62 protein-coding genes and 1 riboswitch are annotated in these 55,410 nt (G+C 43.2%); of the genes, 32 read left to right on the top strand and 30 right to left on the bottom strand.

The genetic code is table 11. From position 1 onward, the window contains the following. Positions 1-451: 451 nt before the first annotated feature. From LGO15_RS20565 to LGO15_RS20530, 8 genes are all read right to left on the bottom strand, one after another. Positions 452-1,624 (bottom strand): FAD-dependent monooxygenase, encoded by a 1,173-nt coding sequence (locus LGO15_RS20565; protein WP_226085747.1) that lies wholly within the window; start codon positions 1,622-1,624, stop codon positions 452-454. A 153-nt stretch (positions 1,625-1,777) separates the two neighbouring features. Then, on the bottom strand, positions 1,778-2,149 hold the full coding sequence (mnhG, locus tag LGO15_RS20560) for a monovalent cation/H(+) antiporter subunit G (RefSeq protein WP_167834682.1): 372 nt from the start codon (positions 2,147-2,149) through the stop codon (positions 1,778-1,780). Beyond that, on the bottom strand, positions 2,127-2,417 hold the full coding sequence (locus tag LGO15_RS20555; protein WP_167834681.1) for a Na(+)/H(+) antiporter subunit F1: 291 nt from the start codon (positions 2,415-2,417) through the stop codon (positions 2,127-2,129). Before LGO15_RS20555 ends, mnhG begins: the two co-directional genes overlap by 23 nt. After that, the gene (locus LGO15_RS20550) at positions 2,417-2,893 is read right to left on the bottom strand and encodes a Na+/H+ antiporter subunit E (RefSeq protein ID WP_167834680.1); all 477 of its coding nucleotides are present in this window, start codon (positions 2,891-2,893) and stop codon (positions 2,417-2,419) included. The genes LGO15_RS20555 and LGO15_RS20550 overlap by 1 nt, the downstream gene beginning before the upstream one ends. A 6-nt stretch (positions 2,894-2,899) precedes the next feature. Next, on the bottom strand, positions 2,900-4,381 hold the full coding sequence (locus LGO15_RS20545) for a Na+/H+ antiporter subunit D (protein ID WP_226085746.1): 1,482 nt from the start codon (positions 4,379-4,381) through the stop codon (positions 2,900-2,902). After that, entirely contained in the window at positions 4,374-4,715 is a 342-nt protein-coding gene (locus LGO15_RS20540) for a Na(+)/H(+) antiporter subunit C (RefSeq protein WP_167834678.1), read from the bottom strand. Before LGO15_RS20540 ends, LGO15_RS20545 begins: the two co-directional genes overlap by 8 nt. Further along, positions 4,715-5,137 carry a Na(+)/H(+) antiporter subunit B gene (locus LGO15_RS20535; protein WP_167834677.1) on the bottom strand — a complete coding sequence of 141 codons (423 nt, stop codon included), beginning with the start codon at positions 5,135-5,137 and terminating at the stop codon, positions 4,715-4,717. Before LGO15_RS20535 ends, LGO15_RS20540 begins: the two co-directional genes overlap by 1 nt. Then, entirely contained in the window at positions 5,124-7,541 is a 2,418-nt protein-coding gene (locus LGO15_RS20530) for a Na+/H+ antiporter subunit A (protein WP_226085745.1), read from the bottom strand. Before LGO15_RS20530 ends, LGO15_RS20535 begins: the two co-directional genes overlap by 14 nt. Before the next feature lie 219 nt (positions 7,542-7,760). On the opposite strand from LGO15_RS20530, the gene LGO15_RS20525 reads away from it, so the two are divergent. Together LGO15_RS20525 and LGO15_RS20520 are read left to right on the top strand one after the other, a co-directional pair. Next, positions 7,761-7,964 (top strand): hypothetical protein, encoded by a 204-nt coding sequence (locus LGO15_RS20525; RefSeq protein WP_167834675.1) that lies wholly within the window; start codon positions 7,761-7,763, stop codon positions 7,962-7,964. 184 nt (positions 7,965-8,148) lie between these two features. Further along, a complete protein-coding gene (locus LGO15_RS20520) occupies positions 8,149-8,718 on the top strand; it encodes a DUF5366 family protein (RefSeq protein ID WP_318999800.1) in 570 nt (189 codons plus the stop codon). Between the two features lie 405 nt (positions 8,719-9,123). Here LGO15_RS20520 and LGO15_RS20515 read toward each other — a convergent pair whose 3' ends face one another. After that, the gene (locus LGO15_RS20515; protein ID WP_226085744.1) at positions 9,124-10,944 is read right to left on the bottom strand and encodes a transglycosylase domain-containing protein; all 1,821 of its coding nucleotides are present in this window, start codon (positions 10,942-10,944) and stop codon (positions 9,124-9,126) included. A gap of 223 nt (positions 10,945-11,167) precedes the next feature. Between LGO15_RS20515 and kapD the strand changes: the two genes are divergently transcribed. Beyond that, positions 11,168-11,791, top strand: a complete 624-nt coding sequence (gene kapD, locus LGO15_RS20510; RefSeq protein ID WP_167834661.1) for a 3'-5' exonuclease KapD — start codon at positions 11,168-11,170, stop codon at positions 11,789-11,791. A 64-nt stretch (positions 11,792-11,855) separates the two neighbouring features. Here the strand turns inward: kapD and LGO15_RS20505 are convergent, their stop codons facing one another. Then, entirely contained in the window at positions 11,856-12,236 is a 381-nt protein-coding gene (locus LGO15_RS20505; RefSeq protein WP_226085743.1) for a kinase-associated lipoprotein KapB, read from the bottom strand. A 105-nt stretch (positions 12,237-12,341) separates the two neighbouring features. Here LGO15_RS20505 and LGO15_RS20500 point away from each other — a divergent pair, with 105 nt between their 5' ends. From LGO15_RS20500 to LGO15_RS20490, 3 genes are all read left to right on the top strand, one after another. Beyond that, a complete protein-coding gene (locus LGO15_RS20500; RefSeq protein WP_226085742.1) occupies positions 12,342-13,064 on the top strand; it encodes a peptidylprolyl isomerase in 723 nt (240 codons plus the stop codon). A gap of 74 nt (positions 13,065-13,138) precedes the next feature. Then, on the top strand, positions 13,139-13,351 hold the full coding sequence (locus tag LGO15_RS20495; RefSeq protein ID WP_167834658.1) for a hypothetical protein: 213 nt from the start codon (positions 13,139-13,141) through the stop codon (positions 13,349-13,351). Positions 13,352-13,495: 144 nt separating this feature from the next. Then, a complete protein-coding gene (locus tag LGO15_RS20490) occupies positions 13,496-13,945 on the top strand; it encodes a hypothetical protein (RefSeq protein ID WP_226085741.1) in 450 nt (149 codons plus the stop codon). A gap of 52 nt (positions 13,946-13,997) precedes the next feature. On the opposite strand, the gene LGO15_RS20485 is transcribed toward LGO15_RS20490, so the two are convergent. Continuing rightward, the gene (locus LGO15_RS20485; protein ID WP_318999799.1) at positions 13,998-15,167 is read right to left on the bottom strand and encodes a MalY/PatB family protein; all 1,170 of its coding nucleotides are present in this window, start codon (positions 15,165-15,167) and stop codon (positions 13,998-14,000) included. 86 nt (positions 15,168-15,253) lie between these two features. Here LGO15_RS20485 and LGO15_RS20480 point away from each other — a divergent pair, with 86 nt between their 5' ends. Next, the gene (locus LGO15_RS20480; protein ID WP_226085740.1) at positions 15,254-15,514 is read left to right on the top strand and encodes a DUF1871 family protein; all 261 of its coding nucleotides are present in this window, start codon (positions 15,254-15,256) and stop codon (positions 15,512-15,514) included. A 31-nt stretch (positions 15,515-15,545) separates the two neighbouring features. Here the strand turns inward: LGO15_RS20480 and LGO15_RS20475 are convergent, their stop codons facing one another. The 3 genes from LGO15_RS20475 to LGO15_RS20465 form a co-directional block, all read right to left on the bottom strand. Then, complete coding sequence (locus tag LGO15_RS20475; RefSeq protein WP_226085739.1) at positions 15,546-16,400, bottom strand: alpha/beta fold hydrolase; 855 nt, start codon at positions 16,398-16,400, stop codon at positions 15,546-15,548. Between the two features lie 275 nt (positions 16,401-16,675). Then, positions 16,676-16,921 carry a helix-turn-helix domain-containing protein gene (locus LGO15_RS20470; RefSeq protein WP_167834653.1) on the bottom strand — a complete coding sequence of 82 codons (246 nt, stop codon included), beginning with the start codon at positions 16,919-16,921 and terminating at the stop codon, positions 16,676-16,678. A gap of 93 nt (positions 16,922-17,014) precedes the next feature. Then, entirely contained in the window at positions 17,015-18,358 is a 1,344-nt protein-coding gene (locus LGO15_RS20465; protein ID WP_226085738.1) for a sodium-dependent transporter, read from the bottom strand. Between the two features lie 268 nt (positions 18,359-18,626). On the opposite strand from LGO15_RS20465, the gene LGO15_RS20460 reads away from it, so the two are divergent. From LGO15_RS20460 to LGO15_RS20445, 4 genes are all read left to right on the top strand, one after another. Next, positions 18,627-19,184, top strand: a complete 558-nt coding sequence (locus LGO15_RS20460) for an RNA polymerase sigma factor (protein WP_226085737.1) — start codon at positions 18,627-18,629, stop codon at positions 19,182-19,184. After that, the gene (locus tag LGO15_RS20455; RefSeq protein WP_226085736.1) at positions 19,177-20,853 is read left to right on the top strand and encodes a hypothetical protein; all 1,677 of its coding nucleotides are present in this window, start codon (positions 19,177-19,179) and stop codon (positions 20,851-20,853) included. Before LGO15_RS20460 ends, LGO15_RS20455 begins: the two co-directional genes overlap by 8 nt. 114 nt (positions 20,854-20,967) lie before the next feature. After that, complete coding sequence (gene yugI, locus LGO15_RS20450) at positions 20,968-21,360, top strand: S1 domain-containing post-transcriptional regulator GSP13 (RefSeq protein WP_167834649.1); 393 nt, start codon at positions 20,968-20,970, stop codon at positions 21,358-21,360. 395 nt (positions 21,361-21,755) lie between these two features. Further along, the gene (locus LGO15_RS20445) at positions 21,756-22,952 is read left to right on the top strand and encodes an ornithine--oxo-acid transaminase (RefSeq protein WP_226085735.1); all 1,197 of its coding nucleotides are present in this window, start codon (positions 21,756-21,758) and stop codon (positions 22,950-22,952) included. A 49-nt stretch (positions 22,953-23,001) separates the two neighbouring features. Here the strand turns inward: LGO15_RS20445 and LGO15_RS20440 are convergent, their stop codons facing one another. Next, entirely contained in the window at positions 23,002-23,235 is a 234-nt protein-coding gene (locus LGO15_RS20440) for a DUF378 domain-containing protein (RefSeq protein ID WP_023626663.1), read from the bottom strand. Positions 23,236-23,439: 204 nt separating this feature from the next. On the opposite strand from LGO15_RS20440, the gene LGO15_RS20435 reads away from it, so the two are divergent. From LGO15_RS20435 to LGO15_RS20415, 5 genes are all read left to right on the top strand, one after another. Further along, entirely contained in the window at positions 23,440-24,603 is a 1,164-nt protein-coding gene (locus tag LGO15_RS20435) for an iron-containing alcohol dehydrogenase (protein WP_226085734.1), read from the top strand. A gap of 254 nt (positions 24,604-24,857) precedes the next feature. Continuing rightward, positions 24,858-24,948: riboswitch (cyclic di-GMP riboswitch) on the top strand. Positions 24,949-25,092: 144 nt separating this feature from the next. After that, on the top strand, positions 25,093-26,916 hold the full coding sequence (locus LGO15_RS20430) for an LPXTG cell wall anchor domain-containing protein (protein WP_226085733.1): 1,824 nt from the start codon (positions 25,093-25,095) through the stop codon (positions 26,914-26,916). Between the two features lie 64 nt (positions 26,917-26,980). Further along, positions 26,981-27,694, top strand: coding sequence for a class D sortase (locus tag LGO15_RS20425; protein ID WP_226085732.1), 714 nt, complete (start codon positions 26,981-26,983; stop codon positions 27,692-27,694). A 196-nt stretch (positions 27,695-27,890) separates the two neighbouring features. Next, positions 27,891-29,240: a glucose-6-phosphate isomerase gene (locus LGO15_RS20420; protein WP_167833982.1), complete on the top strand. Its 1,350-nt coding sequence runs from the start codon at positions 27,891-27,893 to the stop codon at positions 29,238-29,240. 316 nt (positions 29,241-29,556) lie between these two features. Further along, entirely contained in the window at positions 29,557-29,961 is a 405-nt protein-coding gene (locus LGO15_RS20415; protein ID WP_102264151.1) for a YugN-like family protein, read from the top strand. Here LGO15_RS20415 and LGO15_RS20410 read toward each other — a convergent pair. Beyond that, positions 29,958-30,953 (bottom strand): potassium channel family protein, encoded by a 996-nt coding sequence (locus tag LGO15_RS20410; protein WP_226085731.1) that lies wholly within the window; start codon positions 30,951-30,953, stop codon positions 29,958-29,960. The two genes, LGO15_RS20415 and LGO15_RS20410, sit on opposite strands and share 4 nt — an antisense overlap. Positions 30,954-31,163: 210 nt before the next feature. On the opposite strand from LGO15_RS20410, the gene LGO15_RS20405 reads away from it, so the two are divergent. The 8 genes from LGO15_RS20405 (at position 31,164) to LGO15_RS20375 (ending at position 37,768) form a co-directional block, all read left to right on the top strand. Then, positions 31,164-31,370 carry a hypothetical protein gene (locus LGO15_RS20405; protein ID WP_167833980.1) on the top strand — a complete coding sequence of 69 codons (207 nt, stop codon included), beginning with the start codon at positions 31,164-31,166 and terminating at the stop codon, positions 31,368-31,370. Positions 31,371-31,488: 118 nt separating this feature from the next. Then, on the top strand, positions 31,489-32,079 hold the full coding sequence (locus LGO15_RS20400; RefSeq protein WP_226085730.1) for an undecaprenyl phosphate transporter UptA: 591 nt from the start codon (positions 31,489-31,491) through the stop codon (positions 32,077-32,079). A 115-nt stretch (positions 32,080-32,194) separates the two neighbouring features. Continuing rightward, complete coding sequence (locus LGO15_RS20395; protein WP_226085729.1) at positions 32,195-33,745, top strand: spore germination protein; 1,551 nt, start codon at positions 32,195-32,197, stop codon at positions 33,743-33,745. Next, positions 33,742-34,851 (top strand): GerAB/ArcD/ProY family transporter, encoded by a 1,110-nt coding sequence (locus LGO15_RS20390; RefSeq protein WP_226085728.1) that lies wholly within the window; start codon positions 33,742-33,744, stop codon positions 34,849-34,851. The genes LGO15_RS20395 and LGO15_RS20390 overlap by 4 nt, the downstream gene beginning before the upstream one ends. Next, the gene (locus LGO15_RS20385; RefSeq protein WP_226085727.1) at positions 34,826-36,079 is read left to right on the top strand and encodes a Ger(x)C family spore germination protein; all 1,254 of its coding nucleotides are present in this window, start codon (positions 34,826-34,828) and stop codon (positions 36,077-36,079) included. Before LGO15_RS20390 ends, LGO15_RS20385 begins: the two co-directional genes overlap by 26 nt. Before the next feature lie 31 nt (positions 36,080-36,110). Beyond that, the gene (locus LGO15_RS24260) at positions 36,111-36,239 is read left to right on the top strand and encodes a hypothetical protein (RefSeq protein WP_264163793.1); all 129 of its coding nucleotides are present in this window, start codon (positions 36,111-36,113) and stop codon (positions 36,237-36,239) included. Positions 36,240-36,350: 111 nt separating this feature from the next. Further along, positions 36,351-37,238 carry a helix-turn-helix domain-containing protein gene (locus LGO15_RS20380; RefSeq protein WP_226085726.1) on the top strand — a complete coding sequence of 296 codons (888 nt, stop codon included), beginning with the start codon at positions 36,351-36,353 and terminating at the stop codon, positions 37,236-37,238. 77 nt (positions 37,239-37,315) lie between these two features. After that, positions 37,316-37,768: a hypothetical protein gene (locus tag LGO15_RS20375; RefSeq protein ID WP_226085725.1), complete on the top strand. Its 453-nt coding sequence runs from the start codon at positions 37,316-37,318 to the stop codon at positions 37,766-37,768. Positions 37,769-37,939: 171 nt separating this feature from the next. Here LGO15_RS20375 and LGO15_RS20370 read toward each other — a convergent pair whose 3' ends face one another. Further along, the gene (locus tag LGO15_RS20370) at positions 37,940-38,194 is read right to left on the bottom strand and encodes a hypothetical protein (RefSeq protein ID WP_226085724.1); all 255 of its coding nucleotides are present in this window, start codon (positions 38,192-38,194) and stop codon (positions 37,940-37,942) included. Between the two features lie 103 nt (positions 38,195-38,297). Between LGO15_RS20370 and LGO15_RS20365 the strand changes: the two genes are divergently transcribed. The 6 genes from LGO15_RS20365 (at position 38,298) to LGO15_RS20340 (ending at position 43,936) form a co-directional block, all read left to right on the top strand. Continuing rightward, on the top strand, positions 38,298-38,861 hold the full coding sequence (locus tag LGO15_RS20365; RefSeq protein ID WP_226085723.1) for a TVP38/TMEM64 family protein: 564 nt from the start codon (positions 38,298-38,300) through the stop codon (positions 38,859-38,861). A gap of 5 nt (positions 38,862-38,866) precedes the next feature. Beyond that, positions 38,867-39,865: a F510_1955 family glycosylhydrolase gene (locus LGO15_RS20360; RefSeq protein ID WP_226085722.1), complete on the top strand. Its 999-nt coding sequence runs from the start codon at positions 38,867-38,869 to the stop codon at positions 39,863-39,865. Between the two features lie 333 nt (positions 39,866-40,198). Next, a complete protein-coding gene (locus LGO15_RS20355) occupies positions 40,199-40,777 on the top strand; it encodes a sulfurtransferase TusA family protein (RefSeq protein ID WP_226085721.1) in 579 nt (192 codons plus the stop codon). A 14-nt stretch (positions 40,778-40,791) separates the two neighbouring features. Next, positions 40,792-41,181 carry a DsrE/DsrF/DrsH-like family protein gene (locus LGO15_RS20350; protein ID WP_167833970.1) on the top strand — a complete coding sequence of 130 codons (390 nt, stop codon included), beginning with the start codon at positions 40,792-40,794 and terminating at the stop codon, positions 41,179-41,181. 26 nt (positions 41,182-41,207) lie between these two features. Continuing rightward, the gene (locus LGO15_RS20345) at positions 41,208-42,329 is read left to right on the top strand and encodes an MBL fold metallo-hydrolase (protein WP_226085720.1); all 1,122 of its coding nucleotides are present in this window, start codon (positions 41,208-41,210) and stop codon (positions 42,327-42,329) included. Positions 42,330-42,505: 176 nt separating this feature from the next. Beyond that, positions 42,506-43,936 (top strand): bifunctional metallophosphatase/5'-nucleotidase, encoded by a 1,431-nt coding sequence (locus LGO15_RS20340; RefSeq protein WP_226085719.1) that lies wholly within the window; start codon positions 42,506-42,508, stop codon positions 43,934-43,936. Positions 43,937-44,090: 154 nt separating this feature from the next. On the opposite strand, the gene LGO15_RS20335 is transcribed toward LGO15_RS20340, so the two are convergent. From LGO15_RS20335 to LGO15_RS20305, 7 genes are all read right to left on the bottom strand, one after another. Then, on the bottom strand, positions 44,091-44,678 hold the full coding sequence (locus LGO15_RS20335) for a redoxin domain-containing protein (protein WP_167833967.1): 588 nt from the start codon (positions 44,676-44,678) through the stop codon (positions 44,091-44,093). Continuing rightward, positions 44,675-45,286 (bottom strand): hypothetical protein, encoded by a 612-nt coding sequence (locus LGO15_RS20330; RefSeq protein ID WP_226085718.1) that lies wholly within the window; start codon positions 45,284-45,286, stop codon positions 44,675-44,677. Before LGO15_RS20330 ends, LGO15_RS20335 begins: the two co-directional genes overlap by 4 nt. Next, positions 45,283-45,696 (bottom strand): OsmC family protein, encoded by a 414-nt coding sequence (locus LGO15_RS20325; protein ID WP_167833965.1) that lies wholly within the window; start codon positions 45,694-45,696, stop codon positions 45,283-45,285. Before LGO15_RS20325 ends, LGO15_RS20330 begins: the two co-directional genes overlap by 4 nt. 67 nt (positions 45,697-45,763) lie before the next feature. After that, positions 45,764-46,831: a HAMP domain-containing sensor histidine kinase gene (locus tag LGO15_RS20320; protein WP_226085717.1), complete on the bottom strand. Its 1,068-nt coding sequence runs from the start codon at positions 46,829-46,831 to the stop codon at positions 45,764-45,766. After that, positions 46,818-47,513 (bottom strand): response regulator transcription factor, encoded by a 696-nt coding sequence (locus LGO15_RS20315; protein ID WP_226085716.1) that lies wholly within the window; start codon positions 47,511-47,513, stop codon positions 46,818-46,820. Before LGO15_RS20315 ends, LGO15_RS20320 begins: the two co-directional genes overlap by 14 nt. 60 nt (positions 47,514-47,573) lie before the next feature. Next, the gene (locus LGO15_RS20310) at positions 47,574-48,287 is read right to left on the bottom strand and encodes a cytochrome c biogenesis CcdA family protein (RefSeq protein ID WP_167833962.1); all 714 of its coding nucleotides are present in this window, start codon (positions 48,285-48,287) and stop codon (positions 47,574-47,576) included. Positions 48,288-48,732: 445 nt separating this feature from the next. Next, positions 48,733-48,918, bottom strand: a complete 186-nt coding sequence (locus LGO15_RS20305; RefSeq protein WP_167833961.1) for a hypothetical protein — start codon at positions 48,916-48,918, stop codon at positions 48,733-48,735. Positions 48,919-48,960: 42 nt separating this feature from the next. On the opposite strand from LGO15_RS20305, the gene LGO15_RS20300 reads away from it, so the two are divergent. After that, on the top strand, positions 48,961-49,863 hold the full coding sequence (locus LGO15_RS20300; protein ID WP_167833960.1) for a LysR family transcriptional regulator: 903 nt from the start codon (positions 48,961-48,963) through the stop codon (positions 49,861-49,863). A 57-nt stretch (positions 49,864-49,920) separates the two neighbouring features. Here the strand turns inward: LGO15_RS20300 and LGO15_RS20295 are convergent, their stop codons facing one another. The 6 genes from LGO15_RS20295 to LGO15_RS24255 form a co-directional block, all read right to left on the bottom strand. Continuing rightward, entirely contained in the window at positions 49,921-51,510 is a 1,590-nt protein-coding gene (locus LGO15_RS20295; RefSeq protein WP_226085715.1) for a beta-propeller fold lactonase family protein, read from the bottom strand. Positions 51,511-51,538: 28 nt separating this feature from the next. Further along, positions 51,539-52,150: a 4Fe-4S binding protein gene (locus tag LGO15_RS20290; RefSeq protein WP_167833958.1), complete on the bottom strand. Its 612-nt coding sequence runs from the start codon at positions 52,148-52,150 to the stop codon at positions 51,539-51,541. A 15-nt stretch (positions 52,151-52,165) separates the two neighbouring features. Beyond that, positions 52,166-52,561 carry a c-type cytochrome gene (locus LGO15_RS20285; RefSeq protein ID WP_167833957.1) on the bottom strand — a complete coding sequence of 132 codons (396 nt, stop codon included), beginning with the start codon at positions 52,559-52,561 and terminating at the stop codon, positions 52,166-52,168. Between the two features lie 84 nt (positions 52,562-52,645). Next, positions 52,646-53,188: a cbb3-type cytochrome c oxidase subunit II gene (locus LGO15_RS20280; RefSeq protein ID WP_226085714.1), complete on the bottom strand. Its 543-nt coding sequence runs from the start codon at positions 53,186-53,188 to the stop codon at positions 52,646-52,648. A 15-nt stretch (positions 53,189-53,203) separates the two neighbouring features. Further along, on the bottom strand, positions 53,204-54,577 hold the full coding sequence (locus LGO15_RS20275; protein ID WP_226085713.1) for a cbb3-type cytochrome c oxidase subunit I: 1,374 nt from the start codon (positions 54,575-54,577) through the stop codon (positions 53,204-53,206). A 221-nt stretch (positions 54,578-54,798) separates the two neighbouring features. Continuing rightward, entirely contained in the window at positions 54,799-54,921 is a 123-nt protein-coding gene (locus LGO15_RS24255; protein WP_264163791.1) for a hypothetical protein, read from the bottom strand. A 144-nt stretch (positions 54,922-55,065) separates the two neighbouring features. Between LGO15_RS24255 and LGO15_RS24250 the strand changes: the two genes are divergently transcribed. Next, positions 55,066-55,200 carry a hypothetical protein gene (locus LGO15_RS24250; RefSeq protein ID WP_264163790.1) on the top strand — a complete coding sequence of 45 codons (135 nt, stop codon included), beginning with the start codon at positions 55,066-55,068 and terminating at the stop codon, positions 55,198-55,200. The last annotated feature ends 210 nt before the right edge of the window (positions 55,201-55,410 follow it).

Here is a 55,410-nt window from a genome sequence, read left to right as displayed (position 1 = left end):
TTGTGACAGGTTTGGTGCGAAAAGAGGAAAAGCTGTCAAGAAAAGGCCGTTATTGTGACAGGTTTGGTGTGTGAAGGGGCAAAGCTGTCAAGAAAAAGCCGTTATTGTGACAGGTTCGGCGGGAGTAGGGTCAAAGTTGTCAAGAAAAAGCTGTTATTGTGACAGGTTGGGTGGGAGAAGGAGCAAAGCTGTCAAGAAAAGCTCGTTATTGTGACAGGGTAGGTGTGTGAAGGGGCAAAGCTGTCAAGAAAAAGCCGTTATTGTGACAGGTTTGGCGGGAGAAGGGGCAAAGCTGTCAAAAGAAGCCCGAAGTTAAGACAGCTTTTATAGGAAAACCAGCAAAGCTGTCAGAAGAAGTCCGAAGTTAAGACAGCTTTTACAGGAAAACCAGCAAAGCTGTCAGAAAGTCCCCCAAGTTCAGACAGCTTCCACACAGAATCAAGCAAACCTGTCAAAATTCACTCCAATCCATCTGCAAGGCATCCATATCTCCTTCGATCTCCACTACGTTCCGCAGCTTGGCATTATGGTAAGAAGTTGGTGTCATCTGCAGTAGTTTGTTACGGAGTGAGCATAGGCCAGGGAAGTCTATCCGCGCTGCCAAGCCGTATAGTTTCATTTCTTCTTTTACAATCTTCATGCGCTCCTGCCTATGTGTTTCGTACCTGAAGAAAGCCTCATCAATGGTTTCTTCGGTACTGATCCATTTTGCCAGGTAAACAGCATCTTCAGCGGCCTGTGATGCTCCCTGGCCTATATTGGGCATGGATGCGTGTGCTGAATCGCCAAGTAACAGGATATTTCCTGTCTGAAGCGGTGTTAAAGGTTTCAATTCATATAAGTTATCGTAAATGATATGGTCGGGAGAGGTATTTTCCAGTATTTCTTGAATGGGTTCATGATAGTAGAAAAAGTTGAACAGTAAATCGATAGGCGACCAGTCTCTCATGTCGCTGTTTTCAGTATGGGATCTTTTCAATGCATACCAAAACACTTGATTATCTGTTAACGGAGCAATCCCGAATCTTCCCCTTGGCCCCCAGGTTTCTGTATAGGCTTGCACCTTCATTGGCGGATCTTCTAAAATGCCTCTCCAGCATGAAAAACCCGAATACTCCAGGCTGCTGCCAGGAAACAACTTTTTTCTTACCTGTGAGGCTGCACCGTCGCAGCTAATAAGGTAGTTTGATTCTACAAAGCTGCCGTCTTCGAAGAATAATGTCATGGTCTCATCGCGTGTGAAATCAATCATATGCTTATCCAAGTGGAAGGAACCAGGAAGGAGTGCGTCTGTCAGAATTCTACGAAGTTCAGAGCGGTGGATGAACAAGTAATTTGGAATATGAGATGGTGCGTGGTAGTCGAATTCAGCAATAGTCTTACCAGAATCGGATTTTAGCAAACAGCCATCAGCATCCAATCCGCTTGCATGCAATTTTGGACCCAAACCCATAATGTAAAAGGCTCTAATGGCATTGCCGGTTAGGATGATGCCAGTATCCGGTTCAAGTATCTTTTTCTCTTTTTCATACACCTCGACCTGTATTCCTAATCTTTGAAGAGCAATCGCTGTGCTTAACCCGCTGATTCCGCCGCCGACAATTGAGATTCTTGCATCGTTCATAACACTTAACCTCCGTTCTGCAAAACAGGAATCCTGATCCTTACCTTAACTATACGTGACTAAAGCTTTGCTTGGTATGGATAAAAATTGAATTTTACATGGACAAAAAAAGCCATCAGGTGGAAATACCTGATGGCCAAACACTCATGATTTTTATAATTTTTCTTCAGCTTTCATCTTTTTCCGTGCTTTTGCAAGGTCGTCCTGGACAGTCCGGTCTGACAGCTTAACCCCACTGTTATAGGCAGCCCTCGCAATCAAATGCCCAGCAACAGGGGAAGTGAGGAAAATGAACGCTACCCCGAGCAATAAACGGGAATTGAAATGATGTTCAATCAACCAGAAGTAAAGAAAGGTGCCCAACAATACCAGCATGACGCCCATAGTGGCACTTTTCGATGCTGCGTGGTTTCTTGTATAAACGTCTGGAAGCCTGATCAGTCCAAAAGCAGTCACAAGACTAAGAAAGGCTCCTATCAGGATGAACAAGCCTGCAAAAAACTTAACGATCTCCATTTCTGTCATATTCCATGATTACTCCCTTCTCAAGGAATTTTGAAAAGGCAACTGTTCCGATAAATGCCAGGATACCAATCAGCAGGATGATATCCAGAAAAGCACTTGTTTCAAGAACGATCGATACTAAAGCAACCACAGAAACCAGGCTGATGCCGATCGCGTCGAGAGCAACTACACGGTCCGCCACGGTAGGACCTTTGATCACTCGATAAATAAGGCCAATCATCGCAAGGGATATGAAGGTAACGGAAATCCACAAAACCGCATCAAACATTATCGGCTCACCTCCATAATCGCTTTTTCAAAGGTATTTTTGATACTTTGGATCGCTTCATCTGCATCACTGATATCCATCGCGTGAACATATAAAATCCTGTTGTCAGGTGAAACGTCGACGACGAGTGTTCCCGGGGTCAAAGTGATCAGGTTTGCGAGCATCGTAATTTCCCAGTCTTCTTTCAATTCTGTTGGGAAAGCGAAGATGCCTGGTTTGATATTAAGCTTCGGCCTAAGTACAGCCTTCAAAACCGCAATATTCGATAGAATCAATTCTAGTGTGAAGATATAAATCAAGTTCAACACGGCGCTGACTCTTAATAAATAGAAACGTGAATTGAAGAAACGCCGGAAAATATAAATGATGAGCAGGCCGAAGAAATACCCGACGAAAAAGGAAGCCGGGGAGTAGGATGTCTTAAGGAACATCCAGACAAAGGCCAGAATGAAATTCAGCAAGATTTGAAAAGCCATAGCTCATCACTCCTTTAAAACAGCATTGATGTAGATTTCCGGATTGGCAAGCGTTTCTGCGGCTGTTGAAATAACCGGATAAATAGCCTCAGTTCCGAAGCCATATAGCACAGCGAACACAGTTAAAATAGCTGGTGTAACGAGCAGCCATTTTACAGGTGCTTCATCCTCGTTCTTATAAGCTCTTGGCGTTCCCCAGAAGCCTCTGATGAAAATCCTCATGACTGAAAACAGGACAAGTAAACTGGACATTAGGACAACGAATGCACCAATATAACTTTCCGTTTCAAATCCAGAGCGGACAATCATCAGTTTGCCTGCAAAACCGCTGAGCGGCGGAATTCCGGCAAGTGCGAGTGTGGCTATGAAGAACGTCCAGCCTAGTGCAGGATATCTATTGATCATCCCGCTGATTTTATTCAGGTCACTGGTTCCTGTAATCACCACGATGATTCCAACCAACAGGAATAGAGTGGCTTTAATGTTCATGTCATGAATCAGGTAAAAGACCGATCCAGTGAGAGATTCAGGTGTCAGGACAGATACACCGAACAGGATGACACCGACTGCCACGATAATGTTATAGATGATGATTTTTTTGATATCCGTATACGCTAGAGCCCCGATGGCACCGGTGATGATGGTCAGGATAGCAAGGATCTGCAGCAATTGATGCGTATAGCCGGCATCATGGTAAAAGAACAATGTGTATGTTCTTGTGATTGAATACACGCCTACCTTGGTTAAAAGTGCTCCGAACAGCGCCATTACAGGTGCAGGCGGCGCATAATACGATCCAGGCAGCCAGAAGTAAAGGGGGAAGATGGCCCCTTTTAACCCGAAAACAATCAGGAACAAGACGGCAATAACGGTAATGATTCCAGCGCTTCCTACCTCGCTGAGCCTTACGGAAATATGCGCCATATTCAGCGTCCCTACCACTGAATACAAATAGGCAACCGCAATGACGAACAATGCAGACGAAATGACGTTCACGAGTATGTATTTAATCGATTCACGCAGTTGGATTTTCGTTCCACCCAGGACTAGCAATACATATGACGACATAAGCATTACTTCGAAAAAAACAAACAAGTTGAAAATATCGCCTGTCGTAAAGGCTCCATTTACGCCAACAATTAAAAAGTTGACGACTGGATAATAGAAAAACCTTTCGCGTGCCTCTCCTATGGATTTAAAGGAGTAGATCACGGCTCCAAAAGCGATGATGCTAGTCGTCAGGACAAGCAATGCAGAAAGCATATCAGATACGAGCGTGATTCCGTATGGAGCTTCCCAGTTGCTGAGATCCATTGTCTGGATGCCATTCACGTATACATGGTTCGCCAGCATGAAGGAAACAACAATCGTGATCATTCCGCTTATCGCTGAAATCCAACGCTGGGCAATGATGTTTTTTGCGAAAAAGATAAGTACGACCCCTGTAATCAGAGGAATCAAGATGGGTAAAATGATTAGATTATTCATGTCCTTCCTTTCCTCTCAAGCGATCCATATTGTCGGTTCCAAGCTCCTGGTAGGCGCGGTAGGCAACGACCAGGAAGAAGGCGGTAACACCAAAGCTGATGACGATCGCTGTCAGGATCAGTGCCTGTGGCAGCGGATCGACATAGGATGGTGCATGTTCTCCGAGCAGCGGAGCCGCACCCCTTTTTAAGCCTCCCATTGTCAGCAGGAGAAGGTGGGCGCCGTGACTCAACAGCCCTGTCCCGATAATGATCCTGAGCAAGCTTTTTGAAAGCATGAGGTAAGTGGCTGTCATAAATAAAATGCCAATTAGCAAAGCCATTAAGATTTCCATTATTCGCTCTCTCCAATCGTTTGAATAATGGTCATTGTTACACCAATGACGACAAGGAAAACCCCTGTATCAAACAATACCGCTGTATGCAATGATGTTTTACCAAGGAGCGGCAGATATGCGTAAGTGTATGCATGTGTCAGGAACGGCTTATCGAAAAATAACGCCCCCGCCCCTGTTCCGATTGCAAAAAGCAAGCCGACAGCGACCACTTTTAAGTAATCCACCGGCAAAATCATTTTGACGGTCTTGATATCGAATGCAAGCAGAAGCAGTACGATTGCTCCTGACGTCATCAATCCGCCGATAAATCCACCGCCCGGATAATAGTGTCCCGCAAAGAATAGGTGGATCGAAAACAGGATGATGACAAATAGGGTGAATTTCGTAACAGTCTGGAGGATTATATCATTTGTTTTCATCCAATTCTTTCCCCCTCGTCAAACGCAGCTTGATCATCGCGAAAATTCCCAGGGCAGCGATGCCAAGCACGGTTATTTCAAACATGGTATCAAAGCCGCGGAAATCAACAAGGATGACATTGACCATATTTTCGCCGCCGGCTTTTTTATACGTATTTTCAACATAATACTCCGAAATGGAGCCAAAGATCTTATTGCTGTGTGCTGATAAGGCAATCATTGTCACAATCGCCCCTACGCCAATCGAGATCAGTGCATTTGTGGCCCTAAAACGGATTCTTTCCTCATTTCTCCTGATCTGTGGCAGGTGATAAAACGCCAGAAGGAAAAGAGAAACAGAAACTGTCTCAATGACCAGCTGAGTCAATGCCAGGTCAGGCGCCCTGAACAGGACGAAAAACAGTGCGACCGTATAGCCAACTGCGCCAAGCAGGATGATGGAAGTCAGCCTTGATTTGGCAAACAGGATGGTAATCGCTGAAATCGCCATGATCAGCACGAGCACCACTTCAAAGAAACGAATCGGCGCCACATCGCTCATATCCAATTTAAAGGCGTTCTTAAAAATCAATGTCGAAGCGAGTGCCAGAATAAAGAATGTAAAGATATAAACAAGATACGTCCGGATGAATCCGGTCATATAAGACCTTGTGATATTTTTTGACGTCAGCTCCACGAGTTCCAGGCCGCGGTCATAGAAACGATTGAATGACATGCGTGATGGAAACTTGCTATAAATTCCTGCCCATTTTGGCATGAATTTGTAGAGTAATATCCCAATCGTGATCACACCGATTGTCATGAACAATTCAGCAGTCGGCCCGTGCCAATGTGAAATATGGACATCGAAGCCTTCACCATTTTCAAGCAGTGATGGAAGGATGGACCCCATTGCTGGAGAAATGATGCTATGTGACAGTACATTCGGGAAAATACCGAATATGATTACAAGTGATGCTAGGATCACCGGCGAAATCAGCATGCCGATCGGCGCTTCATGTGGCTTCGTTTCCAATTTCTCAGGCTGGTACTTGCCCATGAAGGTCTTGAAAACATACATCATGCTGTACAGGAAAGTGAAAACACTAGCTGTCCAGGCAATGATTGGGAACAGAATGCCCCATGTGTCCATATTGAAAATATCCATTTCGGCAATGCGCAGCATGCCGGTGAAGAACATTTCCTTACTCAGGAATCCATTGAACGGAGGAATGCCGGCCATCGAAAAAGTCCCGATGATCGCAAGAGTGAAGGTGATTGGCATGAAATTCATCAAACCGCCAAGCTTGCGGATATCCCTTGTCCCAGTTTCATGATCAATGATTCCTGTCACCATGAACAGGCTGCCCTTGAATGTAGCATGGTTGATCAAGTGGAAGACGGCGGCAGTGACCGCAACGATATAATAGCCATCTTCAATCGTGCCATAATGAAGCGCAGCAGCACCGGCACCTAGAAGGGACATGATCATGCCGAGCTGGCTGACGGTTGAAAAAGCAAGAATCGCTTTTAAATCCGTTTGTTTTACCGCAGAGAACGAGCCCCAGAATAAGGTGATGACCCCAACTCCGGCAACGAGCCAAACCCAAGTGCCTGAATGGGCGAATACAGGAGTCATGCGGGCGACAAGATAAATTCCCGCTTTGACCATTGTTGCAGAGTGCAAGTACGCACTGACAGGCGTTGGTGCTTCCATTGCATCAGGAAGCCAGATATGGAATGGGAATTGAGCTGATTTTGTAAAAGCTCCCAGCAAGAACAGAATCAATGTCGCAGTAAATAATGGGTGGTTCACAACTTCATTGGACATTTCGATTGTTTCAGAAATGCTGAAGGTTCCGGTAATGATATAGAGCATCAAGATGCCCGCAAGCATCGATAATCCCCCGAAAACAGTGATCAGCATTGACTTTTGCGCGCCATAACGGGAGCGCTCACGATCGTTCCAGTATCCAATCAGCAAGAAAGAAGAGAAGCTTGTCAATTCCCAGAATGTGTAGAGAACAATCAGATTGTCTGACAAAACGACTCCGAGCATCGCGCCCATGAACAATAGCAGGTAGACATAGAAAGTATTCAGCTTTTCTTTGTCCGGGTTTAAATAGTAAATCGAATACAGCACAACTAATGCACCGATTCCGGTGATCAGCAGGGCGAACAATAGCCCAAGGCCGTCCACTTTTAACGTGAAATCAATTCCAAGCGAGGAAATCCAGGGTACGGTCTCCATAACCGTGCCTCCATGGCCAGTTGTGCTGATGAATTGCAGAAAATAAGCAAACAGCACGGCCGGAAGCGGCAGCAGGAACCAGCCCGTATGAATACTCTTGAAATACTTATGTAAAAATGGAATTAAGATCGCGAGTAAAAGCGGTGATAAAACTGCAAGGTGAAGTAAAGACAAATGATAATACCTCCTTATTTAATTCCATATTCAATGGCTTAACATTATATTTTTTGCCAATTTAACCAAGTTCATGCCTCCAACCCACTGATGTGAAAATTATATCGTAAAAAAGGTGGGGATGCATGTCATCGACCTTGAAGCAACAGGGTTTTATCTCACCATTGAATAAAACCTTGTTTCTTTTTGCATACTAACAGTGAATAGGGGGGATAAGCCATGGCCCGAAAGCTGATTGTATGCGTTGGGATATTCCTGAGTTTGTTCACGGGGTTTATGTTTCTTGATCAAATGGATGACGAAGAATTGTCAAATAAAGGTCCAGGAGTGCTGAAAATCCAGCAATCAGATTTGGACGAGGTTGAAACAGCCACTTATGTACCATTCGGTTCAAGAGAATACGTCCGTATTGTTCCAAAGTAACACCAACCTTTTTATACGGACAAGAAGCAAAAAGGTTTCAAAAAATTGAAGTTCCTGCAAAGGGGCTTTTTTCTTTTAGGAATTTTTCTGTTTGTGGGGTTCTTGCAGATTCTTGAGTTTTAGATTATGGTTGCCGGTCTTCCTCTTTTCTTTCATAATGATAAACAGGAAATGAAGGAATTGAGTGAATTTTTTTATGAGAAACCCTTACTTAACAAGTTACTTCCCATTGTTATCAATCATTATGTTCAGTCTGGCCCTGTCACTTAGGACGGAGATCGAGTTAGTCTCCATTCTGAAAAATGCCGGGATTTATGACGGGATGCTGGAATTCTTCTCAGATACAGGTATCAAGCTATCACTGCTGGCTTTACTCATGGTGGTGTATTTCATGGTGTTCGCGGCTCTGAAGCTGATTGCCGATACAATCAATGAGGTCAGCCTCCTATTATTTTCTGGGGACCATGAAGGGGAAAGCCTGAAGTTGATCCGCAAAGGATCGGTTATTTACTTTGTTGGCGGGATTGCAGCACTGGCCAGTTTCTTCAGTTTCATCGGAATCGGCGCAATATTATTATTGGCAACGATGGTCTATTTCATTTATTTTGTCTATAAAATCAGCCATAATCTAACATTTGCCGGTGTTATCGGAACGGTATTCTTCCAGGTCATCCTCTGGAGTACGCTCGTGCTGGGCGTAGTGTATCTCGCAGTAAAAGTATATAACAGCCTGATCGCAAGCCTGCCGCTTTAACTCTTCAATTCAGTTCCTTATCCTGGGCCATGACCGTCCAAAGGAAGCTGAAGGACAGAAATAGGTAAGCGAAAGAAAAAAGTGCCCGTCATGGACGTGATGACGGACAGAAATAGTTGCAGGAAAGAAAAAAGTGTCCGTCATAGACGTGATGACGGACGAAAATGAGCGAGAGCCAGAAAAAAGTGTCCGTCATAGACGTGATGACGGACGAAAATGAGCGAGAGCCAGAAAAAAGTGTCCGTCATAGACGTGATGACGGACGAAAATGAGCCAGAAAAAGAAAAAAGTGTCCGTCATGAACGTGATGACGGACAGAAATGAATGAGAGTAAGAAAAAAGTGTCCATCATAAACATGATGAGTGATGATTTAAGAGAGCCGGGCGGGAAATTTCCTGCCCGGTTTACTTTTGTTTCATGATCTCTAGCCATATCAATAGATGCGGCGATTGATGGTTGATATATTCCATGCTTTGAGGCTTGTCTTTGCCGACCCAAACTCCTGCTGTGTAAGAACCGTTGAAGCCGATGAACCAGAAATCCTTAAAATCATTAGTTGTGCCTGTCTTGCCGCCAGCGCCAGATCCGGCACCAGCTGCTTTTCTTGCGGTCCCTGAGGATACCGTCTTTTGCATCAGGCTGCGGACTTTTTCGACGGTGCTCGGATTCCACACCTGTACAGGCTCGTCATTCCAGCTATAAAGGACCTCTCCGTCCGCTCCTGTTACCTTCGAGATTGCCCTTGGCTTAAGGTATAGGCCTTTATTGCTGAACACTGTATAAGCTGAGGTCATTTCAAGGGGACTGACCCCGGTCGTGAAACCGCCAACTGCCGCGGCCAACACATGGTCCTGTGCTGTCACTTTTTCAAATTTGAAAGGTGCCAGGTCATTGAAGGCTTCATCTGCGCCAACCTGCTGGAAAATCCGTACTGCCGGTGTATTGTAGGAATGGATGAATGCCTTTTCTAGCGTCACCATCCCGTAGTTCGATCCTCCGTAGTTCTTTGGACAGTACCCCTTGATGCAAAGGGGACCGGCGTTTATTGGAGCATTCTTGTTTGCGTCAAATCTTTCAAAATAAGGGGCATAAACAAGCAATGGTTTGATTGAAGAACCTGGCTGGCGAAAGGCCTGATAAGCGCGATGGAAGTCACCGCTATGATAACCCTTTCCTCCTGAGATGGCGACAATCTGGCCCGTTTCATGGTTGATCACCGCCGCGGCACCTTGAACAGATGCATCCTTGAGATGAGCCTCAAAAGCCTGGACTGCCCGTTTTTGTAATACAATATCCAGATTTGTATGGATCGTGACCCCTGAACGGAGCAATTCCTCCACTCTTGCAGTTAGTTCCTCGGTGTCAGCCAGATTTTCTTTTTCGGAAATCAGTTCCCTCAGCTCGTGTAGAGCATAGGAAGAATAATCTGGATATGAATTTTTCCTGGAATCAACTTTCAGTGTGATAGGTTCTATCTTTAGCTTTTCAGCTGTTTCAGGTTTGATTTTTCCGTGTTGTGCAAGCTGGTCGAGAAGCCGTTCCTGGCGTTTTTTCGTCCGGTCGAAATGTTCGATCGGATCATAGAAGGTCGGATTATTAGGGATCGCAGCAAGGAAAGCCTGCTCCGCCTGTGACAGTTCCAATGGGGCTTTTTTAAAATAAAACTGCGCCGCAGCCTTTATTCCATACGCATTATTGTGAAAATAGATTGCATTCATGTACTGTTCAAGGATTTCCTGCTTGGAAAAGGTTTTCTCAAGCTGGTATGCATATAAAACTTCACTCAGCTTGCGGTTATAGGATTGGTGATGGTTCAGATATTGGTTCCGCGCTAGCTGCTGGGTAATGGTGCTCGCGCCTTGTTCGATGTCGTCTGAGTGAATGTTGATCGCCAGCGCACGGCCAATAGCCGGCAAGTCAAAGCCGGGATGCTTTTCAAAATTCCGGTCCTCAGAGACAATGAACACCTCTTTTATAAAATCAGGGATTTCATGCCCGGCAGCATAACTCCTGTTCATTGGGCGATGAATTTCTGTAAAGACTTCACCATTATTGGCAAGAATCAAACTCGTCTGAGAAAGCTTCGTCTCCGATAAATCGATTTTTTCATTAAGAGTTTTACTGAGGCTTACGGCATTTCCTGCTTCAGTATAGGTTAAAATCACAACTGCAATAAACGCAGGAATCATTAGTAGTATCAAAAGATAGCCTGTTATAATCCTCACGGTAATTCCTTTCTGCATTCAATTTGTTTTTTTTGTCACTCATCATAATATCGGAGCAAATGCGTTGAGATTTACATTCTTTTTCAAGTTGAAAAAATGCTGGCTTTAAATTGCAGAAAATTTAAAAATTTATTAAAAAACATGCTATAATAGATAAAATAATCGACCGAAAAGCATATACTGGTTACATACAACTACTGGCTTTTCAGAAAGTTGGGGAAGCATGAGCGAAAAAGAAAGGACAACATTATTTATTGATTTTGAGTTTACGATGCCAGACCGGAACAGCAGAAGAAGGGGCTTTTACCCGGAAATCATTGAAGCTGGCGCTGTCCTAGTCGAAAATGGCAAAATGGTTGAGCAATTTTCATCTTATGTTCGGCCGCTGCGTTTTCCGATTTTGACAGAACGCTGCCGTTCCTTCCTGAACATCACTCAGGAGCAGGTCAATTCAGGCATCACTTTCAAGGCTTTGGTTGATAAGCTTAGGTCAATGGGCGGGAACAAGAATTGCCAGATTGTCACTTGGGGCAATATGGACATGAAGGTATTGCAGCAAAATTGCCAGCAGGCGTCAGTCGGTTTTCCGCTGCCGGGAAAGCAAATCGATCTTTCGATGGAATACAAACGTTTCTTCGGCGACCAGAATCAAACAGGTCTATGGAAGGCCGTGCAGGAGTATGGAAGGGAAGGTACAGGCAAACATCATCGCGCTCTTGATGATGCGTTGACGACTTACCACATTTACAAGCTCGTCGAAAAAGACAAACAATATCTTCAGAGGCCGGAGCCAGCAACAATCGGGGATATGGTCGACTTTTCCAAACTGCTCAATAAATTCGCATAGAAAAGCCAGATTGGAAAAAACAATCTGGCTTTTTGCGTCTGAGCTTTTTTTGGTTTAATAAACCTTATTTAAAATAATCTTTTTCCAAAGACTCAAGGTTTCTCAGGCTTTGCTGTGCCCAGGCAGAATCATCACCTTCGAGTTCGGCACGCAGCTTGTTCGTCGCTTCTTTTAAGGATTCAAGATAATCAGGGATATCGCCCTCGAATGGCTTGACCATTTTCTCCGGGATGTTGGCCTGTTCGCGGAAGGAAAGTGCTTTTCTTTCATGGAAAAAGCCAACATCTGCGTCCTTTGGATTATGGAGGTCGCCTTGCATCGGGTGTTTTGCGACAGCCAATACGCGGACAAGATAGTGCTGTGGGCGGCGTTCCGTGATTTCGCCTATGTATTTGCCGGTTTTATAAATGGCGGTCACTTGATCGCCAATGTTCAATTCAGCCATGTTGAAGCTCCTTTCGCAATACTAATCATTTCTTTTATTATAACAAAAACAAAGATGCAAAACATTTTGTAATCGTTTAAAGTGTCTATAGGAGGGATACATACAATGACTAAAAAAATATTGGCCGTACTTTTTGCAATGATGGTTGTACTCGCTGGCTGCGGTACTGCTGACGAAAAGCAGGAAGCAGACAAGCAGAATGAAGACAAGACGAATGCTGGACAAGCAGTTGAGGAAGATCTTGATTATCCTCAAGCGACAGCAGAGGTCCAGGAAAATGAAAGGCTTGTGGAAATGGTCACGTCCATGGGAACTGTTAAAATCAAGCTATTCCCTGAGCAGGCTCCAAAAGCGGTAGAGAATTTTATTAAGCATAGCGAAGAGGGCTACTATGAAGGAGTCACCTTCCACCGTGTTATTGACGGGTTCATGATTCAGGGGGGAGATCCTGATGGAACTGGTATGGGTGGCGAAAGCATTTACGGCGGCCCGTTCGAAGATGAATTCTCAAAACAGCTCTTTAACATTCGCGGAGCTTTATCAATGGCCAACTCCGGCCCGAACACGAATGGCAGCCAATTTTTCATCGTCCAAAACAAGGAACTGGATGCTAGTTTACCAGAGAAGATGAAGCAGGCTGGTTACCCAGAAGAAGTCCTGAAGATGTATGAAAATGGCGGCACTCCTCACCTTGATGGCAGGCACACAGTATTCGGCCAGGTAATCGAGGGAATGGATGTAGTTGATAAGATTGCTGCTGCGCCTACAGGTGCTGGGGACAAGCCAGAGGAAGACGTCGTCATCGAAAAAATCAATGTCCTGAAATAGGAAGTTGTGTTGCGGTTGGACGTACATCCAAACCTTGATATAATGTTTGGAGAGCTGATGAAAGGAAGATGAGAATGAGTAAGTGGTTTGTCATCTCATTATTTTTATATTTTCCGGAAGACAAGACAGAATATATCCCCGCGGCGATCACGTCACTCGTTTTCCTGATCGGAGCGGTCCTGACGATGAGATTTATCATCAAAGTTTCCAAAAAGGAAGCGCAGAAAGCAAAGGAACACGAGCAGGCAATCATGAAGCAAATGAATGATACAAAGGAGAACGGCTGATTTAATTAGCTGTTCTTTTTTATGGGCGATTTTTACAAAAATGGGTTTATCCAAGCTAAATCCAGGGTAAAAGTCATGTTTTCATTATTTTACTAAAACGTTATAATACAATTTATATTCTAATTTCAAGAGTAGGGGTATAAATTGAAGAACTTACAGATAGAGAAGATTGTCGATGAGATTCTTGTCCAATCTGGCAGCAGTGTGAAAGTAGAGCTTGAGGATTTTTTCCCGGGAGACCGCTTTGCGGGCGGGAAATATAATTTTGGAAGTCATACGATTACTTTATATATTGAAGAGATCAAGGCGCAATGCCTGCAGGTCTTTTCGTCTACGGAACAATTTGAAGATTATTTTGCCATTGTGTTTGCTCATGAGATTGGGCACGCCGAGGACTGCGAACTTGCGGAGCTGATCCAGAAGATGGAGGAAGCAGGCAACGATGGGCTGCAGAAGGGGATTGCGCTCCAGATCGAGAGGAATGCTTGGGACTACGCACGCCTTTTGATTCCACAAGAATTGCACCCTTTCATGGACAAGATTATAAGCCATTCCTTAGAGCCATATTACGAGGCTCTGGAAGTAAGCGCATAGAAAATGGAGCCTGCCCTAATCGGACGGCTCCATTTTTGCTTTCCATAAGTTTTTAGCTGAATGCCTTTTTCAGCCTTTCTAGTCCTTCATTCAAGGTTTCGCGAGGGCAGGCAAGATTCATCCTGACGAAACCTTCGCCGCCTTCACCATACTTCGTACCTGGTTCCAATCCGAGTTTTCCTTTTTCCAGCAGCTGCTCCTTGATTTCCTCATCGCTCAAGCCAAGTTCACGGCAGTCGATCCATAGGAGGTAGGTGGCATCTGCTTTCATCGGTTTTAATGATGGCAGGTGTTCGGCCATAAAATCGGTTGCAATCTTCATATTCTCATCCAAGTAGTCTAGAAGCTGCTCTAGCCATTCTTCGCCTTCCCGGTAGGCAGCTTCCATCCCGGCAATCGCAAAGGCATTCAATGTAAAGAATCCTTGCTGCTCCTGGACTTTCTTGAATTTTGCCTTCAGCTCCTTGTTTGGAATCAGAGCGGCGGAAGCCTGAAGCCCTGCCAGGTTGAAGGTTTTGCTTGGCGCGACGAAAGTGGTCGTAATCTCCCTGTACTCTTCCTTGATCGAAGCGATTGGAATATGGACATTTGGCTTGAACACGAGGTCTGAATGGATTTCATCGGAAACAATCAGAACATCATGCTTTACGCACAGGTCGCCGATCTTTTCCAGCTCCTCCCTCGTCCAGACTCTGCCCCCAGGATTATGAGGGTTACAGAGAATGAACATTTTCACGCCATCCTGAAGCTTGGCTTCAAAGTCTGCAAAATCTATTTCGAATCGTTCGTTTTCAATCAATAAATTGGAAGTCACCAGGGTGCGGTCATTATTTTTGACCATGTTGAAAAATGGTGGATACACAGGAGAATGAACAAGCACCTTATCCCCTTTTTCCGTAAAGGCGCGGATAGCCGTGCTGATTGATGGAACGACGCCTTCGCTGAAAACAATGGATGATTTTTTGAATTCACAATCATGGCGCTTCTTCATCCAGTCCTTTATGGCTTCTGTCACAGACATTGGTACAAAGGTATAGCCAAATACACCGTGTTCAATCCGCTCCTTCAGCGCATCGGTAACTGCCTTTGGAGGATGGAAATCCATATCCGCGACCCACATTGGGAGGACATCATCCTTGCCAAAAACCTTATCAATCGCATCCCACTTCACTGAATGCGAATTGTTCCTGTCCACTACCTTGTCAAAGTTTATTCTTTCCACTATGTACGCACCGCCTTCTCCTTGAATAATTTATCTGACTCTTCCTTTATGATAAAATATTTTTAAAAAATAATCAGGTGATTGAATTGGAATCGAAAGAACTTAGCTATAAACTAATAGATGTTTTGAATAAATGGGATCCCTTCAAGGTCGGCGAGGGTCAGTTCGATCCGGAAATCGCCGATATCCTTCAGGCTGTCCATGATTATGACGTAGCCGATAAAATTGCACGCAAGATCCAATCTGTTTTCGAGTTTTCATTCGAACAGGTCCTGCCATATGAGCAATGCCTTTCAGTCGCAAACACTCTGCTGGCGATCAAGAATGAGGATGCTTGCTCCTTATAAACTTATCAATTTTGAACAGAAACGGCAGCCATCAGCGGCTGCCGTTTGCTGTTGCTTCAGCTATTTCCTCTGCTGCCATGAACCCGTTAATCAGCTGGTGGACATCTTCTGGGCGCTCCTCTGGTACGAGATGACCGGTCTCTTTTAAAATGACGAGCTCTGAATTCTTCAAATCCTTATTCAGCTTCCTCCCGATCCGGACGGGAACGACTTTATCGTGTTCACCCCAAATCAGCAGGCAAGGTGCATTGATTTTACGTAAATCTTCTGCAGATAAGTCGCCCTCCCGGTGGCGGATCATCATCGTCAACGCTTTGAAAATATCATCCTCCAAGAAAGGAGAGAGATAGCCATACAGCATTTCATCATTGATCATCGAATGGTCATACACGACGTTCTGCAAGTTTTGTTTTACACCCGAACGTGCCAGGTGGAACTTGACATACAAATGGAAGTACGGGATGTAGCTTGAAAGGACAAGCGGCAGCTTTGCCTTTTTCAAGTATCCTGAACTGCAAAGCAAGATTCCTTTTTTCACATATTGCGGATAATGCAAAAGAATATTCATGGCAATTTGCCCTCCCATTGAATGCCCTACGACATTGAATTCGCGGACGCCAAGGGATTTCATCAGCTCAACGACTGTTGTGGCCAGATTCTCATAGGAATATTTGAAGCTGGAGACCTTGCCGCTTTTTCCAAAAGGGGGGAGGTCCACCGAAATGACGTTATAATCCTCTTTTAAAAGGGGGATCAAATGCCTGAAGCTGAAAGTAGAGGAAAGAAAACCATGCAGCAGAACCAGAGTTTCCTTTGCGTCTGGGTTCTGGTAGTGCTCATAGTAAAGGTCGATTCCTCTTACAGTTTTATTCCTGGCGAATTCCATCGGCTTTCACTCCTGACATGATTAACGAATTAGGTAAGGTATGCCATTTATTTTCCCCGCAAAACGGCACTTCACACAAAATAATGGTCATTAATCCAAAAAAAATATGGACACCAATTCTGGTGCCCATTAAAAAAGGGGGGAATACTAGAAAGCCTTATGGGATTAGGATAACCAGATTGGCAGAATAGTATACATTTATTTTTAACTAACTTCTGAAAAAAATAGAGCAGGCAGAGATTTCTGCCTGCTAAGGTGTCTTATGAAATTGCAGGTTACAAGCTGCTTGGTCTTTGGTCGACTTCTGGCGGTGCAGCGTAATAAATCTCTCCCATTAACTCTGAGGCAGGGACATCAAGGGCTGTTGAGATCTTTAGAATCGTCTGCAATTTAGGTGTCTGCTCGCCGCTTTCATATCTTTGGATCGTTCGCGTACCTACCCTGATTTTTAAAGCGAGCTCCTCCTGGGAAATTCCGACTCGTTCACGGCACATCTTGATATTCTGGCCAATTGCAGTCATCGCTCATCACCTCCAAAAATAAAATATCTCTTACTATAAGTTTATCATTAAATTTTTGAAAATATCGACAATAATGTGAACGTTTTCTTAACTTTAGATTATACCAATCGATTGCAGAAAAACAATGCCGATACCGATTGGTACGATGTAGCGGATGGAAAAGTACCAAATGTTGAATAACAACGAATGACTTCCAGTGCCTTCCTCCAATTCGCGTCTGACCATTTTCCGGGGCAGCACATACCCGACGAATATGGCGATAAAGAAGGCTCCCAGCGGCAAGGCGATATTGCTAGTAAGGAAGTCGGCGAGATCAAAGAAGGTTTTTCCGAAAAATTTCACATCTGATAAAACACCGAATGACAGGGCATTCGGTATTCCTGCAGCAAAAACAAGCAAGCCAGCGATCCAGGAAAACTTTTTACGCTTATGGTTGTCTCCTTTGGATAGCACGGCAACGATGATTTCGAGTATCGAAAATGCGGAAGTCAATGTCGCGAAAAGCAGCAGAACCAAGAAAATCGTCAAGAATAACCCGCCAAATGCCAGTTCATTAAAAACAGCAGGCAGAACAACGAAGACTAGACCAGGACCAGCTTCAGGTTCAAACCCGAATGCGAATACAGCCGGGAAAATGACAAGTCCGGCGAGCAGCGATATAAGAATATTCAACCCGACTACTGAAAAAGCGGATTTAGCCAGGCTCTCACCCTTGGATAAATAGGAAGCGTATGTCACCATGACAGAAAGTCCGACACTTAATGCGAAAAAAGACTGGCCCAGTGCCATCAAAATGGTTTGGCCCGTTACCGCTGACCAATCAGGCTTCAGGAAAAATTCTACCCCGGCCATCGCTCCATCCAATGTCAGGGATCTGATTACCAGGATGATAAAAAGAATGAACAGAGCGGGCATCATGTATGTGCTCGCTTTTTCAATGCCCTGCTGGACGCCGCCCTGGACGACCCATATGGTCAGGACCAGGAAGAGGAGCTGAACAGCAACAGCTTCAACAGGATTGGATATGATGCTTTCGAAAGTTGCTCCGTATTGAGCCTGTGTCAATCCTGAAAGTGAGCCAGTGAGGCTCCTTCCTAAATAGGAAAGAATCCAACCGCCTACTGCACTGTAGAATGAAAGGATCAGAAAGGAGGCAATGACACCGCCATACCCTAGCAAAGGCCATGCACTTTTCGGAGCCAGGTGTTTATAAGACATAACGGCGTCCTTTTGGGTGTTCCGGCCAATGATGAATTCAGCCAGCAAAATAGGTGCGCCTATAAATATAGTCATCAGCAAGAAGAAAACCAGAAAGATCCCGCCGCCATTTGTACCTGCCATGTAGGGGAATTTCCAAATCGCCCCAAGACCAATGGCCGATCCCGCGGCAGCCAGAATGAATCCCAGCTTTGAAGTCCATTGTTCGTGCTTGTTCATAGAGAAAACTCCTTTTAAAAAATCTGAATATTTATATTATCTGACAAAATAAAAAAATACCTTTTCATGTTACTATTTTTTCAGGAAAAAGCATAGCATTTTCAGGCTTTAAACAATTATTTAGCATTTTGTTATTTTTTTGAAACAAATAAGAAATTATGCCGTTTTATAGGTAAAGTGAGTTTCACTTGATGGGACGGAACCGCAAGCGGCCGCATCCGTCTCCGTAAAAACAAAATAAAGATAGGTATCAGTTTGGGGGACCAAAATGAATGATGATGAATTAGTATTCCGGGCCCGGAATGGCAATATGCAGGCTTTCGCGGAGTTAATCGATATCCATACACCAACCGTAAAGCGATTTGCCTTCCAGCTCGGGAACAAATATGACGACATAGATGATATCACCCAGGAAGTGTTCGTCAGGGTATACCGCTTCCTCGACCAATTCTCACATGCGAAATTCACGACCTGGCTCTATAAAATCACCTTGAATGTGACGAGGGATTTTGCGCGCAGTAAACAAAGGCAGCTCAAGAAAGTGCTGAAGATTGGCAAGGAACGTTCATACGACGGGAAGACAGCAGAGGAAAGCATCCTTCGGTATGAGGAAGACAGGACACTGCATGAGTGCATTCAAAAAATGGATGAGAAATATCGCATCCCGATTGTCCTCTTTTATTTTCACGATAAAAGCTATGAAGAAATCGCGGAGATTACCGGTGCATCCTTGTCAAATGTAAAGACAAGGATGTCGAGAGGGAAAGAACACTTGAAGAAGCTGCTCACTCTGGCCGAAAAGAAGGAGGGTGCAAACCATGGATGATCAGTTATTGGAAAAGCGACTTGAGAACTTGAAAAAAGCCTACGACGAGATGCCGGAAGATGAAAATCGTTCAGCGATCCTTGCGGCGATCAAAAAAGACCAAAAGAAGCAAAAACAAAATAAATGGTTTCACTTGCCGTACGCCGCAAGTTTTATAGGTGTCGGGATGATTGCTGGTGTCTTGATGATGCAATATATCGGAGACCATGCACCTTCCGAAGAGAAAATAGAACAGCACCAGGCAGCTCTGGGTGAAAATAGTTCCGATGAATTGAAAAAATCAGATGTAAAAGCGGTATTTGATGATTTGGAAAAGTATTATCAGGATCGGGAATTACAGACTAAAGAAAAGTTGGGCTTCTTATCCGGATTTGAAAATTATCTATATCGAAATATACCGATGGAACTGAATGATGCGGAAGCCGCTTTCTTATCCAACCTTGAAGCTTATAAGCAAACTGATTTGGAAGATACCAGGAAAAGACTCACCAGTGATATTGATCAAGCTTTCACCATGCCATCGGAAATCATCGATAAGCTCATGCAAGGAAAAAATGACGAGGTTACCTTAGACGGCCCTGAGTTTACTCTCCTTAACCAACTGGAGTCTTTCTTGGGGGCCTATTATCTTTCGATGACCTATTACGAAGATGACATGAATAAAGCCATTGAAAATGAAAATGCTGTTGAGGTTGTCAAAAAGATGAATGCTGGCGGAGCAGGGCTTTCTTCCACAGCTCTAAAAGAGATGTCTTCAAAGGCTGTTGATAATGGATATGCTTTTAGGGAAGAGGAAGGCAGGGTCGTTCCGTATGTGAATTTTAGCGGCCTTGCAGAACGGCTGCGCGGAGCAGCGAATGAAGACTTTATAAAGTATTTGGAGCTTAGGAACACCAGAGTCCAGGATGGGAACGGAGAGGTCATTTCCTTTGAGAACCTGGCAGATTTGTTGGTAAAGCTTGAAACATCGATTGCAACAGTGAAGGATGCGACTATCGAGGAAACGATGAAGAATGACGTAAAGTCGCTATTTGCTCTCTTCCTTGTGAGTGAGCATATCTATGACAAGAATGACGAGTTAAAAGATGAAGTGAAGAAAGCATACTTATATTTGATGGAAACCTATCCTGAGACCCAGACAGCTGCAACGGTGCAAAACATGTATAAAAAAATGGAAAGCAATAAATTTTTAAAGCCGGATGATGTGGAAAGGCTTGATCCGAGTTATATAGAGTTTCCAACCCATTTGAAACGAGAAGATATCATTGGCAGGAAAGTGCTTCCGCTACCGGATTCTCTGCTCTCGAGCTATAAAGAATTCGCAGCCAAGAAGAATTTTAACATCTTGAAAAATTACGGGCCGTTTGAAATTATGCAGATGTACTTCCATGCGGATCAAACGGGGGATTACGAAACCAAATATGCCCTGTACAGCAAGAATGGCGGCCAGCCTCCAAAAGATCAGTATATTGAGGAGATGAAGGCTGCTGAAATGGATATTAGCGTGATCCTAAAGGGATATAAATATGCTACGCTTTACTACTCAAGTGAAGATCCGGAAAAAGTCATCGGGGTTCAGCTCCATTTCAATGACCGTAGTGATGCACCAGTTTTCCAGATGGTCCAGGAGGACGGATTCTGGAAAGTCCAGTTTTTGCCATTACAATAATGGAAACACTCATATAGAATTATCTTATTCCTTTTGATAAATGCTACAGAATATGATATAATTTTTAATTGCGTATTAATGGGATAAAATAAAACAATATTTAGGAGTGTTTCCATGTCAGAAAATATTCAAGTAGGCAGCGTTTTAACAGGTAAAGTAACAGGAATCCAGCCATACGGCGCTTTCGTAGCATTAGATGAAAATACACAAGGTCTTGTGCATATTTCAGAAATCACACACGGTTATGTTAAGGACGTTAACGAGCACCTTACAGTTGGCGATGAAGTGAAAGTGAAAGTTTTGTCAATTGATGAAGCTGCTGGAAAAATCGGCTTATCAATCCGTGCAACTGAAGAAGCACCAGAACAACCACAACGCGCTAAAAAGCCACGCAGCAAGCGTCCAGCAGCTGTAGTTCAGCACCAGGACGACTCAGCTCAAGGTTTCAACACTTTGAAGGATAAGCTTCAAGAGTGGATTAACCAGTCAGATATGGCTAAAAAATAAGCTTTAAAGCGGAAACCGGACATTGCGTCCGGTTTTTTTATTTTAGTCTGACAGACACCAATGGTTGAGACGGACAGAAATCATTGATGAAACGAAGAAAGTGGGAGCCGATTGGAGCACCAAAACACCAGTAACTGGGAAAACAGAGCACCAATAAAGCCGATTGGAGCACCGAAACACCAGCGACTGAGAAAACAAAGCATCAAAAAAGCTTATTGATGCCATGACGGACAGAAATCGTTAATGAAAGGGAAAAAGTGGCCATCATTGGATTTACATACTGGGAAAATCAAGGAATCTTTCTAGCATTCTCTTTTAGGGGGTTAAAATGAAAGAGCTTACAGGTTACAATATGATTGTCTAACCAATTTTTTCATTGGAACGGAGGAAGGTTCATGACAACAACAAAAACTAGCTCGCTGATCGAGCAGACTCAAAAGTATGGTGCGAATAACTATCATCCGCTGCCAATCGTCATTTCAAAGGCAGAAGGAGTTTGGGTAGAGGATCCTGAAGGCAACAAATATATGGACATGCTGAGTGCGTATTCAGCTGTCAATCAGGGGCACCGCCATCCGAAGGTCATCCAGGCGCTGAAAGACCAGGCTGACCGTGTTACGCTAACTTCAAGAGCATTCCACAATGACCAGCTTGGACCATGGTATGAAAAGATTTGCAAGTTAACGAATAAAGAAATGGCCTTGCCTATGAACACGGGTGCTGAAGCGGTTGAAACGGCTATTAAAACAGCTCGCCGCTGGGCTTATGATGTCAAAGGCGTTGCGGACAATCAGGCTGAAATCATCGCATGTATCGGCAACTTCCATGGCCGCACAATGACGGCGGTCTCCTTATCATCTGAAGAAGAATACAAACGAGGCTTCGGCCCCATGCTTCCAGGGATCAAACTGGTTCCTTATGGTGACCTAGACGCACTGAAAGAAGCAATCACTCCTAATACTGCAGCGTTTCTGATTGAACCGATTCAAGGTGAAGCGGGAATCGTCATTCCGCCAGAGGGTTTCATGAAAGCTGCGTTCGAGGCATGTAAAGAAAACAATGTCCTGTTCATTGCCGATGAAATCCAGGCTGGTCTTGCGAGGTCCGGAAAAATGTTCGCATGTGAATGGGAGGGCATCGAGCCTGATATGTACATCCTTGGAAAGGCACTTGGCGGTGGGGTGTTCCCGATCTCATCTGTCGTTGCCGACAATGATGTACTGGGAGTATTCAACCCAGGCTCCCACGGATCCACTTTCGGCGGCAATCCAATGGCCTGCGCAGTTTCCATCGCGTCCCTTGATGTTTTGATCGATGAGAAGCTTGCTGATCGTTCCCTTGAACTGGGTGACTATTTCATTAGCAAGCTCCGTGAAATCGACAATCCTATCATCAAGGATATCCGCGGCCGCGGCTTGTTCATTGGTGTCGAGTTAACAGAACCTGCACGAAAGTATTGTGAAGAGCTGAAAGAGGAAGGGCTGCTTTGCAAAGAAACGCATGATACGGTCATCCGTTTCGCTCCGCCGCTTGTCATCAGCCAGGAAGAACTGGATTGGGCCATACAAAGAATCAAGAAAGTATTATCATAAGCATGAGAAAAACCCGCCTTCCTTGGCGGGTTTTTCTTGTGAAATTCAATTATCGAGTAGCTCTCGGTTCTGCCGCTCTTTCTTCTCTTTCGCTTGGTGCGAATAGAAGTCCGATGTTTATAAGACCGGCAAGACCGACTAATCCATAGATGATTCGAGCCAATGCTGAATCCTGTCCGCCGAAAATAGCTGCAACAAGGTCAAATTGGAAGAATCCTACTAAGCCCCAGTTGATGGCTCCGATAATGGTAAGTACTAGTGCTGCTCGTTGAATACCGCTCATGGATGTTTCCTCCCTTAAGATTAAATTTGTTCTTTTATAGATTGTTTCAGCACGAAATGAATTATTCATTTGTCCTCTATTTATTACCTACCCTCAAGAAAAAGTTTGTAACATTTCGCAGCATATTGGAGCACATTAAGAAGTGTATTTTTTGCAATGCTTTTAGAAAAAGAACATAATTATCCCTAGAGGAAGGTGATTTAAATGGATAACTTTACTTTTTACAATCCAACGAAACTGATATTTGGCAAAGGCCAGCTCGAGGAATTGAAAAACGAAGTTCCTCAATACGGTAAAAAAGTCCTGCTCGTTTATGGCGGTGGCAGCATCAAACGCAATGGTCTTTATGATTCTGTCATGGACACCCTAAAAGAGGTTGGGGCAGAAGTACACGAACTTCCAGGTGTGGAACCAAACCCTCGTCTGTCGACTGTGCATAAAGGCGTGAAAATTTGCAAAGATGAGGGAATCGAATTTTTGCTGGCAGTAGGCGGCGGCAGTGTCATTGACTGCACAAAAGCAATCGCTGCAGGTGCAAAATATGATGGAGATGCTTGGGACCTTGTCACAAAGAAGGCTTTTGCAGCAGAAGCTCTTCCTTTTGGCACAGTACTAACTTTGGCAGCCACTGGCTCTGAAATGAATGCAGGTTCTGTTATCACCAACTGGGAAACGAATGAAAAGTATGGCTGGGGAAGCCCGGTCACATTCCCGAAATTCTCCATCCTTGATCCCGTGAACACTTTCACCGTTCCGAAGGATCAGACGATTTATGGAATTGTGGACATGATGTCACATGTATTTGAACACTATTTCCACTTGACCGAAAACACTGAGTTCCAGGACCGCATGTGTGAATCCTTGCTTTTAACAGTGATGGAAACAGCTCCAAAGCTGCTTGCAGATTTGGAAAACTATGAATACCGCGCAACGATCCTTTATTCAGGAACAATGGCATTGAATGGAATCCTCAATATGGGATACCGAGGAGATTGGGCGACGCATAATATCGAACACGCCGTATCAGCCGTTTATGATATCCCTCACGGAGGCGGTCTGGCGATTCTGTTCCCGAACTGGATGAAGCATAACCTTAAGATAAAACCAGAACGTTTCAAGAAGATGGCTGTCAGGGTCTTCGGCGTGAATCCAGAAGGCAAGACCGACGAAGAAGCAGGATTAGAAGGAATTGAAAAGCTGCGTGAATTCTGGAACAGCATTGGCGCACCGTCACGCCTTGCTGACTATGACATTGATGACAGCAAGCTTGAAATAATGGCTGACAAAGCAATGGTCAATGGGGAATTCGGCAACTTTGCAAAATTGAATAAAGACGATGTAATGGAAATTTATCGTCTGTCGTTGTAAATTACTGAAGGACCCAGGGGTATAACCCTGGGTCCTTAGTCTTTTCTTTAGGTCAAAAATCTTAGAGAAAGCTCTTTTGGAAGAAGGGTGAAATACTGAATATATCCCTATTCAAGGTGAATTAATGAAACTTGAGAAAAATTTACCAATTAATTTAATAGGACTATATGTTTAAGTCGCTGGGTAACTGTGGTAAGTCTTAGAATGTAAGACAAGGAAGCCGAGGAATATTTTACATAAGTAAAAAACAACACTCATGCTAATAGCAAACCTGCTGAAAAGCTGGGACGCAAAGCCAGGAGTCTAAGGTTGCAAAAGTGCAGCTATGATCGTCCAGCCGCCATGGAAAAGTAAATTCCCGGCGGCTTTTTTTGTCTAATTATAATGGTGAATTTTATCGGGAAGGAGGCTAAGTGCCGCAATTAATATCTGAATATTCAGTCTTTTATTGCGCAAATTTTTAATAACACTAGAAAAGGGGACGAGAATATGAAAAAGACTTTTATGAAAAAATTATCAGCAGTCTCGATTGCATTCCTAATGTTATTTTCACTGACAATACCGGCACTAGCAAATGAGAATGGAGATGCGGCGTCGGATAATGAAGGAAACACAAAAGTTGAAATCGAAGCCAAAGAATCAACTCAACAACAAAACGATCAGTCAAATGAAGTAGAAAATGATGAATCAACACAAGAAGAATCCGATGAGTCAGCTCAAGACGAAAACGATGAGTCAACTCAAGAAGAAAATGATGAGTCAACTCAAGAAGAAAACAATGATCCATCCCAAGAAGAAGACGCTGAGTCAACTCAAGACGAAAACGATGAATCAACACAAGAAGAATCCGATGAGTCAACTCAAGAAGAAAATGATGAGTCGACTCAAGAAGAAAACAATGATCCATCCCAAGAAGAAGACGCTGAGTCAACTCAAGACGAAAACGATGAATCTACACAAGAAGAAAATGGTGATTCAAACAAGGAAGAAAAGGATTCTGAAAAAGGTACTAAATTAAATGCCAATAAAAGTACAGAGATACATCTGCATTTGAAAAACTGCACAGAAGATGTGGTAAAAGTAGAGGTCATGTTAAAGGGAAGTTGGAAAGAGATGTCCAACCCGGGTAACTCGCCACTGTATAAACTGAAAGATGGTGGTGAGTTTGTAAAGAATGATATTACTGCTTTCAGGCTAACTTTTGAGTCAGGAACTAAACAAGAATATTCCATGGATGAGGTTAGGGAAGGAAAAGAAGCGGAAGGAACCATTAACTATTGGCTTGAAGGCTGCTCTATAGAAGATGACAATTCTGAAGAACCTGGCGATGGTACGGAGAATCCGGGTGACGGTGAAGAGGACCCAGGAGATGGGACAGAAAACCCTGGCGATGGAACGGAGGAACCAGGTGATGGCAACAGTGATGATCAGGGTGAAGAGAATGGCAACAAAAGCACGGAAATCCATCTTCATCTAAAAAACTGCGTTGCTCCAGTTGAGAGTGTGTTTGTTAAATTAAATGGTGAATGGAAAGAAATGTCCAATCCAGGTAACTCCCCGCTATATAAGCTTAAAGATGATGGGGAATTTGCAAAGGATGATATCACGGAATTTAAGCTTGTATTTGAATCAGGTGCTGAAAGATTCTATGACGTCGAAGACATTAGAGTAGGAGTAGAAGCGGAGGGATCCATTAATTATTGGATAGAGGACTGCGCATTACCTGAAGATGATAACACAGAAGAACCAGGGGATGGAACGGGAGATGACGATGAAGATTCCGATCAAGATGGAGAATCACCGGATGTTATCGAAATAGTCAAAGAAATGTATATCACTTTTAATCTGGATATTGAAACAGTTGTAAACTTGACATTGTTAATGAATGGCGGCGAGAAGCTTGAACTCATCAAGATTAACAACCTCTGGAAACTAATTTTGGCCAATGGTCTGGATGTTACAGATATTCAGGGAATAGAGATTGAGTTTGAAGATGGAACGACTAAATTTATAGCGCTAAGCATGCTTTCTTTTGAATTAGAAGATCAGGTTATCCACTTAGAAATTGATGAAGCAGTCCTCGGTATTGATAATGAAGCAGACGTTGAAGATGAAACCGATGTTGACGAGGATGATGGAACTGGGAAAACTGGCAATAATGATAACAATTCCGGAGGGGACGTTACGCAAGACTGGAACGGAAGCGTACTTCCAAAAACAGGTGAAAGCAGCAAAATGATGTTCTATATTTTAGGCTTCCTTCTAATGGCTGCCGGTACAGGATTAAGAATGAGAAAGCCAATCAGGAACTAAAGGATGAGGGGGGAAGAGATTCCCCTCTTTATTTTGACTTAATATGAAAATTGGAGTGATCAAAATGAAAAAAGTCCTGTCTTTAATTCTTATATTATCTGGAGGGGTGCTGTTTTTATATCCATCCCTATCAAATTTATATACTGACTATCAGCAGGAGAAATTGATTAGCGAGTGGGAAGCAAGTACATTTGAAACAGAAGCAGCTACTGTCGCTATGAACGAAGAGGCAGCTAAAGAAAGCCTGGATGAACTTAATGAAGTTTTTGAAGTGAAAGAGGAGAATACTGCAGTTCAAGCCGAAGAAAAAGGGGATCACCAGGCGGTTAATGATTTATCCATCACAAATGACTCATCAAAGGAAAACTCAAAGCCCAAAAATACCGGTATGCTTGGTGTAATCGAAATAGATAAAATCGATTTGCGTTTACCGATTCTTTATGGTGCATCGGAACGGAACCTTGATGTAGCTTCAGGTCTGCTAAATGGTACTTCACTACCAGGGACCTCTGGAAACAGTGCAATTGCTGCTCATCGCAGCCGTTCATATGGCAGGATGTTCAACCGCCTGGACGAGATCAGTTCTGGTGATGTCGTGACTGTTAAGTCCCAAAATCGAACTTATCAATACAAAGTTTATGAAACTCAAGTAGTTAAACCACAGGATGTTTCTGTGCTAAACGGCAGTAAAGATGAAAACACCTTGACTCTCATTACCTGCACTCCAATCGATACAGCGACGCACAGGCTGATTGTTAAGGCGAAGCAACTTCCGTAATCGTCAATAGGCGTTTAATTTTTCTATCTCTGGATCAAAAGTCAAAAGTAGGCTGCCCGGTTATGTCGAAAAATACATTTTTTAAAGTTTACTTAAAATTTCACAATTGGGCACGCTTACATCTGAGAGTGTTTCTTGATTATTGGGATTCATTTCGATAAAGTGATAGAGAATATAAAATAATGGAGGATCAGACATGACACATGTTCGTTTTGATTACTCAAAGGCGCTTAGCTTTTTTGGAGAACACGAAGTTACATACTTAAGGGATTTTGTAAAAGTAGCCCATCATTCATTGCATGAACAGACTGGTGCAGGCAGCGACTTTTTAGGCTGGATCGATTTGCCTGTAGACTATGATAAAGAAGAATTTGCACGCATCCAGAAATCAGCGGAAAAGATTAAGGGTGATTCTGATGTCCTGCTCGTAGTAGGAATTGGCGGCTCTTATCTCGGAGCACGTGCTGCGCTAGAGTTTTTACAGCACAGCTTCTATAACGCTCTTCCAAAAGAAAAGCGCAAAACACCTCAGGTCATTTTTATCGGTAACAACATCAGCTCAACTTATATGACAGATGTGATGGACCTGTTGGAAGGCAAAGATTTCTCCATCAATGTCATCTCAAAATCTGGAACAACGACTGAACCTGCGATCGCATTCCGTATTTTCCGCAAGATGCTCGAAGAAAAATATGGAGTCGATGAGGCCCGCAAGCGCATTTATGCGACAACGGATAAAGCACGCGGAGCATTGAAAACTCTTGCTGATGAGGAAGGCTACGAATCATTCGTGATACCTGATGATGTCGGCGGACGTTACTCTGTCTTGACGGCAGTAGGTTTATTGCCAATCGCTGTCAGCGGTTCAGATATTGAAGCGATGATGAAAGGCGCGGCTCAGGCGAGGGAAGACTTTGGCAAATCAGAGCTTGAAGAGAATCCTGCCTACCAATACGCTGCAGTTCGCAACGCACTTTACAATAAAGGCAAGACGATCGAAATGCTGATCAATTATGAGCCATCGCTTCAGTACTTCTCTGAATGGTGGAAGCAGCTGTTCGGCGAAAGTGAAGGGAAAGACCAGAAGGGGATCTATCCATCTTCAGCGAACTTCTCTACAGACCTTCACTCACTAGGACAATATGTCCAGGAAGGCCGACGAGACTTGTTCGAGACCATCATCAAGGTGGAAAAGCCTCGCCATGAATTGACAATTGAAGAAGCGGCAAGCGATCTTGATGGCTTGAACTACCTTGCTGGCAAGAGCGTTGATTTCGTCAACAACAAAGCATTCGAGGGAACAATGCTTGCCCATACTGACGGTGGCGTACCTAACCTGGTACTGACGATTCCGCAGCTTGACGAGTACACATTCGGCTACCTTGTGTATTTCTTCGAAAAGGCTTGCGCAATGAGCGGCTACCTGCTTGGCGTAAATCCATTCGACCAGCCAGGCGTTGAAGCATACAAAGTGAACATGTTCGCATTGCTTGGAAAACCAGGCTTCGAAGAAAAGAAAGCAGAATTGGAAAAGCGACTTAAATAAAGTTGGAAAAGGAGTGCCCATGTTGGGTGCTCCTTTTTATAATGTGCTTTTTGAAAGCTGGAAAAGATCGCGCGAAATTTCCAGTTCGCCAATAAATTTAAAAAATCGCCAATAAAGTTGTGAACATCGCCAATAAAAATAAATTTTCGCCAATAAAACTGTAGAAATCGCCAATAAAATTATTTTTCCGCCAATAAACTTGAAAAGACCCTCGATCATCAGCTAGAATTCGGGCCAATTGAAGCGGTCACCGCTCATTAAATGTCTGCTTTTGGTTAAAACTAAGCAAAAACACGTGGAAAGGCGGAAACGACCAATGATTGAGATACAATCTGAGCTTGAGGGCAAACATTTTGATCTTTTTAAACTGGAGCAGATGCTGAAACCGTTGGGATATTCAATCGGAGGAAACTGGGATTACGACCATGGGGCGTTTGATTATAAGATAGATGACGAAGTTGGGTACCAATTTTTGAGGCTTCCATTCAAGGCGATCGATGGTCAGCTTGATTCGAAGGGCTGTACTGTTCAATTTGAGCGCCCTTTCCTGCTTTCCCATAAATATCAGCGTGGGATCGATGACCATGCGGAGATTGGGAATGCCAGCGCATCCTTCAACCAGTTCCAGGAACCGGTCGATAAGGATGCGAGCTTTCCAGAAAAGTACATTGAAGTAGGTCGTTCGCTTGTCCGCGAAGTAGAATCTGCTTTGTTGCATTAATCGTCATTTAAAATGGCGAGTAGCTGATCATCGTACCTAATTTTGATATTGTTCTTGGGGTTGACGATTACGTCATCCCCTCTTTTACGTCCAATCAATATAACATTCCGTTCTTTCAGCAAAAATTGGCTAGCATCCTGAAAATTCTTGCCAATCAGGGAAGCTTCGGCTTCAATATAAGCCAAGCGTTTTCCGTTCAATTCCCCAAGCATATCCAATAAAGGATTCACAACCTCCTCAGAGGCGATGCTGTTTAACAGGACGGCACTGGTCAAAGCATTTGCAGGAATCAGTTCATCAGCTCCCGCTCTTCTAGCATTATTGATTTGTTCACCAGTTTGAATTTCAGCAATACAGCGGATATCCGGGTTTAATCCTTTGATCGCAAGCAGTGTGAGGATCGTATTCATATCTGCCTGCAGCTCATCCAGGTTCTGGTCTGAAGTTATAATCACTTTGCTGGCCGTAGTAATGCCGGCATCAAGTAAGGTTTGATCCTTGTTTGCACGGCCTCTGATAAAATGTACATTGTCATCCATAATGGGATTTGTCCCGAGTGTATCATCAACTAATATGATGGTTTCATCCGCCTGTATGAGAGATCGAAGGACAGAGCGAGACCTTTCGTTCCAACCGATGATGATGATATGGCCACTTCCCCTATAGCCTACCTTTCCCTCTGCATATGCATTTTGTTTGGTAACCGTCGCAGCTGATAGATGGATGAAATAGGATGATAAAAATCCTGTTCCAATCAGCAGGAGCAGGATTGCCGTGATTCGTCCCCAAGTCGTAACGGGATAAAAATCTCCGAATCCTACTGTTGATGCAGTGATGATCGCCCACCAAACACCATCAAAGATAGTCGGAAAGCTTCTTGGTTCAACAAAATGAATGACTACCCCAAACAGAGTAATCATTAAAGAGGCAATCATAAGGATCCTTGCTATTATTGGCAGCTTTATGAAACGCATATATAAGTGATTAGACATCTTAGTCCCCCTCTTACTTCTCGTTGTATGTATGAAAGCAGTATTTACTTTTCCCTTGTTTTTCCCTTCAAAAACGGAATTAACCAAATTTATGTAATTCTATTTTCGTCGAGCAGATTCTTTTTTACACAAAAAATTCAAGAATAGTTCACTAGCCCGTACCAATTACCCGTACATACATATTCTGGATAGAAAAGGAGGGATTATGATATGTCATTCAACTGGGGATCCAATGTGTTGCTGTTTCTCGCCTGTATGCTTGCTGGTTGGGCACTGATTGAATTCGGACCGTTGCTGTTGACTCTTTCGGGACTTGGCATCTTTGGAATTATTGGTGTTATTGTTATCGTGCTTTTCGCTTTTGTCATTATCTTTATCGGTCTTAGAGTCTTATTCAGAGGCGGTTGGCGCAGCTGACGTTCCTTTTTAAAAGAACCTGTCAAATTGGGCAGGTTCTTTTTCTTGCCTAAAGTGAGATAAACTTGGACATTCATAAATATATTTTTAAAGAGTGAAAGGAATTGGAGTGGTGCACATGCAAGAATTTATCATGGCTGTCTTGGACTGGCTGTCGAGCCTTGGTTATATTGGGATTGCTATTGGATTGATGCTTGAGGTCATTCCAAGTGAAATCGTCCTTGGCTATGGCGGTTATATGATTTCAGAAGGAACCATCGGTTTTACTGGTGCAGTTGTTGCTGGGACGATCGGCGGGACAATCGCGCAGCTGTTCCTCTATTGGCTTGGCTATTTTGGCGGCCGTCCGGTGCTGGAGAAATACGGGAAATACTTATTCATCAACAAGCACCACTTGGAAGTATCGGAAAAATGGTTCAATCAATATGGTTCTGGAGTCATTTTCTCGGCAAGGTTCATTCCGGTGGTCAGGCATGCCATTTCGATACCTGCGGGGATTGCGGGCATGTCAGCCATCAAGTTCACATTCTATACCATTGCGGCAATGATTCCATGGACAGTATTCTTCCTTTATCTAGGCATCGTCCTAGGTGAAAATTGTTCTGAAATCAAGGACATCGCCAAACCGTTCATCATTCCTATCAGCATCATTGCGTTAGGGGGAGGTGCAGTCTACATACTGGCAGCACCAAAACAAAAGAACTTATAACAAGCTCAGGATTTTTCCTGGGTTTTTTGTATGGTAAAAACTCATAAATCATAGCAGTTTAGTAAAAGTTAAGAAAAGGAAATAAGCAATCCGACTGGCAGGGAGTAGATGGAATTTGTTAAAGGAAATGCTCAGGCTGATCAACAAACCGCAAAAACAACCTTCTCCCTCGGCGGAAAAGCTGACTGGAGAGCAGGATGACCTGAAGAATCAGAAGTTTTCACGCAATCTTGTAGACAATCTGTCAGTGATCAAAAAACTCTACAGCATTCCTGACAACAAGGACGTAAAATTGCGGGAAATGCACCTTGAGGGCTTCGGTAAAAATGCAGCTCTTATATTCATCAGCACAATCTCAGATGTTAAGAGTATAGAAGAAAACATCCTCAAGCCTTTGACGGAAAACACCTCGGCAAATAAAAGGGTAAAAGATGTTGTTTCCATCCAAATGGTCCATGAAATTGAGATTTTCAAGGATGCTGTCAAGGATGTGAATAAAGGCAATGCCCTGCTGATATTAGATGGTGAAGCAAAGGGATATATCCTTGATTGTCCTGATTTCCAGAGCAGGGCCATTGAAAAACCCGAGAGCGAAATTTTAATTAAAGGACCAAAAGAGGCCTTCAATGAAAAAGTAGTGGCAAACATCTCCCTGCTCAGGAAGAAAATCAAGAATGAGAATTTGATTGTCGAAGTGATCGAAGTATCCCAGCGCTCGCATAATGATGTTTACATTCTGTATATTCGTGGTCTTGCCAATGAAAAGCTGGTGGACAATATCAAGGAGCGATTGGGCAGTCTTGAGGTTAATGCCCTTCAAAACCTTTCGCTGCTGGAGGAATACATTGAGGAGCGGAATTACTCGCTGTTTCCAAGTGTGTTGACAACGGAACGTCCTGATCGGGCCGCCTCTTTCCTTGAAGATGGCTATATTGCTTTGCTTATGGACAACTCACCTGATAGCCTGGTTCTGCCTGCGACGTTCTGGTCTTTTTTCCATAGTCCCGAAGATCACTACTTGAGAATTCATTATGGCAATTTCACTAGAGCCTTAAGAATGGTTGCGCTATTCATTACGCTTTTCACTTCAGCCATCTATATTGCGATTACCACCTTTCATGCGGAAATGATTCCGCCGGATTTACTGCTTGCGATTGCCTCTTCCCGAGAGAAAGTGCCATTCCCTGCAGTGATTGAAATCTTGGTTATGGAAGCTGCTTTTGAGCTGATCCGAGAAGCGGGACTGCGTGTGCCCAGTCCAATCGGTCCGACGATCGGTATTGTTGGTGCGCTCATTCTTGGACAGGCTGCCGTTGAGGCGAATATCATCTCCCCGATTGTCATTATTGTGGTGGCACTAGGCGGCCTGAGTTCCTTTGCGGTTGCAGATTTAAGCCTGAACTTCGCTGTACGGCTCATCCGTTTTGCTTTTATCCTGAGTGCAGCATTCTTGGGGATATATGGGATGACAGCATTTTTTGCTGCAGGCATTTTTTATTTGGTTTCACTCAAATCCTTCGGTGTTCCATATTTAGCACCGTTGTCTCCAAGTTATAAATCGTCCAAGGATACTATTTTTCGGCGGCTTGTGAAAAATGAGAAACTCCGCCCGGGATTTTTGAAAACCTCTGATTCACAAAAAAAAGCGATGGGGCATAAGCAATGAAACGAAACGAGGGGAAAATTGGGATAAAAGAATATGTGGCGATCATTGCCTTAACAATTGGTACCAAGCTTAGTGACGATACTCCCACAATTATTTACGAAAATGCAAGGAACGCCGGATGGATCGTCGTTTTGCTGATGGGCGTAATGGCTTTTATCCCGGTCATCCTGTTGATTAAAGTTTTGTCAGCTCATAAAGGCAAGAATCTGCATGAGGTCATCATCCACATATTTGGAAAGTTTTTCGGGACAATCATTTCTATTCTTCTCCTGGTGGCAGGAGTTGCTTCTATTACCGTTGATACCGGTATATACGTTGATATAATTGGCACCATGTATTTCACGAAGACTCCTCCCAGTATCATTTATGTCATTTTGATGCTGGTCTGCGGCTATGGAGCTAAGAGGGGAATTGAGCAGATTGGAACTGTGGCTTGGGTATTGCTGCCCTATTTGAAAATCACATTATTCATTGCGATACTAGTCAGTTTGAATACTGGCCACTTTGATTATATTTTTCCGATTTTAGGTGAAGGCAGTATGGAGATACTTAAGGCCTCTGCCAAAAATGTATCCATCTTTTCGGATTTGTTTTTTATCGGGTTGATTGCTCCGCTGGTAGTATCTTTCAAGGATTTTAAAAAAGGGACGATTTTGGGATTGATTATGGTCACACTGGAAATTAGCCTGGCAATGGTCACATTTGTGATGCTTTTTGATTACTCAACGGCCGAGATGCTAAGTTACCCTTTCCATGAAACAATCAGGTATATCGAGGTTGGCTTCCTGCAAAATGTAGAAACCTTATTCTTCCCATTTTGGCTCGTGGCTACTTTCATAAGGTTTTCATTTTATTTATATATCAGTGCGGTACTTCTGGCAGGAATCCTGAATATTAAGGAATCTGAATATTTGATACCGTTAATAACGACACTGATCATTTTATTTGGTCTCGCACCAGACAGCCCATCAATCGTACTTTATAACATGAGGCAAAACATATTGATGATGGTCAGTCCGGTATTTTTTTTACTGCCGCCGCTTATGTGGCTAATTGCGAAGATACGGGGAGATTTTAAAAATGGGACAGTTCAAGAATCTAATTAAAATCTCTATGATGATCATCATTACCTTTTCTTTGACAGGCTGTTGGGATAAGACCGAACTTGACCAAAAAGCCTATGTGATTGGTATTGGTCTTGATGCACACGAAAAGGAAGGGAAAATCAAGGTGACGTATTTAGTCGCCAATCCTGAGGTAGGTTCGCAGCAATCGGGAGGTGGATCAACTGAATCTCCGGAGGAAGTCATTTCGCTTGTGGCCGATGATTTCATCAGTTCACGGAATACAGCGAATACAGTCATCTCAAAGGAAATTTCCTATGACTTATTAAGTGTCATCATTGTATCGGAGGAGTTAGCGAGGAAACCTGATTTTATCAGGGTGATCTACTCAGCAGCGAAAGACAGGGAAATTAAAAGGACCACAGAATTGGTCATAACAAAAGAAAGTGCCGAAAAATTCATCTTGAACAATAACCCATTACTTGAGACCAGGCCACATAAATATTTTGAGTTCATGATCAGGAGGGGAAAAGAGACAGGAATGATTCCGAATACTGATTTGAATGGCTTTTTCCAGGTGGCAGAAACTGACGCAGATTTATTCCTGGCGATTTATGCTTCAACTGAGAAGGAAAGAGATAAAGAGATTATTTCTGATGATGACTTCATGGCAGGGGAAGTCCAATTTGGCGGAAAAACAAATGACACACAGTTCATGGGATCTGCTGTTTTTAAAGAAGGAATGATGATTGGAAAAATAACAGGAGAAGAAACACGGATCTCCTCCCTGCTGGACAATACTTGGGAATTAGAAGATTTTAAGACGACTTTCAAGGATCCATTTGATGAAAGGTATCGAATCTCAGCAAGAGTCGCTAAACAAAGGAAGAATAGCTATGACTTCAAGCAGCGAAACGGTAAAGCAATTATAGATATAAGGGTTCCGGTTTATGTTGAAATACTCAGTGATCCGAGTATGGTCAATTTTGCAAAAAATAATGATAAAGTAGCTGAATTGAAGAAGTCGATGACAAAAACAATGGAAGAACATCTAACACAATACATTAAATATACTCAAGAAGAATTCAAAGGCGATACTTTCCATTTGTCGGTTCCGATTAGGAAGGGATTTTGGACTCTCCAGGAATTCAGGGATTTTGACTGGATGAAATCGTATCCCGATGCTGAAATCAATGTGAATGTTGATATCCGATTTGGCGAGTTTGGCAGGCAGACCAAGCTGCCAGAGCTGCGGGAGGTGAGGGATTAAAATGATTTATTGGATTTGGGGAGGGGTGCTATTGGTATCGTTGTACTCCCTCGCATTTGCAGTGACGATCTGGAAGCAAAAAAACAAGGCAGGAGCGATTGTAGTTGGCCTGCTTTCCATGGCTGTGCTGATACTGCCCTATTTCACTTATCTAAAATAACGCCTGGATTGGGAAATACAGAATTTGCATCCGGGTACTCTCTTCCGATTTTTAAAAGTTATTAACATTGTGATAATATAAATATAATTACTATTAAATGGGGTGTAGGGGATGAGCCTGGTTGGATATAACTTCGGGAAAATTCTTAGGTCTTCTAGGGTTTTTAAAGGTTTGACTGAGGCACAGTTGGCTGAAGGGATCTGTTCTGAAGAGGATATCGTTCAATTTGAAAAAGAAGAGAAATATCCAACAATCGATCAATTATTAAAAATGGCAACAAAGCTTGAAGTTGAGCTTAACCATTTTTTCGATATCGCTTCTACTGATACATACAATTACGCGATCGCGGTTACGGAGTTAATAAAAAAGTATAAAAGAGAACGGGATTATGCCGCAATCAATGAAATCATCCAGAAGGAACAGGATAATCCACTGTTCAAACATACATCATACAATCAATTCCTGGTATGGCACCAGGGAATATGCAGCTATTACCTGGAAGATGATAGACAGAAATCCATTGACCTGCTTGTTCAGGCTTTGGACATGACCCATCAGAAAGAGGCTGCAATGACAGAACGGGAAATTGAGATTTTGACGAGCATGGCAATCATTGAAAAGGATAGCGGGAACCTGGACGAGGCTGTCGGGCTTTTTCAAAAAGCTTTGAACCAATTGACAGAGCTCCCTCAAGTCCAAGATTCAAGAATCTGGCTAAGGATTCTCTATGGGCTTGCCCAGGCATTATCAAAGCTTGAGAGATATGAAGAATCCCTCATCTATTCCAGCAAAGGAATCGATAACTGTATATATGAAGAAAACATGTATTTATTTGGAGAACTTTGTTACCAAACAGGCATGAATTACATTAAATTGGGTAAAGAAAACAAAGGTAAGGAATATCTTGAAAAAGCAGTCACGATATTCAAGCTGCAGAAAAATGAGAAGTTTGCTAGTTTAGTAAGAGATGAGATGGAAAAATTATTGAAGTATTGTTGATGTTTTACCGGCGTAGGAGGTATAAAATGAAGAGAACATTGATTTTGCCCCTTATAGCAGCTTTTGTTGCAGGAGTGTTGTGTTTAGGTTCCGCCGATAAGAACCTGACCGACCTGCCATCACAGCATTCGCAAGACGGCAAGAGGATAGCCAATTTGCCATCACAGCATTCGCAAGATGGCACAATGATAGCCGATTTGCCATCACAGCATTCGCAAGACGGCACAATGATAGCCGATTTGCCATCACAGCATTCGCAAGATGGCACAATGATAGCCGACCTGCCATCACAGCATTCGCAAGACGGCAAGATGATAGCCGATTTGCCATCACAGCATTCGCAAGATGGCACAATGATAGCCGACCTGCCATCACAGCATTCACAAGGCGGCACAATGATAGTCGATTTGCCATCACAGCATTCGCAAGATGGCACAATGATAGCCGACCTGCCATCACAGCATTCGCAAGATGGCACAATGATAGCCGATTTGCCATCACAGCATGAACATAATAAAGTATTAGTTTAAGCAAACTTTTGAGACAGCCTGGACCGATTTGGTTAGGTTGTTTTTTTACGCAATTCTTTTCTTTATGTTTTCTGCGTCATCTTAAGCTAAGATAGATTCAGTACATAGAAAAAGGGTCTGGATTTTATCCAGAACCCTTCTTGCTAGTCGAATGAAATGCTGGAGTTGTATTTACAGGTTATTCATATGGTCGCTATCCATCATATTAAAGTTTTTGCTAGGCATGGCGCCATTAGTTCCGTGGCAGTCATTGTACATTTGCTTGACTCCTTCATCGGATATGCCTGGGTGCATCTTTTCGATCAACGTCTTCATTTGACCAAAATTAAATGTTCCTTTTCCTTCTGTCCCTTCTTCTGCAAAGGCAGCAGTACTTGCTCCAAATATCAATGCTGCGCCTAATAAACTTAACGTAAGTTTTTTCATGTCTTGGTCAGCTCCTTTCAGGTATACATAAATCTTACCGGGATAATTTGCAAAAACTTAGCAGAAGCAGTGACAAAGTTTTGAAAAATACTGGAGGCTGTATATGTCATTATTGGAAGCTTTATCCGGCCAGCCATTTTGGATAGCCGCTATCATTAGCCTTGCAGTCAGCATAGTCATCGCGATAGCAGGTATCATCCCAAGCGCTTTTGTGACAGCTGCGAACATCGTTTTCTTTGGATTTTTCTGGGGGCTTGTTCTTTCCACTTTAGGGGAAGCATTGGGAGCTGTCTTAAGTTTTATACTGTATCGTAAGGGGCTTAAAAGCCTGAGTGGCAAAATCGGTTCTATAAAAGGATTTAAATTATTGGAAAAGCTAAAGGGAACAAAGGGCATGGAGGCGTTTGTGCTGGTCCTTGTCTTAAGGCTTTTTCCGTTCGCGCCATCCGGACTCGTCACCCTTGCCGCTTCATACAGCAAGATAGGGACATGGGCTTTTGCAGCTTCGAGTACAATTGGCAAAATTCCTGCCCTCTTAATCGAGGCATACTCCGTTCATACTGTTATTGGCTGGGAAACACAATATCAGCTTGCTGCAGCAATTTTTGCGGCAGCAGCCGGGATTTGCTACTATTATTGGACAACAAAGAGAAAAAAACGGAGGTAGTAAAAATGTATAAATTAAGATCAGTTTTGATTCCTATCCTTGCCGCAATCCTGTTCACCGGATGTTCAGGTCAAGAAAATCATGAACAGGCTCAGCCTGCTACTGATGAAAGTAAGGATAAAACCGAGGAGAAAAATACATCACAAAAGGAACCGCAGACTGACTTTATTTTAAAGGCAGATCCACAAACGATCGAACATATCCATGGGATTGGTTACCCGGGAAATGATGACGGATTATATGTTGCCTCCCACCAGGGCTTGAAGATTTATAAAAATGGTGAATGGCTTGAAATGACGGACGAAAACCATGATTATATGGGATTTCAGGCTGTTGAAGATGGATTTGTAGCAAGCGGTCATCCAGCACAAGGATCGGACCTTAAAAACCCGCTAGGCCTTGTGAAAAGTACGGACAACGGCAAGACACTTGAAAAAATAGCTTTTTATGGAGAGAGCGATTTTCACTTCCTGTCTGCAAGCTTTCGCGATAACGTCTATTACTTGATAAACGAGGAACCCAACTCCGAGCTGGAACGAGGTGTTTATGTATCCAAAGATAAAGGAGGGGCATGGGAACCTGTGGAGCTTAATGGCCTCGATGCAAACAGCCTGGGTATGATTGCGGTTCACCCTGAAAACGGAGGCACCTTAGCGATGGCAACGAGGGAAGGAGTTTTTGTTTCGAACGATTTTGGCACAACGATGGAAAGAAAAGGAGATTATCAAATGGTAACGGCAGCTGCTTATTCCAAGGAGAACTTGTATATCGCACCTGTAGAACATGAAAAAATTAAGCTAGTCAGACTTCCAGTAGGGCAGCAAGGTACAGGGGAGGAGCTTCCTATCCCCAACCTGAAGTATGACAATCCGATTACCTATATAGCGGCTGATCCTGAGCAGGACGGCACGATTGCTTTTATCACCATCTTGAACGATCTTTACGAATCCAAGGATGGCGGTAAAACATGGAATCAGCTTTTGATTAACGGAAGAATTGAATAGGAGGAGCCACAGCATCGTTTGCTGTGGCTTTTTTTTACCTCTTTTCGATTGCAATGACGATCCAGATTTTAATCAGTGTGTACCAGGTAAGCATACCCCGTGGTTCTTCAGAGTGGGTAAGGTGAAATCAAGGCAATTTTATTTTATCCAAGGTACCTATTTTGGCAAGGAATAAGCAGGAAACGCATCGAAGCAAAATGGTTGCTGTTTCTTTTTATTTTTTTTACAATATACGCATAGTTTTTACCTTGTGGGGTATATAAACTAGGGATACACTTTGCAGTATGGATTCCGCGAATTTATGAATACTAAACTTTAGGAAGGGGGATTACTATGTCAATTTCTGCGGATAAAGTACTGGACGCAAAAGGTCTGGCTTGCCCGATGCCGATTGTCAAAACGAAGAAAACAATGAATGAGCTTGAGCCTGGCCAGGTTATTGAAGTACAGGCTACAGATAAAGGTTCGACTACCGACCTGAAAGCATGGGCTGAAAGTACTGGCAATCAATACCTTGGTACAATCACAGATGGAGATGTGCTCAAACATTATCTTCGCAAAGCCAGAGATGAAGAACTGAACAATGAATCGCCACACCCGCATACAGCTACACTTGAAGAAGTACTGGCCAAGATGGAAGGCGAAGAGAAATTAAGCATTCTCGATGTAAGGGAATCTGCTGAATATGCTTTTGGACACATTCCTAATGCAAAATCAATTCCGCTTGGAGAACTGGAGCAGCGTTTCAATGAATTGGACCCTGAAGAGGATGTCTACATCATTTGCCGTTCCGGATCAAGAAGTGATATGGCGGCGAAACAGCTTGCCGAAAAAGGATTTAAGAAACCAATAAATGTTGTTTCAGGGATGAAGGGCTGGACAGGTCCTACCGAAACATCGGTTGAAAAATAGGAGGAACCAAAATAATGAAAGTAGCTATCATCGCCTCTAATGGCGGAATGTTCGATGCATATAAAGTATTCAATATCGCGACTGCGGCAGCAGCAACAGACGCAGAAGTAGGAATTTTCTTCACATTTGAAGGCTTGAACTTGATCCATAAGGAAGCCCACAAACAACTTCCTATGCCAGCAGGTACAGAGCACTTCCAAGAAGGTTTCGCACGAGAAAATGTTCCTCCAGTTGACCAACTAGTTGAAATGGCAGCTGAAATGGGCGTAAAGATGATTGCCTGCCAGATGACAATGGACGTAATGTCACTTCAAAAAGACCAGTTCGTTGATGGCATTGACGTTGGCGGAGCTGCTTCATTCCTTCACTTCGCTAGCGATGCTAACATTACATTGACATTCTAAACTCAAAGCAAAACAGGAGGAATCAGATGGTAAAGACAATCACAGCAAAAGAAATAGCACAAAAAGTCATAAACCATGATGACCTGTTTATCATTGATGCAAGAAATACAGATGACTTCGATGATTGGAAAATCGAAGGCCGCAATGTAAAAGTCCATAATACGCCGTACTTTGACCTTCTTGAAGGTATTGATCCAATAAAGGATGTATTGCCTAAAGACCAGGACATTTACGTCGTATGTGCAAAAGGTGGTTCGTCTGAGTTTGTTGCCGAGCAAATTGAAGAGGCTGGTTACACGAATGTATACTCTATTGAAGGCGGTATGAAAGCCTGGAGTGAGTATTTGGAGCCTATTAAGATTGGTGACCTTAAAAATGGCGGATCGCTCTATCAATTCGTCCGTATCGGGAAAGGGTGTCTTTCCTATCTTGTTGAATCGAATGGCGAGGCTGCCATCATTGATACAAACCGGATGATTGAACAGTATGAGGAATTCATGTCAGGGAAGGACTTCAAGCTGGTTGCCTTGCTTGATACACATCTCCATGCTGACCATATTTCCGGCGGAAAGAAGCTTGCTGATAAAGTGGGAGCCAAGTACTACCTTCCGCCTAAAGATGCAGAAGAAGTGACATTCCAATATGAACCTCTTCAGGATGGCGATGAAATCAAGGTTGGAAACACTGTGATCCAGGCTTTGTATTCTCCGGGCCATACAATTGGCAGTACTTCGTTCATCATCGATGATCAATTCCTGCTGACCGGTGACATTCTCTTCATTGACTCAATCGGACGCCCTGACCTGGCCGGCCTGGCTCAGGACTGGGTAGGCGACCTGAGGAATACTTTGTATCAGCGTTACAAAGAACTTGCCGATGAATTACTTGTCCTGCCGGCCCACTATATGGGGATCAATGAGATGAATGATGATGGCAGCATTTCCGAAAAACTTGGCGTGCTGTACGCCGAGAACCACGGATTGCAAATCGACAGCGAAGAGACGTTCAGGAAGACAGTAACCGAAAATCTCCCGCCTCAGCCTAACTCCTACCAGGAAATCAGGCAGATGAATATGGGTAAAATCAATCCAGATATCGAAGAACAGCGGGAAATGGAAATCGGTCCGAACCGATGCGCAGTAAGATAATTTGAAAAGCAGCGGCGACTCGGGAAAAGAGGCACTGAGCTTTGACATTGTAAAAAAGGGGTACCTAATGCAGGGTACTCCTTTTGCATATAAGGCAAAAGGCTTTTTCCATAAGCATCATGCAATTCAGGAGGTTTATGGAAAGAGCTTTAACTAGCAATGGAGGAGAGGAAACTATGACAAAATTGACGATTATACAGCAAAACGACACACATGGGAGCCTGGAACTCCATCATGAACTATTCTGGAAAGAGAACCAGCCTGAACTTCGTAAAACAGGTGGTTTTCCAAGGATTTCGAAGTACATCAAGGATCTTAAATCTCAAGAAAAGAATGTTCTATTCCTGGATGGAGGAGACCTGTTTCATGGGACACTTCCATTAGTAGCGTCGAAAGGCGAAGCAATTTTACCAGCATTGGAGAAAATAGGGCTGGATGGCTGGGTACCTGGGAACTGGGATTTTGCCTACGGAAAAGAACAGTTGTCTTCTCTTGTAAAAGCATTGCCGTTTCCCTCCGTTGCTTGCAATGTAAAAGATCAAGAAACAAATGAATCGTTTATGAAGCCATATATCATCAAGGAGCTAGAGGGTGTCAAGGTCGGTATCATTGGACTGACTTATCCTTATGTCGACGAGACGATGCCTGAAAGCTTCTCAAAAGGCCTTGCGTTCTCTAGAGGGGTGGAGGAAACGCGTGATTGTGTGGAAGCCTTGAAGGGGCAGGTAGACCTAGTTGTGTTGTTAAGCCATATGGGCCTTCCTCTTGATGTTGAACTGGCAACTCTTGTTGATGGCATTGATATCATCTTGTCGGGACACAGCCATGACAGGGTAGAAGAGGCAATTACCGTCAACGATACTCTTGTCGTTCAGGCTGGTTCAAGTGCATCATTCCTTGGAAAACTGGATATCACTCTTGAAGACGGCAAAATGGAAGACTATCGATACGAACTAGTGCCAATCGATGAGAGCTTTCCTGAAGATAAGGAAATGGTGGGAATCATTGCAGAGATATTAGAACCGTACAGTAAGGAGCGGGGTAATGTCGTTGGAAAGACAGAGTCTATTTTACACAGAATGACCTTGAATGAAGCCCCGATGGATCAACTGATCACAGATGCATATCGTCACGCCTACGATAGCGATTTGGCATTTTCGCATGGGTGGAGATATGGTACGCCAGTCCCAGCAGGAGATATTACTGAGTATGAGCTGCACACCATCATCCCGACAAACCCGGAAATGTTCACTCTTGAGATGACAGGAGAGCGCCTGATGAATGCCCTCGAGAAGAATCTGGAAATGGTGTTTTCAAGGGATCCGTTCAAGCAAAAAGGCGGATATATTCTCAGGTCCTCAGGGTTATTCATGTCCTTCAAGCCATACAATCCGGAAGGGAACAGAATTCAGAAGCTGCTCATAGGTGGGCAGGAGATCGATCTGACGAAGAAATACAAGATTGTAGGGGCAGGCAAACAGCTGTTTAAAGGCGCTGAAGCAGATAAAACTTATCATGATGTTCATGCAGTGGATGTTATTAAGCAATTCTTAAAAGAAAAAGGGACATTCAAAGCCGTTCGAGAGCAGAAAATCTTAAGCACGTAGAATGCATTGGTTTATTGGACATTTCAGAGGCGGAGCAGCATCAAAATGTCCAAGAAATAAGGTTTAATGGACATTTCAGAGGAAACCCAACGCCAAAATGTCCATAAAAACCAAAAACCAATCAAAAAAGTCACGGCTCCCAGCCGTGACTTTCCTATTTAACCCCAGTAAGGTCCTTCATCATATTCTCGTCCATCGGGCCGACGATTTTTTTCGTAATTACTCCGTTTTCGTCGAGGATGTAGCTTGTTGGGATCGTAAATGCCTGATAGGTGGTTCCGGCGAATCCTTCTTCATCCATCGGAATTGGGAAGGTCAACCCATATTCATCGACGAATTTTTGGACTTCTTCCTCGCCTTTATCCATGTTCGTCAGGTTGACGGCTAGAATTTCAACGCCCTGGTCATTATAGTCTTCATAGAAATTTTGCATATGCGGCATTTCGGCTTTACATGGAGGGCACCATGTAGCCCAGAAGTTCAGGATCACTTTTTTGCCCCGGTAATCAGACAGCTTGATGCTCTCACCCTCAAGCGTATTGAGTTCGAAGTCAGGTGCCTCTGCGCCTTCTCGCAATGAAGACAGCTTAGCGCCCGGAATATCCTCGGTCGTTTCAACGGAATCACCTGTTGGTGCTGTTGTATCCTTTTCGCCCTCGGTCGCCCCTGGTTTCCAGATATTCACGATCAAAATGACGACAGCCAATGCTAAAATCGCGAATGATAAAAGATTTTTATTCAATGCTGAGCATCCTCCTTTTTAAAACGCTGAAACATGATTAAGTAAATTCCTAGTGCGAAAATCAGCAGATTCTCTACTGCAAGTAAATCGGAAAAAAGGCTGAGAATCAGAGCCTCCACCATCAGGAATAGTATCGCATATTCCGTGTTTAGTTCCATTCTTTTAAAATAAATCCCGGCAAAGACAATGAATAGGATGGCCTGTACTCCAGCGGCAATGAAATCCTCTGAAAACGCGAATAATCCAGTCCAATAGAGAAGGAAGAAAAGGAAGTAGCCTGGCAGATATTCAGGTACAAAAACCAGGTTCTCCTTTTTCCTTGAAATCAAATATAAGTAGATTGAAATGCCTGCAAAAGCAAGAATCTGGCCTTCCGTACCTCCGTTGAAATAAAGGAGGGAGAAGGGAGTATCCAGGAACATCTTAAAATTTAAAACGGCATAGCTAAGCTTGTAAATCGCTATATAGATGAAGAAGCTATTCCAATACCAGTCTCCTATGCTCTTTTTCTCCCTTGCCCGATAAATCAGGGCTCCAATAAAAATGGCAGCAAACGCGGCAAGCAAATCTGCCGGCAGCGTGAACCTGCCAATCGTTATATAATTCAAGCAACATCACCTTTTTTTGGCTGATCTGGCGTGAACTCAATCTGATAGTGGATGTCGATGCTTCCGATGACAGATTGGATCATGCCGCAGTTTTTGAGGACAAGGCCGGCAATCTTCTCAGCTTGCTTTTGCTTATCCTCTGTGTCTGTCTGGACGGCCACATTGAAGGTCAGCTGTTCAATCCGGTTTACCTCTTCGGTGTTTCGGATTGCTGACACTATGACGTCCATTCTTTTATAGTCTATTCTCTTCTTCTCAAGAATATTTGCCAGTACCGAGGTACTGCACCCAGTCAATGAAGATACGAAAAGTTCCATAGGCCTGTAGCCCATCTCAGTATTCGGGGAAATTGGAAGGAACCCGTATTCTAATTGTCCGATCAGTTTTTCATTATAATAAGTAAATTCCATGAAAATCTCTCCTTCAATACAAAACTACATTTACTGATCAGTATGCAATCGTATTGTTAAGGATTGATTAAGAATTGGAACGAGTTGGCAGGCTGATCCAGAATGAGTGCTGATGCGCATCTGTATCAAGGCCGATTTTCCCATCATGTGCGCTGATGACGCTTTTGGCGATGGCCAGTCCGAGTCCGGCACCCTCCGCTTTTGTGCTCCGCGATTCTTCAAGCCTGTAAAACCGCTCGAAAATAAGCTCTTTTTTATCTGGATCAATATACGTTCCTTCATGGGTAAAAGTAATCCTGTATCCTTCAGCATCAAGCTGTCCCTTAATATCAAGGTGACCTCCGCTATCATAATCGATGATATTCTGGAGCAGATTGGCCAGAACTTGCTTCAAGCCATCCTTATGGCCAACAACCGTAGCATGTTCGATTTGCTGGCTGAATGACTCGAACCTGCCCGACAGCTTGAGGTGGAAGGCCGCAATTGATTCGGCCAAAACCTGTTTTATGTCCAATTCTTCAAACTGCTTCTCCGGAAATTGTGACTCCTGGCTCCAGGCATCTAGCTCAGTGATCAGGTCAACAATCCTTGTAATCCTCTTGGATTCATCCAAAAGAGAGCCGAAGAGCTCCCTGTCCCCCGTCAATACACCATTATGGAGTGCTTCAAGGTAGCCATTGATATTCGTCAGCGGGGTCCTTAATTCATGGGCGATATCCCTTAACATTTCTTCTCGCCTTAATTGGACTACAGAAAGTGTCTCTGTCATGGCATTAAAGCTTGTTATGAGTTCACCTAGTTCCCCGCTTGCAGGAACATCGATTTTCGGCGGGATTTTACCTGCTTTAACTTGATTTGCAGCAGCTGCCATTGCTTTCACAGGGTTCACAATCTTCCTGACTGAAAAATAATGCAAAAGCCCTGCTGCGATAAAAGCGATGATGCTTACTTTTATAAGAAATGAATTCAATGTATCAACAAGCTGCGCGCCGGTCACTTGTTCATGGTTAACAAGAAAGCAGGCATAATCTTTTACTGATATTCCTGCAAGCATGATGACCAGGAGGATGACGATGCTATTGACGGCAACCAGCTTCGATAATAACAAGTTCGTGATCCTTTTAATTCGCCGCAAATTTATACCCCATCCCTCTTACTGTCTGAATATAATCTTTCGGCGTTTTTTCTTTGATTTTTTCCCGGAGGTTCTTGATATGCACATCGATCGTCCGCTCCGTGACGGCCTTTTCGCTGTTTTCATAGATAGTGTCAAGTATTTGCGCCCTCGACAGGATTTGGCCGGGATGCTGCATGAACATGTGGAGAAGCCTGAACTCAAAATTGGTCAAATCGAGTGCTTCGCCATTGACCATTGCCTGCCCTTTAGCGGGTTTAATAGTTAGTCCGGTAAAAGTCAGCTTTCCGCAACGGCTTGCCGTCCTTCTTAGCACCGCTTCTATCCTGACCATCAACTCGGCAGGACTGAAAGGTTTTACGACATAATCATCGGCACCGAGCTTAAAGCCTTCAATCATGCTTTTTTCAGAAGCTTTTGCTGTCAGCATGATGACAGGCATCATACTTTCCAGGTCATTACGCAGCCAGAGGCAAATCTCCTCACCGCTCTTGCCTGGGAGCATAAGGTCAAGGATCAGGATGCAAGGATCATATTTTTCAATCATTTCCTGTGCGGCAATCCCATTGTCCGCTTCCAGGACCTCGTAGCCTTCATTCGTTAAATAAATTTTTACAAGCGTACGGATTTTAGGATCATCTTCGACAACCAGTACACTTTTGCCAATCAGTTCTTGCCTCATAGCACAGGTCACTCCTTGACATTGCCTTGAATCAGCATTTTGAAGAGCTACAGCAGGATTCTAAAATCCGAATAAGCTGTAAGCAGACAGCCAGGCGCTTATTTTTTGCATTTGGCCGGAAAGGACGAGGAAGCCCATTCCAACCATGATCATACCATTCACGAGTGCGAGCTTAGATAGATATTTGTTGATCTTCTTGATTGCTTTCAAAGAATAAGAAATAACAAAAGATATGATCAGGAAAGGAACGGCCATTCCAAGAGAATATGAAGTCAGCAGATACATTCCCTGGTATAAAGTATCGGAAGAACTCGCTAAAAGCAGGATGGAGGAGAGTGCAAGTCCGACACAAGGTGACCATCCGCTCGCGAACGCCATTCCAAGGAATACAGAACTGAAAGCGCCTTTCGATTTCGTATCGGAATGGACTTTTTTCTCCATCATCAGAAATTTAATGTTCAGCAGGCCGGCCATCTGCAGTCCGAAAATGATGATCAGCAATCCAGCGATTTGCATGACGATTGTCCGGTAATTGGCAAATACCTGTCCAAGGAAAGAGGCCGACGCGCCCATGACGATAAAAATCAGGCTAAACCCGACAATAAAACCAAAAGAACGAGTGAAAAGTGTTGCGCGATCGACTGCAACTTTTGAGCCCTCAATCTTTCCGCCAGTCAAATGAGTTATGTAAGCAGGAAGGAGAGGGAAAACACATGGTGAGAAAAATGATAAAATTCCAGCAGTAAAGGCAAAAAATAACCCGATATCTGTCATTATAAGTAGTCACTCCTTTTCTAGTATCTATTATATGATGTATTTGTTAAGTTTTAATGAAGAATAAAGAAGTAATACCCATGTTGGTATTATGTGTTTTATTGTATAATGACTGTTGTTAAGTTTCAATTTTATTCTCTCGCTTTTTCAGGCTGTGCTATTTACTTCTTTTTGATTGCTAGTATACTGCTTCATGGAACATAAGAAAAGCGCTAGCGCCTTGGTCAGCCCCGACAAACGTCTCGAGCTGCTCAAAGCTGATGCTTCTCGCAAGATACTCGAGGAAGCAATCTCGGGGATGAAAACTGGCTAGGCGCTGGTCTGGACAATTCTCTAAGTTTAAATGATATAAATTCTGATATTAAAAAAACCTAGGAGTTCTCCTAGGCTATCCTCAACTATATTTTTCTATCACAAACTTAAACCCCGTATGGTATAATACCAATTAATGATTTAAATTTCTTCTGATACCGAAATAGGTGAACAGGGACACAGTGGATAAAATGGCCAGTGAGGCGATTTCAAACTTAACATCGCGATAAGTGACGGAATCATCTTTGGTAAAGTACATCAAGCCGAAGATAAAGACAGATAATACAAGAACGGTAATGACGATATCTACTTTTTTCATTTTATTCCCTCCATTTCTAAAGTATAAAGGAGTGCGATCATATTGAATTTGGAACACTTAAAGACTTTCATTGCTGCCGCAAAATATGAGAGCTTCTCCCAGGCAGGTAAGATGCTGAACCTTTCACAACCCGCCGTTAGCCATCAAATCAGCCAGTTAGAGGCTTATTATAATAAACAGTTATTCATTAGGGCCAATCGTAAAATCAAATTATCAGAAGCCGGCAAAAGATTATATGAACATGGCCAGCAGTTGATCGCATTGAATGAAAAACTGGAAAATATCCTTGCAGAAGGAGATTCCAGCCAAACAATCAAGATTGGCTGCAGCAATACGATCGGTGAATGCATGATCTCGAAAATGATACAGGATTTCATAAAGCTAAATCCTGATATAACAAGCGACCAAATCCAAATTACTATCGGTACATCTGTTCATATCACAGACTTACTGTATGCATCGGAAATTGATCTTGCTCTTGTCGAGGGACAAGCTGGCCGGTATGACTTTATTTCTCATGAGTTTTATGATGACTTGCTCGTTCTTGGTGTTTCTCCACAGCTCAGGGTAGACCCAGAAAACCAGGATCCTGCAAAGCTCGAAGAAATGACCTGGCTGATCAGGGAACCAGGCTGTGCGATGAGGCAGGCAACACTGGACTTATGGAAAGGGTTGAATATCCAGCCGAAATCTGTCCTTGTGTATAATAGCAATACCCTCATCAAAGAAGGTGTTAAAAACGGGCTTGGTGTCGCTGTCTTCTCCAAACTGGCTATTTGTCCTGAAATTCATTCAACACAGATTAGGGTCAGTCCGTTCAAAGACAGGGATCGTTTTCGTCCATTCTTCCTGTTAAGGAAGGATAAACAGTTCAAATCTAATCTTCATGAGAGATTATGGGACTATATAAGGAAATTAGATGAAAATCCTAATGCTTCCTGTTGAGAAGCATTAGGATTTTTCTTTATCGCAGCAATGGTATACTTCGCTGCAGCTTTCTTGTTATTCTTTATCCTTATTTTGTTCAGCCAGTTCCATTTCCAGTTCTGTTTGGATGGAAAGCGACTTATGCTCATCGGAAGCAAGGTAATCGATGATTTGCTGTCTTTGTTCATCGGTCATTTTTGCTCCGTTCCCTTTCATGCGGTCTACAACTGAAGTCCATGCCTCAGATCCTTTACTGTTGTTTCTCATGATACGGCCAATATCGTGGCACTGTAAGCAAGTTCCAAGGAACGCTTCTTCATTGATATTTCTCGCGTCAGGGAATACAAGAGTTGAAGCTTTCTTGATTCTGTTCGCTTCTTCTGCATTAATTTCTTTCTGATATTTTACAAGCTGGTCTTTAGGAACATTTGTCTTGATTGCGATTCCGTTTGGATTCAAACCAACAGGAATTGTCTGTCTGAAATCCTTCTTCTTTGTCAAATCAATTTTTGTGAGGGTTTTGTCTCCCCAGTTAGAACCAAACATCATGCTGCCATCTGGACTCCAAGCGAGCCAGTGGATATTCTGGACACCCCAGATTTTCCTGACAATTTTATAGTTGTCTTCCGGATCCATAACAGTTAAATAACCGGCACCATTCTGTGAAGTATACCAATGTCCGTCTGGACCGAGGTAAGGGATGTTCGTCCCAGGACCTGTCTTGATGGTTTTGACGAACTTCAATTTGTCTGCATCGATGATGGAAATTGAACCATCATTACGGTTTCCTGTAACTAAATCGTAAGTATCACCCATGAAGCTAACATTAACTGGTTTAGGGATATCGCCAAATTTTTTAAGAAGCTTCTCAGTCTCTGCATCATAAAGGGCAACTTCATTGTCAGCTGTATTGGAAACAGCAACGAGTTTGCCGTCATTTGACATGTCGAGACCCGAACCTGTACCTTTTCCGTAGTCAGTCTCTGTTCTTTCAAGGTACCTCATATCACCTGTTTCGATGTCTATGACAGTGATGAACGATTCTGCCTGCAAGCTGACAAACAGTTTTTTGCCGTCAGGAGTGACGTTCAAATCCCTTGGCTTTTTACCAACGTCTTTGAACACTTTCACTAATTCTGCCGTGTTGGCGTCAATCATTCCGACAGCTCCTACACCATTCAGAGAAGTGAAAGCATACTTGCCGTCCATTGACATCGTCATATGCTGCGGAGCAGGTGCATCTTCAAAGCCTGGAAAATCGATGTTATGGGACTCGAGTGTCTCCATATTAATGGCTAAAACGCTTGTTCCATAACGTTGTGTCGCAAAAGCCCATGTCTGCTCTTTGTTTAAATGAACGTGGTGGGGAGTACCTGAGCTTTGAAAGTATTTGACCACGTTACCAGTTTTGATATCTGCGATGGCAACACCGTTACTAACTTCATTGGATGAGAGGATCCAGCCTTCTCCGTCCCAATCTGTATCGGTATCTGCGTTCCCGTTCGGCTGGTCTTTCCACCAGTTTGATGAATAGTCTTCATGGATCGGTGGAAGATCCTTTTTGTTTACATCATCAAGAGATGCATTTTTTACTGCAGCTTCAGAGCAGGCAGTAAGAGAAATTGACAGTAGTGCGAATGCTGACATTTTCAAGATTTTATTCATGTATGATCTCACCTCGCTTCGGTTTTCTTTAGAACCATCCAACAAGCAGGACTAGTACAAGGGCAGTCGTTGTGCCCCATGTAATCCATACACCTGGATGGGTAAGCCATTGGGTTTTGTCGTCCACACGGGAAATGCCCTGAGCAAGTCCGTATGGGCAAACTTTACAAAAAGAGTTTCTTGCCTTGTAAGATAAAGCTGTAAATAGAACAGCGGTTGAAGTGACAAGGAAGAAGTATTTGTTCATTTTAAAATTAACGAGCGATTCCCAGATTGTCATTGGGTCGTAGAAATAGCTCACTGTCGCGTAAGCCATGAAGATACTTACAACGAAAGCCAGCAGGAATGTTACGGCTTTGCCCTTGTCACCTAGTTTTGCTTCAATTTTGTTCAAAAGCATGCTGAAGGTATTGTGAGGGCATGCATACTGGCAAAACGCCCTGTACACGATCATCGATAGTGCCAGGAAAGCCATCAGGAACAAGAATAAGAAAACGAAAAATAAGTAGCCAGCTTCATAGGATAATTGGAAGCCGAACAAGAATAGCTTTTCGTTGTCGATGTCCATCCTGAAACCGTTCCAGAACGGCAGAGTGAAAATAATGATGAAAAATGCCCATCTTGTTATAGTTTTACCCACGAAAATCCTCCTTCCTTATCTGTAATCCTCTAAGTATTCATAAACTTTATCGATTTCTTTCTCTGTATAAAGGTGACCAATCGCAGGCATAGTGTTACGGCCTTTTTTAATGACATTTTTGATGTCCTCTTCCGGCATCCTGTCGGTTACACCTCTCAAGTCAGGTGCTGCACCAGTAGCGTGGCAGCTCAGGCAAGTACCCTCGAAAATGAGCTCACCTTTATTATCCTGGGGAGCCGCCGCAGGTTCGACTGCAAGTTTTCCAGGCATGAAGATTGCATACCCGATCGCCCAGATGGCGACAACATAAAATACAGCGACCAGGAGCTTCGGCACTTTATTGTGTTCAATTTTAATACCAGAGACAATGTCTCCCTCTTTGCTGTCATGTTGCTGATATTCTTTTTTCATGTTTTACACCTGCCTTATGAATACTGATATGGGTGCTCATTACCCTGAACTATCTGGGTTCAAGGCAATGAGCGGTAATGGATCTTAATTATGGTCCATTGATTTTGCTTCTTCCCGTTCTTTCTTGTATTCTTCCAGTCTTTCTTCTGTTGGCTTGAGGCTCATTAAATAAGCGACAAGATCATCCAGTTCCTGATTGGTAAGGTAATCGAAGGATGGCATGATTGTTCCAGGGCTTGTTGATTGTGGATCAATCAAGTGCTGGCGCTGCCAGTCCTCGTTATACTTCAATCCAACCCACATTAAATCAGGGCCGGTACGGTTAGAGCCCAATAGATGAGGCAAATCATATTTATAGTCGCCGCCTTTTGATACAGGTCCTAAATTCTGGTTTGTATCGGCAGGCAATGCTCTTACAAATTGGGTGTGGCAAGTCTGGCAGCCGTTCTGGACATAAACTTCTCTTCCTCTTGCTTCAGCAGAATCCTCTGGATAATTGCGGAGCTCGCCGCTCGCAGTCGCAGAGTTGATTTCCTGATCGAAGAGGGGAAGGATGACGGTTCCGGCTACACCGAAAGTCCATAGAATTAAAGCAACGATTAATACAGCTGATGGTTTACGTTCCAACGTGTTCCCTCCTCATTAAGCAGTAGCAGCTTGCTGCTGTGCTTGCTGTTTTTTCTCAAGTTTTGCAAGTTTAATAGTTTTATACATATTCCATGCCAGGAAGAACTGAGCTACATACATCATTGTTCCACCGATTGCGCGGCCTTGTACGTAAGGCTCCATCATCAATACAGTTTGCAGGAATGGTATGCCGTCGATCCATGCGAATCCCTGTACTACACCAGCGATCCACAATGAGAATGCGAATACGAGGAAACCGACAGTAGAGAACCAGAAGTGTGCTTCCATTGCTCTCTTGCTGAACATTTCACGTCCAACGATTTTAGGCAGGATGTAATAAATTGCCGCGAAAGATGTGAAAGAAAACGCGCCGAATGGTCCCATATGTGCATGCCCAACAGTCCAGTGAGTGAACTTAATGACTGAACTTACTGATGGAAGGGCTTGCAGTGGTCCCTGAAGACAGGCGAAAAGATAAAATATTGTTCCCGCAACGGTGAAACGAAGCGGTACGCTAGTTCTTGTCTGTGACCAGGATCCTTTCATTGTTCCCCAAAAGTTGGCTAAAACAGCCCAAACCGGTATCAATAGAACGATTGAAGGAATAACTCCGGCTTTTGAAATCCAGCCTGGGATTGGTCCATTCATCAAGTGGTGAGGACCGTTCCAAACATAAAATGTAGCAATTGCCCAGAAACCAATCATCGATAACTGGTGACTGTATAGAGGGCGGCCAGTCAATTTAGGAAGCAGGTAGTAAATCTGTCCAACACCCACCGTTGTCATCCACAAGCCAATTGCGTTATGTCCAAGGAACCAGCCCATCAATCCTTGCTGTACCCCACTTGGAATCCATTGTGCCGGGAAGTTGCCGACAATCCAGGTCAGTGGTAGCCATAGCAATGATCCGAGGAAATACCAAAGGCTGACATAAAGCATTTTTTCCTGGCGGCGTCCAACTGTCTTGAAAAGGTTATAAGCTACAAGTCCGATTGCGACAAGAAGCTGAACGTCAACCCAAAGTGGAAATTCACCATACTCGATGACCTCGGTCTGGCCAAAAAGCAATGCGAAGAATCCTTCTAAAATGACAATGTTATAAAATACTAAAGCGAAATTACCCAGTTTCTCGCTATAAACCTTCGTTTTAGCAAGCTTGGGAATCATGTAGAACATGGATCCTACATAAGCCATTGATAACCAGGCGTAGATAACGAGCATGACGTGCGCCGAGCGAACATGCCCATAAGTTGTCCAGCGATTGTTCAACAATTCTGGCCAGATTTGTTTTGTTGCAGTAAGAAGTCCCATGCTCATGCCGATGATGATCCAAAAGACAGCAGCGATGAACCAATTCTTGGATGAACTCCATTTTTCGTCTGTAAACATTTTGACACTCCCTTGTTCATAAAATAAACACATAAATTTCACAATTTCTTCACAATCTGCTATGTTACATGATACATTCCAAGGAGAACTTAAGTTATTCAAGTTTTTTATAGTGTTATCCAATTGTTTTATACTTGCTGTCTAACTGGAAATAAACAGGCTTTATTTACATTTTTGACAAAAAAAAACAGAGTGGAATGGTTTCACTCTGTCAGGGGATTTTAATTCTGTTCTTCATTTTTATTATACTTTTTGCGAAGTGAATCAAGGACGAAGATAATCAGGATAGGCACTCCGATGTAATAAAGGAAATCGAAGTAAAAGCCCAGGGATTGATGGTCCATTTTTATACCTCCCAATTGAATTTGAACACATTGTAATCTCAAAGGTTTCTTTTTACAACCCCTGAAAAATACTCTGGACGGTTTCCGGAAATTCTGTTAGAGTAATTCGATAGTATAGGATATTTAACAATAGGAGGTGGAAAAATGGCACCTGGAGCTTGGATTTTACTATTGGTTATGATTGCATTCACTGCTTCTGCAGGAATCATCTGGGCTTGGAGCAAGAAAAACGGGCTTTACGATGAAAGTATTAAATATAGAATGCTTGATGAAGAATAATCAAGCCTGACTCACAATCTTTACAATCTGCTAATTATAAAGATCTTTTTTCAGGGCTTGGATTTCTTTTTTTATTATTCCACTATTTCTTCTGCTTATTGACCTCACATTTTGGAACCCATATTATTTCATTATTTCTTCAGGAAAATTATTTTCTTCTATATTATTATATTGTCTTCGGCTATCTATTTATTGTCCTATATCATATCG

The organism is Mesobacillus sp. S13 (assembly GCF_020422885.1).
Lineage (GTDB): Bacteria > Bacillota > Bacilli > Bacillales > Cytobacillaceae > Mesobacillus > Mesobacillus selenatarsenatis_A.
Note: the sequence above shows the minus strand (reverse complement) of the source record. Positions and strands in the feature narration are given on the sequence as shown.

Excerpts from the sequence above, each read along its gene's own strand:
- LGO15_RS20370 (WP_226085724.1), bottom strand. The coding sequence starts at position 38,194 with ATGAAAAAACTTACGTTAAGTTTATTAGGCGCAGCATTGATATTTGGA.
- LGO15_RS20305 (WP_167833961.1), bottom strand. The coding sequence starts at position 48,918 with ATGAAAAAAGTAGATATCGTCATTACCGTTCTTGTATTATCTGTCTTT.
- LGO15_RS20435 (WP_226085734.1), top strand. The coding sequence starts at position 23,440 with ATGGATAACTTTACTTTTTACAATCCAACGAAACTGATATTTGGCAAA.
- LGO15_RS20360 (WP_226085722.1), top strand. The coding sequence starts at position 38,867 with ATGTATAAATTAAGATCAGTTTTGATTCCTATCCTTGCCGCAATCCTG.
- LGO15_RS20505 (WP_226085743.1), bottom strand. The coding sequence starts at position 12,236 with ATGGCTGAATTGAACATTGGCGATCAAGTGACCGCCATTTATAAAACC.
- LGO15_RS20355 (WP_226085721.1), top strand. The coding sequence starts at position 40,199 with ATGTCAATTTCTGCGGATAAAGTACTGGACGCAAAAGGTCTGGCTTGC.
- LGO15_RS20550 (WP_167834680.1), bottom strand. The coding sequence starts at position 2,893 with ATGGCTTTTCAAATCTTGCTGAATTTCATTCTGGCCTTTGTCTGGATG.
- LGO15_RS20465 (WP_226085738.1), bottom strand. The coding sequence starts at position 18,358 with ATGAACAAGCACGAACAATGGACTTCAAAGCTGGGATTCATTCTGGCT.
- yugI (WP_167834649.1), top strand. The coding sequence starts at position 20,968 with ATGTCAGAAAATATTCAAGTAGGCAGCGTTTTAACAGGTAAAGTAACA.
- LGO15_RS20365 (WP_226085723.1), top strand. The coding sequence starts at position 38,298 with ATGTCATTATTGGAAGCTTTATCCGGCCAGCCATTTTGGATAGCCGCT.
- LGO15_RS20275 (WP_226085713.1), bottom strand. The coding sequence starts at position 54,577 with ATGTTTACAGACGAAAAATGGAGTTCATCCAAGAATTGGTTCATCGCT.
- LGO15_RS20415 (WP_102264151.1), top strand. The coding sequence starts at position 29,557 with ATGATTGAGATACAATCTGAGCTTGAGGGCAAACATTTTGATCTTTTT.
- LGO15_RS20400 (WP_226085730.1), top strand. The coding sequence starts at position 31,489 with ATGCAAGAATTTATCATGGCTGTCTTGGACTGGCTGTCGAGCCTTGGT.
- LGO15_RS20430 (WP_226085733.1), top strand. The coding sequence starts at position 25,093 with ATGAAAAAGACTTTTATGAAAAAATTATCAGCAGTCTCGATTGCATTC.
- LGO15_RS20420 (WP_167833982.1), top strand. The coding sequence starts at position 27,891 with ATGACACATGTTCGTTTTGATTACTCAAAGGCGCTTAGCTTTTTTGGA.
- LGO15_RS20495 (WP_167834658.1), top strand. The coding sequence starts at position 13,139 with ATGAGTAAGTGGTTTGTCATCTCATTATTTTTATATTTTCCGGAAGAC.
- LGO15_RS20425 (WP_226085732.1), top strand. The coding sequence starts at position 26,981 with ATGAAAAAAGTCCTGTCTTTAATTCTTATATTATCTGGAGGGGTGCTG.
- LGO15_RS20350 (WP_167833970.1), top strand. The coding sequence starts at position 40,792 with ATGAAAGTAGCTATCATCGCCTCTAATGGCGGAATGTTCGATGCATAT.
- LGO15_RS24255 (WP_264163791.1), bottom strand. The coding sequence starts at position 54,921 with ATGGACCATCAATCCCTGGGCTTTTACTTCGATTTCCTTTATTACATC.
- kapD (WP_167834661.1), top strand. The coding sequence starts at position 11,168 with ATGAGCGAAAAAGAAAGGACAACATTATTTATTGATTTTGAGTTTACG.
- LGO15_RS20440 (WP_023626663.1), bottom strand. The coding sequence starts at position 23,235 with ATGAGCGGTATTCAACGAGCAGCACTAGTACTTACCATTATCGGAGCC.
- LGO15_RS20345 (WP_226085720.1), top strand. The coding sequence starts at position 41,208 with ATGGTAAAGACAATCACAGCAAAAGAAATAGCACAAAAAGTCATAAAC.
- LGO15_RS20325 (WP_167833965.1), bottom strand. The coding sequence starts at position 45,696 with ATGGAATTTACTTATTATAATGAAAAACTGATCGGACAATTAGAATAC.
- LGO15_RS20555 (WP_167834681.1), bottom strand. The coding sequence starts at position 2,417 with ATGTTTGATGCGGTTTTGTGGATTTCCGTTACCTTCATATCCCTTGCG.
- LGO15_RS20285 (WP_167833957.1), bottom strand. The coding sequence starts at position 52,561 with ATGAAAAAAGAATATCAGCAACATGACAGCAAAGAGGGAGACATTGTC.
- LGO15_RS20475 (WP_226085739.1), bottom strand. The coding sequence starts at position 16,400 with ATGGAATTCGCCAGGAATAAAACTGTAAGAGGAATCGACCTTTACTAT.
- LGO15_RS20525 (WP_167834675.1), top strand. The coding sequence starts at position 7,761 with ATGGCCCGAAAGCTGATTGTATGCGTTGGGATATTCCTGAGTTTGTTC.
- LGO15_RS20565 (WP_226085747.1), bottom strand. The coding sequence starts at position 1,624 with ATGAACGATGCAAGAATCTCAATTGTCGGCGGCGGAATCAGCGGGTTA.
- LGO15_RS20310 (WP_167833962.1), bottom strand. The coding sequence starts at position 48,287 with ATGACAGATATCGGGTTATTTTTTGCCTTTACTGCTGGAATTTTATCA.
- LGO15_RS20405 (WP_167833980.1), top strand. The coding sequence starts at position 31,164 with ATGTCATTCAACTGGGGATCCAATGTGTTGCTGTTTCTCGCCTGTATG.
- LGO15_RS20460 (WP_226085737.1), top strand. The coding sequence starts at position 18,627 with ATGAATGATGATGAATTAGTATTCCGGGCCCGGAATGGCAATATGCAG.
- LGO15_RS24250 (WP_264163790.1), top strand. The coding sequence starts at position 55,066 with ATGGCACCTGGAGCTTGGATTTTACTATTGGTTATGATTGCATTCACT.
- LGO15_RS20385 (WP_226085727.1), top strand. The coding sequence starts at position 34,826 with ATGGGACAGTTCAAGAATCTAATTAAAATCTCTATGATGATCATCATT.
- LGO15_RS20535 (WP_167834677.1), bottom strand. The coding sequence starts at position 5,137 with ATGAAAACAAATGATATAATCCTCCAGACTGTTACGAAATTCACCCTA.
- LGO15_RS20500 (WP_226085742.1), top strand. The coding sequence starts at position 12,342 with ATGACTAAAAAAATATTGGCCGTACTTTTTGCAATGATGGTTGTACTC.
- LGO15_RS20315 (WP_226085716.1), bottom strand. The coding sequence starts at position 47,513 with ATGAGGCAAGAACTGATTGGCAAAAGTGTACTGGTTGTCGAAGATGAT.
- mnhG (WP_167834682.1), bottom strand. The coding sequence starts at position 2,149 with ATGACAGAAATGGAGATCGTTAAGTTTTTTGCAGGCTTGTTCATCCTG.
- LGO15_RS20340 (WP_226085719.1), top strand. The coding sequence starts at position 42,506 with ATGACAAAATTGACGATTATACAGCAAAACGACACACATGGGAGCCTG.
- LGO15_RS20540 (WP_167834678.1), bottom strand. The coding sequence starts at position 4,715 with ATGGAAATCTTAATGGCTTTGCTAATTGGCATTTTATTTATGACAGCC.
- LGO15_RS20410 (WP_226085731.1), bottom strand. The coding sequence starts at position 30,953 with ATGTCTAATCACTTATATATGCGTTTCATAAAGCTGCCAATAATAGCA.
- LGO15_RS20295 (WP_226085715.1), bottom strand. The coding sequence starts at position 51,510 with ATGAATAAAATCTTGAAAATGTCAGCATTCGCACTACTGTCAATTTCT.
- LGO15_RS20445 (WP_226085735.1), top strand. The coding sequence starts at position 21,756 with ATGACAACAACAAAAACTAGCTCGCTGATCGAGCAGACTCAAAAGTAT.
- LGO15_RS20545 (WP_226085746.1), bottom strand. The coding sequence starts at position 4,381 with ATGAATAATCTAATCATTTTACCCATCTTGATTCCTCTGATTACAGGG.
- LGO15_RS20455 (WP_226085736.1), top strand. The coding sequence starts at position 19,177 with ATGGATGATCAGTTATTGGAAAAGCGACTTGAGAACTTGAAAAAAGCC.
- LGO15_RS20390 (WP_226085728.1), top strand. The coding sequence starts at position 33,742 with ATGAAACGAAACGAGGGGAAAATTGGGATAAAAGAATATGTGGCGATC.
- LGO15_RS20470 (WP_167834653.1), bottom strand. The coding sequence starts at position 16,921 with ATGACTGCAATTGGCCAGAATATCAAGATGTGCCGTGAACGAGTCGGA.
- LGO15_RS20380 (WP_226085726.1), top strand. The coding sequence starts at position 36,351 with ATGAGCCTGGTTGGATATAACTTCGGGAAAATTCTTAGGTCTTCTAGG.